Consider the following 49,923-nt stretch of genomic DNA (forward strand, 5'->3'; position numbering starts at 1 on the left):
GTACAAGGTGCTGGACCCGTTCCTGGTGGTGGCCAACGCCATGCCCAAGATCGCCTTCGTGCCCATCTTCTACCTCTGGCTGGGGTCCGACTACGCGGTATACGGCATGGCCGTCGCGATTGCCGTGTTCGTGACCATCATGGTGGTGTATGCGGGCTTTCGCGGCATCGACCTGAACAAGGTCAAGCTGGCGCGCACCTTCGGCGCCAGCCGCTGGCAGGTGCTGGTCAAGGTGGTGCTGCCCGGCAGCGTGCCCACGCTGATCGCCGCGGTGAAGATGAACATCGGCCTGGCGCTGGTGGGCGTCATCGTGGGCGAATTCCAGTCGGCCGATTCGGGCCTGGGCTTTCTCATCATGAACGGCAGCCAGGTCTTCAAGCTGAACATCGTCATGACCGCCATCACCATGCTGGCGCTGATTTCCAGCGTGATGTACCTGGTGGTGTACCGCATCGAAGCCGCGGTGGCGCGGCGCTACGGATAAGGAGCCGCCATGCAGATTCCGCAATGGGTCGAGGACCGCGTCATTGCCCGCCAGGGCTGCCTGCACCCCTATGACACGCTGCCCGGCGCACGCTGCGCCGTGGTGGTCATCGACATGCAGCAGTACTTCACCCTGCCCGGCTACCAGGGCGAATGCGCCGCCGCGCGCGGCATCGTCGAACCCGTCAACCGCCTGTGCGACGCGGTGCGTGCGGCCGGCGGCACGGTGGTGTGGGTGCAGACCGCGTCCGACAACGCCGACGCCTTCTGGTCGCACCACCACGGCGTGATGCTGACGCCGGAGCGCAGCGCGCGGCGCCTGGAAACCCTGCGGCGCGACTCCCCCGGCTACGCGCTGCATCCGGACCTGCGGCCCGCTGCCGGCGACCTGCGGGTGACCAAGCGCTTCTACAGCGCCATGGCGCCGGGTTCGTCCGAACTGGAGCCGCTGCTGCGCGGGCGTGGCGTGGACACGTTGCTGATCGCCGGCACGGTCACCAACGTGTGCTGCGAGTCCACCGCCCGCGACGCGATGATGCGCGACTTTCGCACCATCATGGTCGACGACGCGCTGGCCGCGGTGACGCCGGCCGAGCACGAGCACGCGCTGCATGGCTGGCTGCTGTTCTTTGGCGACGTGCTGTCGGTGGACGAAACGGCAGCGCGACTGACCCCGGCGCAGGCGGCCCGCAAGACCGCCTGAATGCCCTGCGCGAACCCGGCCGGCGCATGGCGGCATCCGCCGCCCCGCATCAGCCCAGGTTCAGCCAGACCCGCCGCATGGTCGGGTCTTCGGGGTCCGCGTCGTTGGTAAAGCCCAGGCTGGTCATCAGCGACAGCATGGGCCGGTTGGTCGACAGCACCAGTCCGTCGATGTATTCCAGCCCCTGCTCACGCGCCGCGTCGATCAGCGCGGTCATCAGCTGACGGCCCAGGCCGCGGCGCTGCCAGTCGTCGCCGATCACCAGCGCGTATTCCGCGCCGCGCCCGTCCGGATTGCGCAAATAATGCGCAAACCCGACCAGGACCTCGCGCGGATGGCCGCGGTTGGCCGGGTTGGGCACCTGCGTGGCGGCCACCAGGGCCAGTTCGCGGTGGTAGTCCACCTGGGTGTAGCGCGACACCATGCGCGGGGTCAGCTCGCGCATCATCGATACGAAGCGCATGTAGCGCGAGCGTTCGGACAGGCCGCGGATGAATTCCTGCAACGGCTGGGCGTCTTCCGGGCGGATCGGCCGCAGCACCCACGGAATGCCATCGGCAAAGCGGCGCACCTGCACCAGGCGGGCCGGGTACGGGTGGATCGCCATGTGCGGATAGCCGGTGGTCTGCGGCGATTCGCAGCCCGGCTTGTCGGTCAGCGTCATGCGCAGGCCGCCGGCGCGCAGATGGGTTTCGCCGGCGTAGAGGGGGTCGATGTCCAGCGTTTCGATGTCCGGCAGTTCGGACACCAGCTCGGACACCAGCACCAGCGCCTGTTGCAGCGCCTCGGCGGCCTGGTGGCCGACGCGCGGCGCCAGGACCTTGCGCCACAGGCGGCTGCGTTCGATCAGCTGGCGCGCCAGAAAGCCGTTGAGCGGCGGCAGGTCCATGCCGCGATCGGACTGGGACAGCACGGCATCCGGGCCGCCCGCGCCGAAGCGGATGACCGGGCCGAACTGCGGATCGCGCCGCACCCGGATGGCCATGGGGCGGGATTCGGGCTCGCCCAGCGCCACGTCCACCGGCATGTCGCGCAGCGGCACGTAGAACAGGGCCAGCAGCGCGCGGACCTCGGACGTATTGAGTTCGCGCCGGCAATCGGCCCGCACCCGCGCCAGGATGTCGCGCGCGGCGGCCAGGTCGGGCACGTGGGTGGCCGGTTCGGGCGGCTGGGTCTGCAGCAGCAGTTGCTGGTTGTAGTGGTGCGAGGCCAGCACGCCAAAGGCATCGGCCGCCGATTCGGGCGTGCGGAAGGCCGATGTGCCGGCGTCGTCCAGCATGCGCCGCAGCGGCCGCATGCCGGCGTCGCCCATGAAACACGTGACCACGGGCTTCTTGGCCTTGGGCGCGATCAGCGCAAGTTCACGCGCCACGGCGGGCATGTCCGCCAGCGCATCGGGCGCCAGCAGCACCAGCACGCCGTCCACGCCGGCATCGTCCAGCACGGTGTCCAGGATGGCGCGGATGCGTTCGGGCGTCAGCGGGGTGTAGGTGATGACCGGGTTGGCGCTGGCCGCGTCGGGCTCCAGCATCGCCGCCAGCGCACGCTGGGTGGCCGGCGCCAGGTCGGCGCGCAGCACGGCGGCGTCCGGGCCGATCAGGTCCATGGCCAATTGCGGGGGGCCGCTGCCGTTGGAGATCAGCGCCACCCGCCGGCCCTTGGGACGGCGGGTATAGCCCAGCACCTTCACGGCCGAGAATAACTGCACGAAGTAGCGCACCCGCACGGCGCCGGCGCGGCGCAGGGCGGCGTCGAAGATGGCGTCGGCGCTGTCGGTGTCCGCCCGGCCCGCCTTGAGCACGATGACCGGCTTGACGCTGGCCGCGGCCCGCAGGGTGCTCATGAACTCGCGTGCCGGCCCGACGTCTTCCAGGTAGAGCACGATGCTGTCGGTGCGCGGATCGCTGGCCAGGTAGTCCAGCACCTTGGACAGGCCCACCACCGCTTCGTCGCCCAGCGACACGGCGGTGGAAAAGCCGATGTGCACGTCTTCGGCCCAGTCCATCACGGCCGCCATGATGGAGCGCGACTGCGCCAGCAGCGCCACCCGGCCGGCACGCGCCAGCACGGGGTGCTGGCTGAGATTCAGGCCGGCATGGGGCCGCTGGGCGCCGAACGAGCGCGGGCCCAGCAGCTCGCAGCGGTTTTCTTCGGCCCAGGCGCGGCACAGCGCCAGGGTGCCGCGCGGATACGGATCGGGCAGCGGATGCGGCAGCAGGATGACCGAGCGCGGCGCCAGCGGCGACAGGCGGCGCAGCGTTTCAGGCAGCACGGCGGGCGACACGCAAACCAGGGCCAGATCGGGGCGCTCGCCCGCGGCCAGGCCTTGCAGCGTGCCGGGCAGGTCGGGCGCGGCGCCGGTTTCACAGGCCACGAAGGTGGTGCGCGCCTTGAGCGCCGGCGACAGCGAGCCCGCCGCCGGCAGGGGCCGGTCGGCAACGATCACCAGCGAACTGGGTTCGAACATCGGGGCAAGTGCGTGTCGCAGCATGTCGTGGGCGGGCGCTCATCTAAAATACCGTTCATCGTAACAAGACAACCCCGCCGTCCGCTTGATGTGGACCCTGCCCGACGCCGCTTTGTGGCGCCGCAGCCGCTATCATTGCCACCTATGACTTCCAACGCCTCTTCCCCCATCCGTACCCGCTTCGCGCCTTCGCCGACGGGCTTCCTGCACCTGGGCGGCGCCCGCACCGCGCTGTTCTCCTGGGCCTTCGCGCGCCACCACCAGGGCACCTTCGTCCTGCGCATCGAAGACACGGACGTCGAACGCTCCACGCCGGAAGCGGTGCAGGCCATCCTGGACAGCATGGACTGGCTGGGCATGCAGCCTGACGAAGGCCCCTTCTACCAGATGCAGCGCATGGACCGCTATCGCGAAGTGGTGGCGCAGATGCTGGCCGCCGGCACCGCCTACCACTGCTACAGCTCGCCCGAGGAAGTGGAAGCCATGCGCGAGGCCGCCCGCGCCCGCGGCGACAAGCCGCGCTACGACGGCACCTGGCGCCCCGAACCCGGCAAGACGCTGCCCGCCATCCCGGCCGGCCGCCAGCCCGTGGTGCGCTTCAAGAACCCGCAGGAAGGCGCCACGTCCTGGAACGACATGGTCAAGGGCACCATCAGCTTTGACAACACCGAACTCGACGACCTGATCATCGCCCGCCCGGACGGCACGCCCACCTACAACTTCTGCGTGGTGGTCGACGACTGGGACATGGGCATCACCCACGTGCTGCGTGGCGACGACCACGTCAACAACACCCCGCGCCAGATCAACATCCTGCGCGCGCTGGGCGCCACCCTGCCCGAATACGGCCACGTACCGATGATTCTCGGCCCGGACGGCGAAAAGCTGTCCAAGCGCCACGGCGCGGTCAACGTCATGGAATACGACAACGAGGGCTACCTGCCCGAGGCCATGATCAACTACCTGGCCCGCCTGGGCTGGAGCCACGGCGACGACGAACTCTTCAGCCGCGAACAGCTGGTGCAGTGGTTCGACACCCGCCACCTGTCCAAGTCCGCCTCGCAGTGGGACCCCAAGAAGCTGAACTGGGTCAACGCCCACTACATCAAGCAGATGGACAACGCCGAGCTGGCCGAACGCGTCGCCCCGCGCGTGGCCAATCGCGGCGGCCACCCGGAAAAGATCGACCTGCCGGGCGTCATGGGCCTCTTGAAAGACCGCGCCGAAACGCTCGAGCAACTGGCCGACGGCGCCATGCTGTTCTGCGGTGAATTCAAGCCGGCCGCCCCGGAACTGGTCGAGCAGCACCTGACCGCTGCCGCCCGCGAAGCCCTGGCCGATTTCGCCCAGCGCGCCGCCGGCACCGACTGGACCCGCGAAGCCATCTCGGCGCTGATCAAGGCCGTGCTGGCCGACCGCGGCCTGAAGATGCCGCAACTGGCGATTCCGCTGCGCGTGGCCGTGACGGGCCAGACCCAGACGCCGGCGGTGGATGCCGTGCTGGCGCTGCTGGGCAAGGAAACCGTGCAGAAGCGCCTGGCCGCGATCTGAATGCCGCGCCCGGCCCCGCGCCGGGCATAGGCCCCAACAAAAAGCCCCGAACGGCGTTGCCGGACGGGGCTTTTTCATGTCGCGAGGCCTTGGCGCCGCTACGCCGCCTGGGGCCGGGATTTCAGCGCACGCGAGAAAAACGCGCCCAACAGGGGCAGCAGCACGGCCGAGCCGCCGAACAGCACCGCCGCGCCGACCTCGTCCACCACCGCGCCGGCCAGCGCCACGCCGGCCGCCTGGCCCATGAACAGGCATGACGCGAACCACGCCACCGCCGTGCCGCGCGCGGACGGCACCATCTGGGTGGCGTTGGTCTGCAAGGTGGCGTGCAGCAGGTAGTAGCCAAAGCCGGCCAGCACGCTGGCCAGCAGGCTCCAGAGCCACACCGGCCCCAGCCAGTACGACAGGAAGGCCACGCCCAGCACCAGCCCGCCTGCCACCGCCAGGCCACGTTCGCCCAGGCGTTTGAGGATGCGACCCGCCACCACCGTGTAGAGCAGCCCGCCCACCGCATATACCGCCACCAGCGCGCCTGCGGCGGTCAGCGAGATATCGAAGCGTTCGTGCAGATACGACGGCGCGAAAGCCAGCGCGCCAAACACCAGCAGGCCTTCGATGAACACCGTGGCCAGCACCACCCGCGCCCACGGGGTGCCCAGCACCTGGCGCGCCTGCGCCACGAACCCTTGGCGGGGCGCGTTGGGATCCACCACGCCCAGCCCGGCGCGGCGCTGGCGCCGCACTTCCTGGTGCAGCAGCACTCCCACCACGAGATAACCGCACACCAGCGCGGCAAAGGCCCAGCGCCAGCCCAGGGTGTCGGCGAACAGGCCGCCGGCCAGTTGGCCCGTCGCCATGCCCAGAATGGTGCCCGTCAGGAAGCGCGCCAGGGTCGCCTGGCGCCGCTCGTAGGGCACGGTGTCGCCGATCCAGGCCATCGACAGCGGCACGATGCCCGCCCCCGCGGCCCCCGACAGGGCGCGGCACACCACCAGCATGTCCAGCGTCTCGGCCGCGACGGCCCCGGCACTGCCCACTGCGCAGGCAAAGGTCGCCACGCTGACAACGCGGTACTTGCCATAGCGGTCACCGACCGGACCGAAGAACATCTGCAGCACGCCGTAGGCCACGGCAAACGCGGTCACCGCGCGCGCGGCCTGCCCGGTGGTGGCACCGAATTCGGCTGCCAACTGGGGCAACATGGGATCACAGATGCGAAAGGCGCTGGCGCTGACGAAAGCGGCCAGGGCCAGGAGCGCGATGGCGCGCGCTTCAGAGGAAAGGGCAGGCATGGAAGACCGGCGGCGGGATGGAAGGCGAAGTTCGCACCATACTCCAGCCAGACGCGCTTGGCGACGCCGCGGGCCGGCGCCTGTCCGCCCGGCGGGAAAGGCGGCCGCACGGCGTGGCGCCGCCGGCGGCTCGCCGTGCCCTCCGGCCTGACGCCGCCCTCAATATGGCAGGCGATAACCCTGCGGCATGCGGCGCGCGGTCACGACCTGGCCGCCGCTTTTCAGTTCGCGCAGCGTCAGCTTGGCCTGCTCGACCTTTTCCACGCGGTAGCGGTTGACGTAGATCGGATCGGCGGCATCGACGATTTCGCCGTTCGATTGCGTGGTCTGCATGGTGTAGATGCCGTCCACCACGCTCCAGCAGCCGGTTTCACGCAGGGCCGGACGCGTCTTGCGACCGATCTTGAGCTGCGTTTCGTAGGCCATGCGGCCGTCGGCGTACAGCACGGTCAAGGCCTGGAAATCGCCGCTGACGCCGCGCGGCTTCGAATTCGAATACCAGGTGCCGACCATGGGATCGCCGCTCTTGGCCGGCACGCAGGCCATCGGCTTGGGCGGCCCTTCGGGCTGGGCCTCGGTAATGGAGGCGGGTTTGCGGGCGACACAGCCGCCCAGGATCAACACGGCGCAGACCACGCCCGCCGTACGCAAATACACACTGCTCATGACTTCCTCAACACGTCTGTCGACGCGTCGCGCCGCTCAGATCGGCGCGCCCCTCGCGCAGCAAACATCACGCACTCTAAAGAGGCGTCCATGAAGAATCAACGACGATCCGCGCCAAGTGCAATTGCGCAACAGTCCGTCGGGAAAAGCGCCCGCTTTACCGCGCTAACACGCAAAAATGCGTTGGTTTCACACGACAGTGCGACCGCCGCGCGCAGCCTTTTCGCGCAGCATTTCTTCCATGCGCGCAGCGGCCGGCGACAGGCTGCGGCCGGCCAGTCGGGTGATGCCCAGCTCGCGCTCGATGCGCGGCCGCGCCAGCGGCACGAAGGCCAGTCCGGGCGATTCGGGCGGCACGCCCAACTGCGCCAGCACCGTCACCCCCACGCCGCGTTCCAGCATCGCCAGCAGCGACATCATGTTGGACACGAACACCTGCCGCTCCATCATGAACGCCGCCTGCGGGTAATCGGCCAACTGCCGGTGCGCCACCGTGCCCACCAGCGGCAGGGTGGCGATCTCGCGCCAGGTCACCGACTTGCGGCCCGCCAGCGGATGGCCGCGATGGCAGACCAGCCCGAACGCGTCGCGCAAGAGCGGCTCGAACGACAGACGCCGGTCCCGCAGCACCGGGCTGCACACGCCGAGTTCGACCTCGCCCGCCAGCACCATGCGTTCGACGCCTTCGGAGTTGTCGTCGAACAGACGCAACGCCACCGCCGGATAGCGCGCGCGGTAAGTCGCCACCAATTCGGGCAACCAATGCGTCGCCACCGTGGCCACCGATGCCATCGTCAGCGTGCCGGCCTGGTTGCTGGCCAGCCCCGACAAGGTGCCGGCCACCCGGTCATGATGCTCGACCAGTTCACGCGCCAGCGGCAGGCAGTCCTGCCCGAACCGCGTCAACGCGTTGCCATTGCCGCGCTCGAACAGCGGCTGGCCCAGGCGCTGCTCCATCTCGCGGATCGACAGCGACAGCGCCGGCTGCGAGCGAAACGCCCGCGCCGCCGCCGCGCGGAAACTGCGCAATTCAGCCACCAGCAGGAAGTGGCGGTAGTGCGTGATCGACAGTTCTGGCAAGGCGGGCATGGAGCGGTCTGATTTTGTAGAACTTATCGATTTATAGGAAAAATAAAGTTTTCTCATCATAGGCCGCCACTTAAGATGGCCGCAATGACGACGACCACCCTCGCCCCCACCGCTTCCCACGATGTCGATCCACTGGACTTCAGCCTGGCCGACCGACTGACCAGCCATGACGTCGGACAAGGCCGGCTGCTGATCGGCCGGGCCGCCCCCGCCCGCAGGCCCGCCGACGCTTTCGCATCCCATGCCGGGCCCGGCCTGTTGTTCGTGCCGGGCGGCTACCATGGCGCCTGGTGCTACGCGCACTACCTGGATTACTTCGCTCGCGCCGGCCTGCCCTGCGCCGCCGTGGATGTGCGCGGCCACGGCCCGCTGCCCCGAGACGCCAATTTCATCCAGGCCGGCGTCAGTGACCTGGCCCACGATGTCGTCGCCGCGCTCGATGCGCTGGACGGCCCGACCGTCATCGTCGGCCACAGCGTCGGCGCCCTCCCCGCCCTGCTCGCCGCCACCCAGCGCCCCGTCGCCGGCATCATCCTCATGGCGCCATCCCCGCCCGGCAACCTGCCCGGCGCATTGGCCTTGCCACCCGTCCCCGAAGACGTCGTTCGCCAACCTCCCGCCGCCACCGAAGTCCGCGCCCGCTTTCTCGCCACCTCGCCCGACCGCGACGTCAGCGCCGTCATGCGCCGCCTCACGCCCGAAAGCCCCCGGGTGCTCAACGAGCGCTACCTGCTGTGCGTTCCCGTCGACCCCGCTGCCATCACCGCCCCCGGCCTGTGCCTGGAAGCCGGCCTGGACTCGCACGACCGCCACCCGCCCGGGCAAGACCGCGCCATCGCCCGCTTCTATGGCTTTGACCACGCCGTCCTTGCCGGACAGCCGCACTGCATGATGTACGGCGACCACTGGCAGGCCAGCGCCGCAGCCATCCTGGACTGGCACCGCCGGCAATTCGGCTAGTCCCGAACGAGGCGCCAGAGCCAGCCCTGCGTACCCTGCCGCGCACATAGCGACCGCGAACAAGGCGCCGAAACACGGACACCCACCCAGCCAACACCCAAAACCCAAGCCCCCGCAGCAAAGCCGCACCGCCTCAGCCCAAAACGATAACGGCGCCCATTGGCGCCGCCAGGAGACAAGCATGACCCGCACCCCAACCCATCCCGCCACGCCCCCATCGCGCCGCACCGCCCTGCGCGCCCTGTTCGCCAGCGCCACGCTGCTGCTGGCCGGCGCGGCCCACGCCGCCGGCTGGCCCGAAAAGCCCATCACCCTCATCGTCCCGTCCGCCGCTGGCGGCGCCGCCGACCTCACCGCCCGCACCTTCGCCCAGTTCCTCGGCAAACAGACCGGCCAGACCGTCATCGTCGAAGACCGCCCCGGCGCCGGCGGCATCGTCGGCACCAACGCCGCCAAGAACGCCACCGCCGACGGCTACACCTTCCTCCTGTCCACCAACTCCACCCACGCCGCCAACCAGTTCCTGTACAAGAGCCTGCCCTACGACGCCCAGAAAGACTTCGTCCAGATCGGCATGCTCGGCACCTTCGGCACCGTCGGCATCGTCGCCCCCGACAGCCCCTACCGCACCGTGCCCGAACTGGTCGACTACGCCAAGAAGCACCCCGGCGAAGTCTTCTTCGGCTACTACAGCTCGTCCTCCCAGGTCCCCGCCGAACTCTTCAAAAAGCGCGCCGGCATCGACATCGGCGCCGCCGGCTACAAGAACATCACCCAGATCATCACCGACCTGCGCGGCAAACAGATCGGCTTCGCCTTCGTCGACTACCTCACCGCCATGGGCCAGATCGACGGCAAAGGCCTCGCCCCCCTGGCCGTCACCGCCGACAAACGCCATCCCGCCTGGCCCGACGTCCCCACCATGTCCACCTACTACCCCGACTTCACCGTCGCCGGCTGGCTAGGCATCTCCGCCCCCGCCGGCACCCCGGCCGACATCGTCGCCAAAATGAACGCCGCCACCCAAGCCGCGGTAAAAGACACCGCCACCGCCGATAAACTCCGCGCCCTGGGCCTGACCCCCGAAGCCATGGACACCCCCCGCTTCGACACCTTCGTCAAGGAAGACACCGCCCGCTGGAAGGAATGGATCAAGATCTCAGGGATACAACCCCAATAAAGCCACACTAAAAGCGCTCTATATATAGAGACGATCCAAAAAGAAAGGCCAACCGCCCCAAAAGCAGTTGGCCCAGCACAACCAACCCCCCCCCCCCTCCCCCCCCCCAAAAAACGATCTTGGCAACCACGCCAAGCACACGATTCGCCCCAGGGCCCGAGGCTAAGCCTCATCAAGAGCGCGTGACGGGGCAGGCGGGGTGAGGGCGGGGCGTGTAGATGCGCCCGAGGGAATCCGTAGGAGTCGCCGAAGGCGAGGACGAGGATGAGTACGGGGCAGTCCGGAGCGAAGGCTCCGGACCGCAATCGTAGCCCCGCCCTCACCCCGCCTGCCCCGTCACGCGCGCCTTAAGAACTCAAAGCGGCAACTTCAACTCATGCTTGATCTCACGCAAAGCCACAATCGTCCGAGTCTGCCGAATCCCCGGCATATTGAACAAAAACCGATGCAAAAACCGATCATAGGCCTCAGGACTCTCAACAAGAATCTTCAACAGAAAATCCGAATCCCCCGTCACCGCATAGCACTCCAGAATCTCCGGCGCATCCCGCACTGACCGCTCGAAATTCTCCACCGTATTCGCCGAATGCCGCTCCAGGCTGATCTGCGCGAACATGCACCCCAGCCCCACCTTGCTGCGATCCACCTGCGCGCTATAGCCCTGGATCACCCCGCTCGCCTCCAGCGCCTTCACCCGCCGCCACACCGGCGCCGCCGACAGCCCCACCTTTTCAGACAACTGCTGCGCCGAAGCCCGGCCGTCCTCCTGCAGGGCCTTGAGGATGCCGATATCGGTCTTGTCCATCGTTTTGTCTCCTGTTTTGGTCGAAATTCCGCGAATACGAAATATTCATTGCGAATTATAGGGATAGCACGATCCAAAAACGCAATAAACCTGATGCTGCACGAACCTATCATGGTGCCGACTACAGGAGTATTCACGATGGACGGTACCCCCGCCGCCGAGCCCCAGCTGGACCTTGATTACCAGCTCGCCGACAACCTCACCCGCGAGACCGGCCGCATCTTTCTCACCGGCACCCAGGCCCTGGTGCGCATCATGCTCACCCAGCGCCGCATCGACCGCGAGCGCGGCCTGAACACCGCCGGCTTCGTCTCCGGCTACCGTGGCTCGCCCCTGGGCGGCGTCGACATGGCCATGTGGAAAGCGCAGAAAGCGCTGGACGCCAACCAGATCTCGTTCCTGCCCGGCATCAACGAAGACATGGCCGCCACCGCCGTCATGGGCACCCAGCAGGCCGGCGTGCGCGCCGACCGCAATGTCGATGGCGTCTTCGCCATGTGGTACGGCAAAGGCCCCGGCGTCGACCGCGCCGGCGACGCCCTGCACCACGGCAACGCCGCCGGCGCCTCGCGCCACGGCGGCGTGCTCGTCGTCGTGGGCGACGACCACACCGCCGTGTCCTCGTCCATTCCGCACGCCAGCGAAGCGTCCCTGATCGGCTGGCAGATGCCCATCGTGCATCCGTCCTCCATCGACGAATACGAAACCTTCGCCCTCTGGGGCTGGGCCCTGTCGCGCCATGCCGGCACCTGGGTCGCCTTCAAGGCCGTCTCCGAAACCATCGAAAGCGGCCATTCCTTCACGCCCGCGCCCATCGTCGCCTACGACATGCCGGCCGACCCCGACCTGCCGCCCGAAGCGCTGGAATATTCCGCCCGCGACTTCCTGTCGCTGGCCGTCGAAACCCGCATGAACCTGCGCATGAAGGCCGTCACCGCCTTCGCGCGCCGCCACAGCATCGACCGCCTGACCTGTCCGGCGCCGCGCGCCACCGTCGGTATCGTCACCGTCGGCAAGGCCCACCTGGACACCATGGAGGCGCTGACGCGGCTGGGCGTGGACACCGTCACCGCCAACGCGCCCGTGCGCATCTACAAGCCGGGCCTGACCTGGCCGCTCGATGCCGAGCGCATGCTGGAATTCGCGCGCGGCCTGTCGCACATCCTCGTGATCGAGGAAAAAGGCGCCGTCGTCGAAACCCAGCTCAAGGACCTGCTGTTCAACCTGCCCGAGCGCGCCAGCGTCATCGGCAAGAAGGGCTTTGACGGCGAACCCCTGGTGCCGTCGGCCGGCCAGTTGCGGCCGTCGCTGCTGGCCCGCCCGCTGGCTGCCTGGCTGTCGCGCACCGCCGGCCTGCAGACCGGTGCCGACCTGACCGGCTTCGAGTGCCAGGACACCCTGTCCAACGACGCAGACGGCATGCGCCGCCGGCCCTACTTCTGTTCGGGCTGTCCGCACAGTACCTCGACCAAGGTGCCCGAAGGCAGCCAGGCGCTGTCCGGCGTGGGCTGCCACTACATGGCCGCCTGGATGGACCGCGACACCGGCGGCCTGACCCAGATGGGCGGCGAAGGGGTCGACTGGATCGGCCTGTCGCGCTACACCAGGATGCCGCACATCTTCCAGAACATGGGAGAAGGCACCTACTACCACTCCGGCTACCTGGCCATTCGCCAGGCGGTGGCCGCCAAGGCCAACATCACCTACAAGATCCTGTTCAACGACGCGGTCGCCATGACGGGCGGCCAGCCGGTGGACGGCCCGATCTCGGTGCCGCAGATCTGCCAGCAGCTGCGCGGCGAAAACGTCGCCCGCATCGTCGTCACCAGCGACGAGCCCGAAAAATACCAGGGCGTGGACCTGGGCCCCGGCATCAAGGTGCACCATCGCCGCGAGCTCGACGCCCTGCAGCGCGAGCTGCGCGAGATCGCCGGCGTCACCGTGCTCATCCACGACCAGACCTGCGCCGCCGAAAAGCGTCGCCGCCGCAAGAAGAACCAGTTCCCCGACCCCGCGCGCCGCATGCTGATCAACAGCGCGGTCTGCGAAGGCTGCGGCGACTGCGGCGTGAAATCGAACTGCCTGTCGGTGGTGCCGCTGGAAACGCCCTACGGCCGCAAGCGCGCCATCGACCAGTCCAGCTGCAACAAGGATTATTCCTGCGCGGAAGGCTTCTGCCCCAGCTTTGTGTCCGTCATGGGCGGCAAGCCTCGCAAGAGCGCTGCCCCCAAGGCCGACCAGGAACACCTGCAACAGCTCATCCAGCAGCTGCCGCTGCCGCAGTTGCCCGCGCTGGATCGCCCCTACCGCATGCTGGTCGCGGGCATGGGCGGCACCGGCGTCATCACCATCGGCGCCATTGTCTCGATGGCCGCCCACCTGGAAGGCCTGTCGGCCGCCGTGCTGGACCTGACCGGCCTGGCGCAGAAGGGCGGCACCGTCGTCAGCCATATCCGCCTGGCCCCGGCGGGCGCCCCCGCCGGCCCCGTGCGGCTGGACTGGCAGCAGGCCGACGCCGCGATCCTGTGCGACCCGGTCGCCTCGGTCGCGCCGGACTCGCTGGGCGCGCTGCGCCGCGGCCACACCCGCGTCACCGTCAACACCTACGTCGCGCCGGTGTCCGAATTCACCCGCAACCCCGACGCCGCCATGCGGCCCGAGGCCCTGCTGGCCAAGATCCGCCACGCGGCGGGCGAGGCCAACACCGCCGCCATCGACGCCCACGAGGCGGCGCTGGCCCTGTTCGGCGACAGCATCCTGTCCAACATGTTCATGCTGGGCTATGCCTGGCAGCGCGGCGGCGTGCCGCTGTCGCAGGCCGCCATCAACCGCGCCATCGAACTGAACGGCGTGGCGGTTGCGGCCAACCGGGCCGCGTTCGACAGCGGCCGCCTCGCCGCGCACCAGCCCGACGCGCTGGACGGCGCGCTGCGCCCCCGTGCCCAGGTGGTGCAGTTGCACGTGCCCGAAACGTTCGAGCGCGCCGTGGCCCGCCGCGTCGAGGACCTGACCGCCTACCAGGACGCGGCCTACGCCAGCCAGTATCGCGAAGTGGTCGAACGCGTCGCGGCCCGCGAACGCGAACTGGCGCCCGACGCCAAGACGCCGCGCCTGGCCCTGGCGGTGGCGCGCAGCCTGTTCAAGCTGATGGCCTACAAAGACGAATACGAGGTTGCACGGCTCTACACCGGCGAGGCCTTCCAGGCGCAACTGCAAGGCCAGTTCGAAGGCGACTACAGCCTGCGCTTTCACATGGCCCCGCCGATCTTCGCCCGCAAGGACCCGCGCACCGGCGTGCCACGCAAGATCACGCTGGGCCCGCGCACCATGACCGCACTCAAGCTGCTCACGCGCTTCAAGCGCCTGCGCGGCACCTGGTTCGATCCGTTCGGCCACACGGCCGAACGCAAGATGGAGCGCGCCCTGGTCGGCGAGTATCGCCAGACCATAGACCAGCTGCTTGCAGGGTTGAATCGCGACACCCTCGCGCAAGCGGCTACAATCGCCGCCCTTGCAGAAACCATACGCGGCTTCGGCCACGTCAAGGCAGCCAACGTCGAGAAGTACCGGACAGAGTTGGCTCGCTTGATGCAAAGCTATACGGCGCCTGCCCCGCGCGATGTACCCCTGCGGAAAACCGCATAAACACTCGCGTTGAGCGGTCCTGTCCCGGGCGCGCCTTAGCAGGCGCGCCCGGTGCATTTGGTAACAATCTTTTGGGAACTTGGTCCTATCTTCTTCTTGTGGGTGTCGTACTCGATCACTAGAATTAGTGTCCAACGAGGGGTGCTACACTACATGTTGTGGTCGCCTAACCGCTGATTCTCGTCGGCCACGCCATACGGATACGTCCGTCCAAGCGTTGCGACCCCCCTCAATAAGATCCAATTTCGTACCTGACATGACGTCGTCATGTCGCTATCTACGCGCTTTTCGCACAGGAGCTTCCATGCAGACTACGATCGCCTCTGTGACCCGGCCCTCGGCCGTGCCGCCCTCTCAAACCGATTCCCCGGCCGACGCCAATGGCGGGCAATGGGCCAGCTACAACATCATTCGCCGCAATGGCTCGGTGGTCGGGTTCGAACCCAGCAAGATCGCCATCGCCATGACCAAGGCCTTCCTGGCCGTCAACGGCGGCCAGGGCGCAGCCTCGGCCCGCGTGCGCGAACTGGTGGAACAGCTGACGTCCCAGGCCGTCAACGCGCTGGTGCGCAACCGCCCCGGTGGCGGCACCTTCCATATTGAAGACATCCAGGACCAGGTCGAACTGGCCCTGATGCGCTCGGGCCAGCACGATGTCGCCCGCGCCTATGTGCTCTACCGCGAAAAGCGCACCCAGGAACGCGCCGCTGCTGCTGCTGCCGAAGGCCAGCAGAAGACCGACGCCGCGCCGCAGGAACACGTGCTGAACGTCACGGACGCGGGTGTCCGCCGTCCGCTGGACATCGCCGAACTGCGCGCCACCATCGTCGCCGCTGGCGAAGGCCTGGCCGAATTCATCGATTCGGAAGCCATCCTGAAGGAAACGGTCAAGAACCTGTACGACGGCATTCCCGTCGACGAGGTCTACAAGTCCGCCATCCTGTCGGCGCGCGCGCTGGTCGAAAAGGACCCCGCCTACAGCCAGGTCACCGCTCGCCTCCTGCTGCATACGATCCGCAAGGAAGTGCTGGGCGAGGAAGTCTCGCAAGACGGCATGGGCGCTCGCTACGCCGAATACTTCCCCACGTTCATCGCCCGCGGCATCGAAGGCGGCCTGCTGTCGCCCGACCTGGCCAGCTATGACCTGACCAAGCTGGGCAAGGCACTGAACGCCAAGCGCGACCTGCAATTCGGCTATCTCGGCCTGCAGACCCTGTACGACCGCTACTTCCTGCACATCCGCGGCACCCGCATCGAACTGCCGCAGGTGTTCTTCATGCGCGTGGCCATGGGCCTGGCGCTGCGCGAATCCGACCGCGAAACCCGCGCGATCGAGTTCTACGAGATCCTGTCGTCGTTCGACTTCATGAGCTCGACCCCGACGCTGTTCAACTCGGGCACCCTGCACTCGCAGCTGTCGTCGTGCTACCTGACCACCGTCTCCGACGACCTGGAAGGCATCTACGACGCCATCAAGGAAAACGCCCTGCTGGCCAAGTACGCCGGCGGCCTGGGCAACGACTGGACCCCGGTGCGCGCGCTGCGCAGCCACATCAAGGGCACCAACGGCGAAAGCCAGGGCGTGGTTCCGTTCCTGAAGGTCGTCAACGACACCGCCGTGGCGGTGAACCAGGGCGGCAAGCGCAAGGGCGCGGTCTGCACGTACCTGGAATCGTGGCACCTGGACATCGAAGAGTTCCTGGAACTGCGCAAGAACACCGGCGACGAACGCCGCCGCACGCACGACATGAACACGGCGAACTGGATTCCCGACCTGTTCATGAAGCGCGTCATGGAAGGCGGTGAATGGACGCTGTTCTCGCCGTCCGACTGCCCCGACCTGCACGACAAATACGGCAAGGCTTTCGAAGAAGCCTACGTCGGCTACGAAGCGCGCGTTGCCAGCGGCGAACTGAAGCTGTTCAAGAAGATGCCGGCGCTGAACCTGTGGCGCAAGATGCTGTCGATGCTGTTCGAAACCGGCCACCCCTGGATCACGTTCAAGGATCCTTGCAACATCCGCTCGCCGCAGCAGCACGTCGGCGTGGTCCACAGCTCGAACCTGTGCACCGAGATCACCCTGAACACCAACGAATCCGAAATCGCGGTGTGCAACCTGGGTTCCGTGAACCTGGTCGCCCACATGAAGCCGGCCGCGAATGGTGGTTTCGAACTGGACCACGACAAGATCAAGCGCACCGTCAGCATCGCCATGCGCATGCTCGACAACGTCATCGACATCAACTATTACGCCGTCGAGAAGGCCCGCAATTCCAATGCGCGCCACCGTCCGGTGGGCATGGGCATCATGGGCTTCCAGGATTGCCTGCAGATGATGCGCGTGCCGTACGCTTCGCAAGACGCCGTCGAATTCGCGGATCGCTCGATGGAAGCGGTGTGCTATCACGCCTACTGGGCCTCGAGCCTGCTGGCTGAAGAGCGTGGTCGCTATCAATCGTACGAAGGCTCGCTGTGGTCGCGTGGCATCTTGCCGCAAGACACGTTGAAGATGCTGCGTGATGAACGCGGTGGTCATGTCGAGGTCGATGAATCGAGCACGCTCGATTGGGATACGTTGCGCGCGCGCATCAAACAACACGGCATGCGCAACTCCAATTGCATCGCAATCGCCCCAACCGCGACTATTTCCAATATCATTGGTGTATCTGCGTGCATCGAACCCACTTTCCAGAACTTGTACGTTAAATCGAATCTCTCCGGCGAGTTCACGGTCGTTAACGATTATCTCGTGCGTGACCTGAAGAAACTCGGTCTCTGGGACGAAGTCATGGTCGCCGACCTCAAGTACTTCGACGGCAGCCTGTCCCGCATCGATCGCGTACCTTCCGAACTCCGCGAACTCTACGCCACCGCGTTCGAAGTCGAACCGAGCTGGCTGGTTGAATGCGCGTCGCGTCGTCAGAAGTGGATCGACCAGGCTCAGTCCCTGAACATCTACATGGCTGGCGCATCGGGCAAGAAACTCGACGACACCTACAAGCTGGCTTGGAAGCGTGGCCTGAAGACGACCTACTACCTGCGTACCCTTGGCGCCACCAGCGCCGAGAAGTCCACGGGACGCGGCGGCGAACTGAACGCCGTCACCGCTGGCGGTCAATCCACCGCCGCCCCCGTGTCCGCTGCACCTGTTTTGCCGGAACCCGAAGTTCTCGGGGCGGTTTGCACCATGCGGCCGGGTGACCCCGGCTTCGAAGAGTGCGAAGCCTGCCAATAAACCGCCTCCGGAGAATGAATCATGATTAATTGGGAAGACGACACCCTCGCCACGCAACCTGCACAAGCCCCCGCACCCGCGGCGGGTGGGCAGGCTGCGCCCGAAGTCCGGGCGGCGACCGGCGTGTTCGGCGACACCGCCCTGCCCACGCCCGCCGCGCCTGAACACGCGGCTGGCCTGGCGGCCAGCGGCGCCGCCACCTCGCAGCGCGTGAAGGTTGCAGACAAGCGCATCATCAACGGCGAAACCGACGTCAACCAGCTGGTGCCGTTCAAGTACAAGTGGGCTTGGGAAAAGTACCTGGCCACTTGCGCCAACCACTGGATGCCGCAAGAAATCAACATGTCGCGCGACATCGCCCTCTGGAAGAACCCCAACGGGCTCACCGAGGACGAGCGCCGCATCGTCAAGCGCAACCTGGGTTTCTTCGTCACGGCCGACTCGCTGGCCGCGAACAACATCGTGCTGGGCACCTACCGCCACATCACGGCGCCTGAATGCCGCCAGTTCCTGCTGCGCCAGGCCTTCGAAGAAGCCATCCACACCCACGCCTATCAATACATCGTCGAAAGCCTGGACCTGGACGAAGCGGAGATCTTCAACGCTTACAACGAAGTACCGTCCATCCGCGCCAAGGATCAGTTCCTGATCCCGTTCATCGACGCGATCGCGGATCCCAACTTCAAGACGGGCACGCCCGAAGCCGACCAGACGCTGCTCAAGTCCCTGATCGTCTTCGCTTGCCTGATGGAAGGCTTGTTCTTCTACGTGGGCTTTACGCAGATCCTGGCGCTGGGCCGCCAGAACAAGATGACCGGCGCGGCCGAGCAGTACATGTACATCCTGCGCGATGAATCCATGCACTGCAACTTCGGCATCGACCTGATCAACACCGTCAAACTCGAAAATCCGCACCTCTGGACGCCGGAATTCCGCGAAGAAATACGAGAACTCTTCCGCAAAGCGGTCGAACTCGAATACGCTTACGCCGAAGACACGATGCCGCGCGGCGTGTTGGGCTTGAATGCACCCATGTTCAAATCCTACCTGCGCTTCATCGCCAACCGTCGTTGCCAGCAAATCGGTATCGAACCGCTGTACCCGCAGGAAGAAAATCCCTTCCCGTGGATGGCGGAGATGATCGATCTTAAGAAGGAACGCAACTTTTTTGAAACTCGCGTGATCGAATACCAAACTGGTGGCACGCTGAGCTGGGAGTAACGTAGTTCGCCATCGGGTCCGGCGCGGGCACGCTCGAAAGCGCGTCGCGTTCGCGCCAGGCCTGAAGGCGATCTCCCAGGTCAGGGTGTTTTCGAACACGTAGAACAAGCGGTAGGCGGTCTGTGATCAGACTGCCCACCGGCGCCATTTGAAATGGCTCGCGCCAAAGGAGCGGGGGCCATATCAAATGGCTGTGCCGAATTCATTAGCGCAAACCGTAGTAGCTGTTGCTCGCACAGAACAGCGGCATGCGCCGATGAATAGCCCGGGCACGGTTCGCCTTGTTGGCGAGTCGGGGCACGGGTTTAAGTTCTGGGACCCCTGAACCTAAGGAGCATGACCATGGCAACAGCCAAGAAAGCCGTAAAGAAAGCGGTGAAGAAGCCCGCCGCCAAGAAGGCAGTAGCGAAGAAGGCCGCTCCGGCCAAGAAAGCCGCTGTCAAGAAGGTAGCAGTCAAGAAAGTCGCCGCCAAGAAACCGGCAGTGAAGAAGGTTGCCGCCAAGAAGCCGGCAGCCAAGAAGGTCGCAAAGAAAGCGGTAGCCAAGAAGGCCGTCGCCAAGAAAGTTGCGGCCAAGAAGCCGGTAGCCAAGAAGGCAGCGGCCAAGAAGGTCGTCGCCAAGAAGGCGGTTGCCAAGAAGGCCGTCGCCAAGAAAGCGGTAGCCAAGAAGGTCGTCGCCAAGAAAGCGGTAGCCAAGAAGGCCGTCGCCAAGAAGGCGGTTGCCAAGAAGGCCCCCGCTGCCAAGAAGGCGGTTGCCAAGAAAGCCGTAGCCAAGAAGGCTCCGGCTGCCAAGAAGCCCGCTGCTGCAAAGCCTGCCGCTGCAAAGCCGGCTGCTGCCAAGAAGCCCGCCGCCGCCAAGAAGCCCGCTGCGAAGAAAGCCGCTCCGAAGAAGCCCGCTACGCCGCCGTCCACGGCTGCTGCGCCGGGCGCGAAGACCGCGCTGAACCCCGCCGCGTCGTGGCCGTTCCCGACGGGTGGCCGTCCGTAATCGGACCGGTCCACATCGGTAGCAGTACCTCAAGCCGCCTGGCCCTGGCCAGGCGGTTTTTTATTGCCCCGACGGCCCACCCATTTCCGCTGCGCGACAAGGCGATCCCGCCATCCGGACACTACCGCAGCGCCCTTGGCGTGAGACAATAAAAGCCGTCTTTATTTGGTAGATAGCGTCCATGCTCGGTGAAATCCTTCGCTTCCTGCTCGAAATCGCATTCACGCTGTTCGGCGCGGCCCTGATCGCCCGCGCCTGGATGCACGCGATACGGCTGCACCCCTTCAATCCGCTGGCGCGCGTCATTTACCAAGCCACCAACTGGCTGGTGCTGCCGCTGCGCAAGATCATCCCCCCCGGCAACAAGATCGACTGGACCAGCATCGTGGCGGCCTGGCTGGCGGCGCTGGCCTATCTGGTGCTGATCTGGATGGTCGCGCTGGGCGCCCTGCTGCCGGCCGTGCTGCTGCCCAAGTTCCTGCTGGGCGCCCTGTTCATGGCGGCCAAATGGGCGCTGAACCTGGTCGTGTGGCTGACCCTGATCCAGGCCGTGCTGTCCTGGGTCAATCCGATGGCGCCCATGATGCCGCTGCTGCAAGCGCTGACCGCCCCGCTGCTGGACCCGGTCCGTCGCCTGCTGCCACGCACCTCGATCGACTTCTCGCCGCTGGTGCTGCTGATCGTGGCCCAGATCGTGCTGATGGTGCTGGCCCGCCTGAGCTACAACGTGGTGGGCGTCTGACGCGCACCGGATAGGCGGCCGCTGGCAAGACGCCAGCGGGCACTGACAAAAAAAGGCCCGGGCATTCCGCCTGGGCCTTTTTTTGAATTCGAGCGGGATGCAGGCTCGCGCCTTGCCCGCTCGGGATCATGCCGGGATCGCGGCATAGATGTCGATCAGCTTCTTGCGATCGATCTTGTGATTGTTCGACATCGGCAACGCCGGGCAGGCGACCAGTTCGGACGGCACCATATAGGGTGGCAAGCGCAGGGCCAGGCGGTCTTTCCAACCCGACAAGGCGTCTGGCTGCAGAAAGCGTGCATCCGCCTCGCCCGTTGCCCCGCCGGCCACGAAGCCGATCAGGCGCACCGCCGTGCCATCCGGCCGGCGCAGCACCGCGCAGGCGCCCCCCTGCACGCCCGGCAGGCCATGCAGCGCTTCGTCGATCTCGGCCAGTTCGATGCGGTAGCCGTTCAATTTGATCTGGTCGTCCATGCGGCCACGGCAGAACAGCAGCCCGTCGGCCTCCATCTGGCCCAGGTCGCCTGTGCGGAAGCCGCGGCGGCCATCTTCAGCCACGAACAGCTTGGCCTCATTCAGGTCCGGGCGGTTCAGGTAGCCGCGCATGACGTGGTCGCCCACGATGCAGATCTCGCCGTCCTGCACGCGCAGTTCGCAATCGGGCTTGGCGTAGCCCACGGGCAGCGGATCGTGGGCCGCCAGCACCGCGTCCGTGACGTCGATCCAGGTGGTGGCCACGGTGGCTTCGGTCGGGCCGTAGGTGTTCAGGATCACGGCGTCCGGGAACCGCAGGCGCAGCTTTTTGGCCAGCGCCGCCGGCAAGGGCTCGCCGCAGAACAGGAAGGTGCGCAGCGTGGGCAAGGTGGCGGGCGAGAAATCGCGATTGGCCAACTGCTGGTGCGCGAACGACGGCGTGGACACCCACACCGTGATGCCATTGGCGGCCAGTCGCGGCATCCAGGTAGCCGCCGCGCCGATCTGCTCGCGCGAATTCAGCACGCAGGTGCCGCCGGCGGCCAGCGTGGCGAACACTTCGTACATGGACAGGTCGAAGCTGAACGGCGCCTGGTTCATGAAGATCGGCGCATCGCCCAGGCCGAAGCTTCCCAGCATCCAGTCGCCCAGCAGGCCGACGCTTTCGCGGCCGATCTGCACGCCCTTCGGGTCGCCCGTGCTGCCGGACGTGAACATGACGTAGGCCAGTCCGCGCTCGGCCAGCTCGGCGCCGTCGCCGGGTTCGAAGCCCTGGGCCGCCGCGTCGTAGACAGCGGCAGCGCGCACGATGTCGACGATACGGCGCAGGCGCTCGGGCGGGTAGATGGTATCGACCGGCACGAACGGCGCACCGATCAGCAAGGCGCCCACCATGGCGACGAAGAACGAGGCCTCTTTGTGGCCGTAGATGGCCACGGGCACGTCGGCCGCCGCACCGTGCTCACGGGCCTGTTCGGCCCACGCCACGGCTTCGTCACGCAGTTGCGCCCAGGTCAGGCTGCGGTCGGCCGCGACTACGGCGAGTGCGTCAGGCGCGCGCTCGGCGTCAACAAACTGGAAAGTCTTCAGGTCGAAACGCATGCCGAAACTCCGGGCATCAGATGGGGCTGCGGCCGCTGAACACGTAAAGCGCCAGGGCAGCGAGAATCAGGGTCAGGATGCGCCCGAGAAAGCGCATGACGGGATGGGCCAGCGTGGCCTGCAGCGCCGGCCGCGTGCGGGCAGCGTTGATGAGCAGGTTGTGGCCCACCGAATACGCCCCGAACATCAGGCCGCTGACGATGTAGTGCAGCGACAAGCCGTTCCAGACGCCCATGGCCAGCAGCGTGGCGAAGATGCCGATGTTCTGCGCCGCCATGCGATGGCGTGCGAAGAACGGCGTCTTGCTCAGCGCCTTGTAGATCGGCATGAACACGACGTCGCGCAGCCACTCGGACAGGCTGATGTGCCAACGGCGCCAGAAGTCCTGCGGATTGAGCGTGGCCAGCGGGTTGCGGAAGTTGATCGGCAGCGTGAAGCCGAACAACATGCCGATACCGATGGCCATCGTGGAATAGCCGGCGAAATCGAAGAACAGGTAGGCGCTGTACAGCGAGGCATTGAGCGCCACGCCGCTGAACGAGTAGTCGTGCGCATCCAGGGTCGCCAGGCCGTAGCGCCAGATCAGTTCGGCCAGGCCGAATTTCTGGATCACGCCCAGCATGATCAATTCCAGGCCGGTCAGCCAGGTATTGAGGTTCACGCCTTCGTAGCCGCGCTTCAGGTCGGCCTGGAAATTGCGCCAGCGGTACATCGGCCCGGCCAGGAGCGTCAGCGGGAAGAACAGGTAGATGAAATAGTCGAGCGGCGAGATGCGTTCATTGCGCTGGGCAAACAGCAATACGTCGATGGCGCGAAAGGTGGCGAACGACAGCCCCAGCATGGCGCCCAGGTGCGATACCCCGGTCTTGACCAGCAGCAGCGGCGTCATGGTGATGACGACGGCCAGCCAGGTGGGGATGTAGTTGCGGCGCACAGCCCACAACGCCGTGCCCGAAATCGCCAGCAGCGCCAGCGGCTGGTAGGGCCGCGCCCAGAATACGGCCATCCAGACGCCCAGGCAGATCACGCCGATGATGTGGCGATAGCCGATGCGCAGCGGCATGCCGAAAGACCGATAGGCCAACAGGCCCAGCCCGCCGCACAGGGCGCCGCCGAAAAAGCTCAAGCTTGCGAACAATTCCATGCTGCGGTCAGAACTGTTGGTATTGGAATTCGACCTTGATAGGTCCGCCGCTACCCGTGGTGGGCTGCGCTTGCAGCACGAACACCAGGATCACCCCGATATACAGGCACAGGTGCCAGAAGAAACGCCGGCCCCACGCCAAGCCCGACTTGCGGGCGCCTTGATCCTGGGCGCCGTCGCCGGCAGCCGGATCGGCCTTACGAAAGAGTTTCATCGGGAAAAGTACTCCGCAATACCTTGGTCCGCCATCGCCCAACCGAGCTCGGCCAAATGCATGTCATCACGCACCATGCCGGGTTCGAAGGGAATGCTGTACAGGTCCAGGCACCCCATCTGGTAGCGCGTGCACATGCCCGTGATGGCGGCCACCACCGGGTCGAAGCGTTCGACGTCGAGGATGAGCTTGGGGTTGAACGGCTGGATCACGAAGTAGGCCTTGACCTTGCGCTTTTGCAGCAAGGCCATGACGCGCGACAGGTCGCCCAGCTCGGTGCGGGTGATCGGATCGACGTCGGCAAACTCGTTGCGGGCTGGCGAATACAGCGACGCCAGGTACTGCTTGTAGTAGTCGTCGCGCACGTCGTAGGGATTGTTGCTGCCCAGTTGATGCTCGACCTCGCGCGCCTCATGCGTCAGGCGCGACCACTGCCCGGCATTCAGCCGCGCCGACGACGGCCACGACACGAAACGGTGCGCCGGCACCGACAGCTTGCTGCGCGGCCGATCAGGCGCGGGTTCCTTGCGTGCGTTCCACCACAGCGCCAGCTTGTCTTTGAGCTCGGCGACCTGGCCATTGGCGATCAACCACAACAAGCCCCAATTGGCGTTGTCGGTGATCCAGTTCTGCATCTGCTCGCGCGTGCTGGGCTTGTCCCAGAGGCGATCCCAGACGGGGCCGGTCACGTGTTCGGCGAACGCGCTGCGCGGCAACTGGCCGCCCGAAGCGAACCACGCCGGCGATACCATGATCACCAACCGCGTATTCGGCGTCAGCGAATCCGCCACCGATTCCAGCACGCTGACGATGCCGTAGGACTGGAACATGGCGTGGCCATAGGCCAGCGTCGGCACCTTCAGTTCTTCAGGAAAGAAGCGATAAGGCACGAAGCGCAGGTCGTGGCTGGACAGTTCGGACGACCCCAGCACCACCAGCGTGCCGTCGCTGAGCGCATTGCCCAGCCGGGTCAGGTTGACGTGCTGCGTGCCCCAATCCGGCCCCAGATTGGGCAGATAGTTGCTTTTGTCCGACGCCACCGTGGACACCGGGCTGACGATGCGGGTCAGCAGGTCATCCGCGCCGCAGTAGGCCCCATACGCCAGGGCCACCGCCGTAGTGGCAGCCGCGACGTGGGACAGCAGGCGGGTATTACGAAAGATTGGCAGCGACATAGCCGGCGAGCGTGCGGACCGACTGCAGGTGCTCTGCGATCTCGGGAGCCGGGATGCTGCAGCCGTACTCCGCCTCGACCGCCAGCGTGATGTCCACGGCGGCGAGCGAATCGACCAGGCCGGTGGCAATCAGTTGTGTATCGGGAGTGACTTTCTTCAGGACGATCGACTCGACGATCTCGCCGATCTTGGTGTGGAGTTCTTGCTCGGTATGCATAAATAGTGCGGCGTTACGCGTTGCCTCGTCGGCAAAACATTCCCCGCCCCGAGATACAGGACGGCGAGTATACAAAAAAACGGTTGAAAATCGACTGACTTCCACCGCCACTTGGACCGACCCGCCGACGCACTTGGTTACATGAAAATCGCGCGTCGAGATCGCTCACGGGTGCAATCATGGCACTTCAAACGTTGAATCGCCATGAAACTTACAGACCAATTCGCTATAAAAGGCTCGTAAACGTAACGCCTGCGGGTAAATACCGGGTGCTGCGTTGCAGCGGAGCGACAGATTATTACCACCCTGACCAGGGGCTAAACCCGCGCCACGGTTGCTGAACCGGCCCTTGAAATGCAAAAAAGCCCGCTTGCGCGGGCTTTTTTGCTGCCAGAGGCTGGCCAACAGGCTTACATCGGCGTGACGCGGGTCGGGCCGGCGCCACTGATGACCTGGACGCGTTGGCCGACACTGATCGGCACGTCGGCTTCCTGGGCCACGACGCGGGTTTCGCCGTTATCGAGGCGCACCGTGATTTCGTAGCCGGAATTCTTGCCAACACGATTTTCCACCGCATTGCCTGCCAGGGCACCCAGGATGGCGCCACCGACGGTGGCGATGGTGCGGCCCGTGCCGCCGCCGACCGCATTGCCCGCCACGCCGCCGAGCGCACCGCCGGCAAGCATGCCGACGCCGCTGGACTTGTCGTTCTGGATGACGATCGGGCGCACGCCCGTGACCGTGCCCGTGCGGACGATCTGCTCGCGCTGGGCCTGGTCGTAGCTATAGACGCCGCTGGAGGCGCTGGGATTGGCGCAACCGCCCAAGACGGCCATCGAGGTCACGACAGCAGCCACGGCCAGCCACCGGCCAGTACGCGGCGTCAACAGGGAAAGGGTTTTGCTTTGGTTCATTTGGACTCCTCGTTCGGGCACTGCCGACGAACTGATCATACTCCGCCAAAACAGGGCGGCAGCCTAACGTGCAACACACTGAAACGCACCGCCACGGGCGGAAAAGCCGTTTGCAAAACCGGCCGCGGCGGAAAAAAGCCGCGGCGGCCGGGTCATATCACGACGTATTCGACCATGGCGGCGCGCCCAGGTTCCCGAAGGGTCCTTTGCGCGCCGAAACGGCGATCAGAGCGGCAGGTGGATGCCGTAGGTGGCGTGCAGCACCGCGTCGATCTCGGCGCGCGAGGGCGCGTGGTTCTGCGGACCGCGCGAGGCGATCTTGATGGCGCCCATGACGTTGCCCAGGCGGCAGCTGTCTTCCCAGTTCCAGCCGCTGGTCAGGCCGTAGAGCAGGCCGCCACGCTGCGCGTCGCCGCAACCGGTGGGGTCGACCACCTGGGTGGCGCGCACCGGCGGGATCTGGATCGTCTTGCCTTCGGTCAGCAGGGTGGCGCCTTCGGCGCCACGCGTCACCACCACGGCCTGCAGCCGGGTGGCCAGGTCGGCCATGCTGCGGCCCGTGCGCTGCTCCACCACGCCAGCTTCGTAATCGTTGACGGTCAGGGCCTGCGCCAGGCCCAGCATGCGTTCCAGGTCGGCGCCGTCGAACAGCGGCATGGCCTGGCCCAGGTCGAAAATGAACGGAATGCCGCGCTTATGCAGGCGCTCGGCATGAGCGAACATGCCCTCCTTGGCGTCCGGAGCCACGATGCCCCAGGCGGCGTCGGCATCGCTCAGGTCGTTGGTGGCCGAAAACGACATGGCGCCCGGGTGGAAGGCGGTGATCTGGTTGTCGTCCAGATCGGTGGTGATGAAGCACTGGGCGGTGAAGGTGTCCTTCACGACCTTGACGCGGCTGACGTCGATACCCAGGCCCGTCAGGCGTTCCAGGTATTCGCCGGCGTCTTCGCCCACGGTGGCCACCGGCACGGGCTTGCCGCCCAGCAGATTCATGTTGTAGGCGATGTTGCCCGAGCACCCGCCGTATTCCTTGCGCATGCTGGGCACCAGGAACGAGACGCTCAGGGATTGGATGCGGTCGGCCAGGATGTGCTCTTTGAAGCGGCCTTCGAACACCGCGATGGTGTCGAACGCCATCGAACCGCAGACCAGAACAGGGGTCGCCATGAATGTCATCCTTTACGGAAAGAATTTGTCGAGTTGATAGCCGTTGACTTGAACACCCGTCACCTCAATCGGCACGGAAATCTTGAGTTCGCCCGCCGGCCCGAAGGGGCCCTGCAACTGGTCGGGCGTCAGGTAGTTCTCGGGCATGAGCACGCGGCGCACCACCACCGTGTCCGACAGGTCGGTCAGGTCCAGTACCAGCGCGGGCCAATGCTGGGGCTTGTCGTAGCGGTTGCGCAGCACCAGGTTCAGCACCAGCCGCGTGCGGCCGTCGTCGATGGCGGCCGCGCCGGTGGGCGGTTGCAGCGACGACGAGGAAATCGCGATGCGTTCGAGGCGGCGGGCATAACCGACCGTGCAGCCCATGGGCTTGCAGGCGGCTTCGAGCGCCGGGCGCAGCACGGGCACGGAATTGGCGATGTCGACGCGATAGACGTAGAGCAGTTGCAGGCCCAGTGCGATCAGGCCGACCAGGCAGGCGTACCCCCAGACTTTGCGCATGAGGCCACGGCGTTCCTGCCGGTCCTGGTCGAGGAATTCGGGGGGTGCGCGGCCGACGTCGGTGGCGCTGGAATAGCGGGTACGTGCATCGCCCAGGATCGGCTCGCGCGGATCGGCGTCCGGATCGTCCTCGGGATCGGCGTCGGCGTCAGGGTCGTCGCGTGGCTCGTCGCGCGGGTCGTCGCGCACCACGAAAACCGGTTCGGCAGGCGCCGGGCTGCGCGGGGCATTCCCATGCGCGGCGGGCGGAGTGTCGCGAACCGCCACGATGGGCTCGTCGCGCCAGGCCGGCGCAGCCGGCTCCTGCCAGCGCGGTGCGGGCGCGTCGTCGTACCGATCCAGGTCTTCGTTTTCGTCTTCGTCGTCATCGCCCTCTTGCGCCAACACGGCGTCGGGTTCGATGCGGCGACGGATGTCATCGCGGCCACGAAGGACGGCGGGCGGGATGGCGGGCAACGGTGGGGCTTCGCTGGACGGCCGCTGCACCACCGGCGCCTCGTCGGCGCGCGCCAGGGGCGGCAGCGCGACGGGCGTTGCCAACACGGGTGCCGCGATGGGCGGGGCCGAGAACGGCGCCGGCGCCGACGGCACGGCCGCGGCGGGCACGGCCACCGTGGGCGCGGCGCCCGCTGGCTTCGGCCCAGCGGCGGACGGCAGGTCTGCCGGGGTGGTTGCCGATTCGGGCAGCAGGCAGGCGCGGCCGTCGAACACCGTGGCGCAGGCGCCGCAGCGAACCAGGCCGTTGCGGACCCGCAGTTGGTCGGGCACGACCTTGAACGAGGTGCCGCATTGCGGGCAGCGGGTGGTCAGGGCCATGATGCGATCCTGCGCGGCCCGGCTCAGGCCTTCTGGCCGTGCAGGCAGACCCAGCCGTCGCGGGCGCGCCAGACCGACATGGCGATCCAGGGCGCGTAGGCGGCGGCCACCTCTTCGGCCTGGCGCTCCAGCACGCCGGACAGCACCAGATGGCCCCCCGCGGCAACGCGGCCGGCCAGCATGGGCGCCAGCACCTTGAGCGGATTGGACAGGATGTTGGCCACGACCACCTGGAAGGTGCCGTCGGCCAGGCCGTCAGGCAACATGGCCTGCAGCTCGACGTGGTTGACCTCGGCGTTGAAGACGGTGCTCTGCACCGCCTGGGCGTCGATATCGACCGCCTGCGTCGGACCGGCCCCGAGCTTGCGCGCGGCGATGGCCAGGATGCCCGAGCCACAGCCGTAGTCCAGCACGGTCGCGCCGCGCGGCAGTTCGGCTTCCAGCCAGGCCAGGCACAGGTGGGTAGTGGGATGGCTGCCGGTGCCGAAGGCCAGGCCCGGATCGAGTTCGATATGGATGGCGCCGTCGTCGGCAGCAGGCGTTTGCAGCCCCGGCACATCCGGGCTGTCGCGGTGCCAGCTGGGCACGATCCAGAGGCGTTCGGCGATGTGGATCGGGCCGAATTGCGATTGCGTCAGGCGCACCCAGTCGGCGTCCGGCACGTCACGCAGGCTCCAGCCGGCAAACAGCGCCGGGTCCAGTTCGCCCGCCGCGGCGGCTTCTTCCATGATCTGCGCGGGGTCGGCTCCGTCGGGCAACAGCGCCACGACGCGGTTGCGCTCCCAGGCCTGCACGTCGGGCTCGGTGCCGGGCTCGCCGAACAGGGGCCGCTCGTCGTCGGTGCCCAGGTCGGCATCTTCGACAGAGACCGACAGCACGCCGGCTTCGAGCAGCGCGTCGGACAGGGCCTCGGCTTGCGCCTCCTGGCAGTGGAGCACGAGTTCACGCATGATGATTCTTCCATCTGGCCAACGGGCCGCGGCAAACGCCGCGGCCCGGTCAGCCGGTTAAGGCAACGCCTTGATCAAGGCGGTAAAAAAGGGGCACGAGGCCCCTTCGGCTGGTCAGGGACGCTGCGCCAGCTTGTTTTCCAGATAGTGGATGCTGGTGCCGCCTTCGACGAAGCGGGCATCCTGCAGCAGCTCGCGATGCAGCGGGATGTTGGTGGAAATGCCTTCCACCACCATTTCCGACAGCGCCGTGCGCATGCGGGCCAGCGCCTGGTCGCGCGTATCGCCGTAGGTAATGACCTTGGCAATCATCGAATCATAGTTCGGCGGCACGAAATAGCCGTTGAACGCGTGCGAATCGATGCGCACGCCCGGGCCGCCCGGCGTGTGCCAGTTGGTGATGCGGCCGGGGCTGGGCACGAAGCGGAACGGATCTTCGGCGTTGATACGGCATTCGATCGCATGGCCCTTGAAGACGATGTCGCGCTGACGCAGCGTGAACTTCTCGCCAGCGGCGATCAGGATCTGCTGCTGCACCAGGTCGACGCCGGTGATCAGTTCGGTGACCGGATGTTCGACCTGGATGCGGGTGTTCATTTCGATGAAATAGAACTCGCCGTTTTCATACAGGAATTCGAACGTGCCGGCGCCGCGGTAGCCCATCTTGCGGCAGGCGTCGGCGCAGCGGTCGCCGATGCGCTCGATCAGGCGACGGGCGATGCCCGGGGCCGGCGCTTCTTCGATGACCTTCTGGTGGCGGCGCTGCATGGAGCAGTCGCGTTCGCCCAGCCACACGGCGTTGCGTCCGCCATCGGCCAGCACCTGGATTTCCACATGGCGCGGGTTCTCGAGGAACTTCTCCATATAGACTTCAGGGTTGTTGAACGCGGCGCCCGCTTCCGAACGCGTCATGGTGACGGCGTTCAGCAGCGCGGCCTCGGTGTACACCACGCGCATGCCGCGGCCACCGCCGCCGCCGGCGGCCTTGATGATGACCGGGTAGCCCACTTCGCGCGCGGTGCGGATGATTTCCTGCGGATCGTCGGGCAACGCGCCCTCGGAACCCGGCACCACCGGCACGCCGGCTTCGATCATGGCGCGCTTGGCGCTGACCTTGTCACCCATCAGGCGAATGGTGTCGGGACGCGGGCCGATGAACACGAAGCCGCTCTTTTCGACGCGATCGGCGAAGTCGGCATTTTCGGACAAGAACCCGTAACCCGGGTGGATTGCCTCGGAATCCGTGACTTCGGCCGCCGAAATGATGGCGGGCATGTTCAGGTAGCTGTCGCGCGACGGCGCAGGCCCGATGCACACGGATTCATCGGCCAGGCGCACGTACTTGGCTTCGCGGTCGGCCTCGGAGTGCACCACCACGGTTTTGATGCCCAGCTCGCGGCAAGCGCGCTGAATGCGCAGGGCGATTTCGCCCCGATTGGCGATCAGGATTTTTTCGAACATTTTCAGCTATCAGCCAATGACGAACAGGGGTTGACCGTACTCGACGGGCTCACCGTTTTCGACCAGGATTTCTTTGATGACGCCGGACTTGTCGGCTTCGATTTCATTGAGCAGCTTCATGGCTTCAATGATGCACAGCGGGTCGCCTTCCTTGACGGTGGAACCGACGTCGATGAACGGCGCGGCGCCCGGGTTCGGCGAGCGGTAGAAGGTGCCGACCATGGGCGCCTTGACCACGTGACCCTGGATCGCCGGGGCGGCTTCCGCGGCCGGGGCGGCAGCGGCGGCGGGAGCTGCGGCAGCCACGGGCGCGGCGGGCACGCCGGCTTCGGGCTGGTGGTAGGCCACCGGCTGCAAGGTCTGCGAGAACTTGACGATGCGAACCTTGCCTTCGCCTTCGGTGATTTCCAGCTCGGCGATACCCGATTCAGCCACCAGGTCGATCAGGGTTTTGAGTTTTCGGAGGTCCATAGAAGCTGCTTCCCGAGATAGTGTCGGCAACGTCCCGGTGTTCGGGTTCGCGCCATATAAGATGTAAAAGCGATGAGTTGGTGCGAGATCAGTGCCGCACTGCGTAACGCAGAGCCGCTTCGTAGCCATCCGCGCCCAGGCCGCTGATGAGGCCTACTGCCAAGTCGGACAGATATGAGTGATGCCTGAAGGGCTCTCGCTTATACAGGTTGGACAAATGTACTTCAATAAATGGGATCGCGACCCCAGCCAGCGCATCGCGGATCGCGACGCTGGTGTGCGTATATGCCGCCGCGTTGATGATGATGAAGTCCGTGCCGTCTTGCCGGGCCGCCTGGATGCGGTCAACCAGCGCACCTTCGTGATTGCCTTGCCACGCCGTCAGCGTGGCGCCCAATTCGCCCGCCAGCAACTCAAGCCCCTCGTTGATCTGGGACAGCGTGAGGCTGCCGTAGATGTGAGGTTCCCGGGTGCCTAGCAGGTTCAGATTCGGGCCATGCAATACCAGTATGTTTTGCGCCATGCGCTTGCCAATGAGTGGATTGCCAATTGTTGGCAAAACAGCCGATAAACCAGCTTTTTACGCCAATTCCTATTATTTGTCCAACAGACTTACGCCTTGAGGCCGGACAGCGTCTGGCTCAAGTCGTCGGGCTGGATTTCGCCAAGTATTTTCCGGTTAATGCTGCCATCTGCATTGAAAACGATGGTAAATGGCAGGCCGCCACTGGGATTACCCAATTTGCGCAGGGTATCGATGGCCCCTGCCCCAATGACCCACAACGGGTAGGAAACCTGTACTTTCTCGACAAATTTTTGCATGTTGGCGGCGGAATCGACGCCGATGCCGACAAAGCGGATTTGTGGGTACTTTTTCTGCAAGGCGTCGAGTTCGGGCATTTCCTTGACGCAAGGCGCGCACCAGGTGGCCCAGAAATTGACGACGATGGGCTGCCCTTTCCAGGCGGCCAGCGAGTGGGAGGCGCCATTCAGGTCGGGCAGTTGCAGTTGCATCAGGCCGGCGACGGGATCGTCGGCAGCGGCTGCCGGTGCGGGCTGGGGCTTGTTGCGGCCCAGAAGCGTGTAGCCGCCCGCGACCGTGGCGGCTATGGCCACGCCGGCGGAAAGGAGTAGGCGTCGATTCATGGCGCGATCATAACCGTTGCAGCCGGTTTGCGCCGCAACCGCGCCAGGCCTGCCCGACGCGCCGGTGCGGCCGCTGCCTATATATACAATGCAGGTCAGGAGAGTTTTCAATGCACCTGCACATTCTTGGCATCTGCGGTACGTTCATGGGTGGCCTGGCGCTGATCGCGCGCGCCGCCGGCCACAAGGTCACCGGTTGCGACGCGGGCGTGTACCCGCCGATGAGCACCCAGTTGTCCGAACAGGGAATCGAGCTGATCGAGGGCTTCGGCCCCGAACAGATGGCGCTCAAGCCCGACCTGTACGTCATCGGCAACGTGGTCAGCCGCGGCAACCCGCTGATGGAAGCCATTCTGGAATCCGGCGCCCGCTATGTGTCCGGCCCGCAATGGCTGGGCGACAACATCCTGCCCGGCGCGCACGTGCTGGCCGTGGCCGGCACCCACGGCAAGACCACCACCAGCTCGATGCTGGCCTGGATCCTGGAAGCCGCGGGCATGGCGCCCAACTTCCTGATCGGCGGCGTGGCCCCCGACCTGCAGGTGTCGGCGCGCTACGACCCGGCCCGCCGCCCCTTCGTGATCGAGGCAGACGAGTACGACACCGCATTCTTCGACAAGCGGTCCAAGTTCGTGCACTACCGCCCCCGCACGGCCATTCTGAACAACCTGGAATACGATCACGCCGACATCTTCCCCGATCTGGCGGCGATCGAAACCCAATTCCACCACCTGGTGCGCACGATTCCGGCGACCGGTCGCATCTTGCGCCCCGCCCGATCCGACGCCCTGGATCGCGTGATTGCGCGCGGATGCTGGTCGGAAACCATCACGTTCGGTCCTGATGGCGCCTGGCAGGCCGCCCCCCCCGATGCGGACGGCGCTTTCGAGGTACTGCACGATGGCGCCTCGCCGGGCACCGTGCGCTGGACGCTCACCGGCGAACACAACCGCATGAACGCGTTGGCGGCGCTGGCGGCGGCCGAACACATCGGCGTGCCGGCGGCCCAGGGCATCGAGGCGCTGGGACGCTTTGGCGGGGTCAAGCGCCGCATGGAACTGCGCGGCACGGTCAACGGCGTCAAAGTCTATGACGACTTTGCGCACCACCCCACTGCCATCGCCACCACCCTGGAAGGCCTGCGCCGCCAGGTCGGGTCGGCCCGCATCCTGGCCGTGCTGGAACCCCGTTCCAACACCATGAAGCTGGGCGCCATGGCGGCCCGCCTGCCCGAATCACTGGCCGACGCCGACCTGGTGTTCTGCTTTGGCGCCCGCGCCGGCAAGCACGCCCTGGGCTGGAATCCGGCCGAGGTGCTGGCGCCCCTGGGCGAACGCGCTTCCAGTTACGATGACATCGACGCCCTGGTGGCGGCCGTGGCGCACGCCGCCCGGCCCGGCGACCAGGTGCTGGTCATGAGCAACGGCGGATTCGGCGGCATCCACGGCAAGCTGCTCGCCGCGCTGGAACCGCGCGGCTGAGGCGCCGCCCGCCTCCTGCCCGGCCACTCGAAAGGCACGACATGATTCTCTATCTGCACGGTTTCCGTTCGTCGCCGACCTCGTTCAAGGCCCGCATGATGGCCGACGCCATGGCCGAGCGCGGCCGGGCCGCCGACTGGGCCTGCCCACAGTTGCCGGCCAGCCCGCGCGAAGCTGCCGAGCTGGCGCTGGACATCGCCCGCCGCCAACTGGCCCAGGCGGCCGATTCCCTGGCGCTGACCGTGGTGGGCTCGTCGCTGGGCGGGTTCTACGCCACCTGGCTGGCCGAACAGCTGGGCTGCAAGGCCGTGCTGCTGAACCCCGCCGTCGAGGCCGCGCGCGACCTGGCGACCCAGGTGGGCGAGCACCGCATGTATCATTCCGACGCGCCATTCGTGTTCCTGCCCGCCTATGTCGACGAACTGGCCGCCCTGCACGTACCCCGCATCACCCGGCCGGACCGCTACTTCCTGGTGGCGGCCACGGGCGACGAGGTGCTGGATTGGCAGGAAATGCGCGATCGCTACGCGGGCTGTCGCCAGCGTATCGTGCAAGGCAGCGACCACGGTTTGTCCGACTTCGCCACCTGGCTGCCCGAGGTGCTTGATTTCGCCCTTGGCCCCCAGCCGGATGGCCCCAGATAATCCCCTGTACTCAACACTCTATATATAGCTGCGCAAGGCGGCGCGTGCGCGCCGCCCAGGACGACCCTCACCATGTATGTGTTTTACGAAGACGACGGCAGCTTCAAGGCCGGCCATATCCTGTCTGAAACCGACGCCAGCCTGCAGGTGGAATCGGAGTCGGGCAAGCGCAGCAAGATCAAGCGCGCCAACACCCTGTTCACCTTCGCCGCGCCCGACCCGGCGGCGCTGATGAGCCAGGCGGCCGCGACCGCCGAGACCCTGGACCTGCAATTCCTGTGGGAATGCGCGCCGCAGGAAGAATTCGACACGCCCACGCTGGCGGCGGACTATTTCGGCCATGCCCCCACCCCGGTGGAGCAGGCCGCACTGCTGATGCGGCTGCACGGCGCGCCGGCCTATTTCCATCGCCGGGGCAAGGGCCGCTACCGCCCCGCCCCGCCCGACATCCTGGCCGCCGCGCTGGCCGCGCTGGACAAGAAACAGCGCCAGGCCGAGCAGCAGCAGGAATGGGTCGACGAGATGGCCGCGGGCCGCCTGCCCGAGCCGATCGCCCAGGCCGCCGAGTCGCTGTTGATCCGCCCGGACAAGAATTCGCAGCAATGGAAGGCCCTGGACGCCGCCTGCGCCAAGCTGGGCAAGAGCCCGGACCGCCTGCTGCTGGAACTGGGCGCGTGGCCGCACGCGCTGGCGCTGCACAAGCGCCGCTTCCTGGCCGTGAATTTCCCGCGCGGGCTGGCCTTCCCCGACCTGGAGCTGCCGCCGATCGACCGCGAACTGCCGCTGTCCGACGCCGAGATCTATTCGGTGGACGACGTGACCACGACGGAAATCGACGACGCCTTGTCGGTATCGACGCTGCCGGACGGCAATCTGCGGGTGGGCGTGCACGTGGCTGCCCCCGGCCTGTCGGTCACGCGCGACAGCGAGTTCGACAAGCTGGCGCGCGCGCGCCTGTCGACGGTGTACATGCCGGGCGACAAGATTCCGATGCAGCCGGACAACGTGATCCGCGCGTTCTCGCTTGATGCGGGGCGCGAGGTGCCGGTGCTGTCGCTGTACGTGACGGCCAACCCGGAAACGGGCGAGGTGATTGAGTCCGAAACTCGCCTGGAGCGCGTAGTGGTGCGCGAGAACCTGCGCCACAACATGCTGGACACGCAAGTCACGGAAGAAAGCCTGTCGGACCCGGCAGCAGACCTGCCCTACGGCCACTGGCTGCGCCCGTTGTGGAAGCTGGCGCAGGCGCTGTCGGCGCAACGTGAAAACGTGCGCGGCAAGCCGGAAAACAATTCGCGGGTGGAATACAGCTTCTACCTGGACGGCGACCCCGACGATCCGGACACGCCGGTGCGCCTGGTGCCGCGCCAGCGCAATGCGCCGCTGGACCGGATGGTGGCCGAATACATGATCCTGGCGAACAACCTGTGGGGCGGCCTGCTGAACCAGCACGGCGTTCCGGGGATCTACCGTTCGCAGCAGGCCGGGCGGGTGCGCATGAGCACGCAGGCGCTGCCGCACGAAGCTATCGGGGTGCCGCAATACGCGTGGAGCACGTCGCCGCTGCGCCGCTATGTGGACCTGGTGAACCAATGGCAGCTGATTGCCGCCGTGGAACACGGGGTGTCGGCCCGCCTGGTGGCGCCATTCAAGCCGCGCGACGCGGACCTGTTCGCGATCATCGGGGCGTTCGACGCGCAATATGCGGCCTGGGCAGAGTTCCAGAGCGCGATGGAACGCTACTGGTGCCTGCGCTGGCTGAAGCAGAACCACATTACGCGGACGGTGGCGCATGTGCTGCGCGAGGATTTGATCCGGCTGGCGAATTGTCCGTTGGTGACTCGGATTGGCGGGATGCCTGAGTTGGAGCGGGGGACGGCTGTGGAGGTTGAGATTCTGGGGATGGATGAGTTGTCTCTGGAACTCGATTGCCGGTATGTGGGAGAGGTGAGCATTTCTGCTTCTTCTGCTGATTCTGCTGCTGAGGGTTCGGGTAGCTGATTGTTTCTTCGCGTCTTCTTCGTAGGTCGCCCCTGGCGGGGGTGGCATGCGGAGTGGGCGCCCACGATTGCGGTCCGGAGCCTTCGCTCCGGACTTCCCCCTCGTCATCTTCGTCCGGGCCTACGGCCCCTCCTTCCGATTCCCTCGGGCGCATCGAGGTTGCCCACTCCGCATGCCACCCCCGCCAGGGGCTACGTGCGTCTTGGGTCGTTGCGCTGCTAGACCTGTGGTCAGGGAATGGAATCTACGGGGTCGCCAAGCCGCGGCCGCGCGGGCGGCCACGTTTGGCGTTCGTGTTGCTGACAGCGTTGCTGTGGCGCTTCGCGCTGTTGTAGATTGGTTTTCTAATGGGTCGCACATCGTGGGGGTGGGCGGTGATGGGCGGCGCGATGGCGGGTGGTTTGCGTTTGAAGGGCTGTGGCGCGCCGCCCATCGTTGTGGGGGCTGGGGTTCTTGCCGAATAGGGTTCTTTCGGCGGAGCCGGATGTTTGTCACATCGGTTCATTTGGCAGCCACGATTCCTGCCACTAGCGCTTTTCCATGGGGCCGGCGTTCGTACCTACTAATGCTCGTTTGAGGGGCCGTCGGTCCATCGCGCACACCCTCCACCGACCGCGCTTGTTTTTCTCTTCCCCGTTGCCCCGCGCACGGGAGACCGCCAACGCCGCGGGCGGCCTTCGAAGAGCTGGCCGCCCACTAAAACGCACAGCCTCCCGTTAAACTCCCCCAAAAAACCACAACAACATTGGAGAACAAACATGCGCATTTTGCTCGTCGAGGACAACCTTGACCTGGGCGATGCCGTGGAGAGCAAACTGCGCTCGGCCGGCCATAGCGTGCAGTGGGTGCGCAATGGGGTGGAGGCGTTGCGGTGGGGGTTGGACAAGACGTGGGATGCCTTGGTGCTCGATATCAACCTGCCCGGCAAGGATGGGTTTACCGTCATTCGGGAACTGCGGGCCGCGGGGCTGGAAGCGCCGGTGCTCGTCGTCACGGCGCGGTCCGAGATCGAAGACAAGATCGATATGCTGGACCTGGGAGCCGACGATTATCTCGTCAAGCCGTTTGATCTGCGCGAACTTGAGGCGCGGCTGCGGGCGTTGCTGCGGCGGCCGGCGGGGCAGACCACCAGCGTCACCACCTATGGCAACCTGAGCCTGGACATGGCCAATCGGCATGTCGTGTTGGCTGGCATGCCGCTGGAACTGGGGCGGCGCGAATTTCGGTTGTTGGAGATTCTGCTGGGCAAACTGGGGCAGACCGTGGCCAAGGAGCGGTTGATGAACCAGCTGTTCGACCTGGATGATGGGTCGCTCAATGCGCTGGAATTGCTGATTTCGCGGCTGCGCAAGAAGCTCGCGGGTGCGTCCATCGATATCGTCACCGTGCGGGGCGTGGGGTATCAGGCCCGCAGCCATGAGCCTTCCTGACAGCTTTTCGATCCGCCGGCGCGTCTTCACGTTGGGCGCCGTGCTGCTGGCCTGCGCGTTGCTGGGGCTGGTCTTCTTTTTGCGCGGCTATGCCCAGCGGGCCGCCGAGCAGGCGTTTGACCGGCTGTTGGCGGCGTCGGCGCTGACGATTGCGGGGTCGGTGCAGATCGAGGACAACGGCGTCACCGTGGAACCGCCGGTGTCGTCGCTGGCCATGCTGTCGGGCAGCGAAAGGGTGTTCTACGAAGCGCGCACCTCCAACGGCCGGCTCATTACCGGCTATGCCGATCTGGCGCCGGGCCTGCCGTTGGCGCAGTCGGCCACGCCTGTGTTCACGTATCTCAGCTATCACGATGAACCCGTGCGCGTGGCGACAGTGGGGCGGCTGGTGTCGGCCAGCCAGCATGCGGGCTGGGTGACCGTGCGGGTGGCGGAAACGCTGGGGTCGCGCGAAGAATTGGCCGATGAAATATTGGGGCGCAGCGTGTTGCCGTTGATCGTGGTGTCGCTGGTGGCGTTGGGGCTGCTGTGGTTCGGGGTGCAGCGGGCCTTTGCGCCGCTGGCCGTGGTGGAACGCGAACTGCGGCGGCGGGCGCCGGATGATCTGGCGCCGCTGGTCACCCCCGTGCCCAGCGAAGTGCGGCGGCTGGTCGAGGCGCTCAATGCCTTCATGCAACGGCTGTCCGGGCTGATGGATACGCTGAACACGCTGGTCGCCGATGCCGCGCACCAGGTGCGCACGCCGCTGGCCTCGTTGCGGGCGCAGGCCGAGGTGGCGCTGGACGAAACCGACCCCAAGCGCCTGCACGAGCGCCTGGGGCGCATCCACCAGAACGCCACGCATGCCAGCCAGCTCATCAACCAGCTGTTGATGGACGCCACCATCACGCACCGGCTGGGCAAGGGGTCGCGCGCGCCGGTGGGCGTGGCCGAGACCATCAATGAAACGCGGCGCCGCATCGGGCCGCTGGAGGCGCAGCGGCTGCGCATCGAAATCGCGCCGCAGGTGCGGCGTGCGCGCATCGCAGGCGATCGCGTGGCCTTGCGCGAAATGCTGCGCAACCTGGTGGACAACGCGCTGCGCTACGCGCCGGACGGCACCGTGGACATCCAGGCCACGCCCGTGGCCGGGTTCCGGGTGGCGCTGACCGTGTCCGATCGCGGCCCCGGCATCGCGGATGACGAAAAGGATGCCGTGCAGCAGCGCTTCATACGCGGACGGACGGGAGAATCGCAGCCGGGTTCCGGCCTGGGCCTGGCCATCGTGCGGTCGGTGGCGGTGGCGCACGGCGGGTCCCTGTGGCTGCAGGACCGCCCCGGCGGCGGCCTGTCGGCGCGGGTGATCCTGCCGCTGGCGCGCCAGCGCAGCGGGGCCGGCGGGCGCACGCTGGCGGGTTGGCTGGGAGCCGTGTTTGCGGCCGCGCTGCTGCTGGCGGCCGCCCCGGCCGACGTGCGCGCCGCCGACATTCCGGAAATCGTGACCCGCTATCCGGCGCCGCAGCCGTCGTCGCGCGTGCTGACCATCGCGGGGCCGACCGACACGCCGGTGGTGGCGCCGCTGATCCTGGGCTTTCAGGCGCAGCGGCCCGACGTCACCGTCGTGTATCGCGAGATGGGCAGCCGCGAACTGTACGAGGCGGCCATCGAGAACCAGCTGAAGGACGTGGACGTGCTGATGAGCTCGGCCTCGGACTTGCAGATCCGGCTGGCCAACGACGGCTACGCACAGCGCTATGCCTCGCCCTATGCGGCCAAGCTGCCGTCGTGGGCGGTGTGGCGCAACGAGGTCTACGGTTTTACCTTCGAGCCGGCGGTGATCGTCTACAACCCCAAGCGCTACACCGAGGCCACCGTGCCGCGCTCGCGCCAGGACCTGCTGCGCACGCTCGAACACGACCGCGCGCGGCTGCATGGGCGCGTGGGCACCTATGACATTTCGCGCAGCAGCGTGGGCTACCTGATGGCCGAACAGGACGAACTGGTGTCATCCAATTTCTGGGGCCTGGCCAACGCCCTGGGCCAAGTCGGCGTGCGCTTGTCGGCCACCAGCGCGGACCTGCTGGACGCGATCGAGAACGACGAGATGGACCTGGGCTACAACATCCTGGGGTCCTATGCGCTGTCACGCCAGGCGGCGGGCAGCAAGATCGGCATCGTGTTTCCGCAGGACTACGTGCTGGTGCTGGCGCGTTCGGTGCTGATTGCCCGCAAGGCGCCCAATCCGGACCTGGGCCGCGCGCTGGTCGACTGGCTGCTGTCGCCGGCCGGCCAGCAGGTGGCGTCCAGCCACGCGGCGCTGGGGTCGATCATGGAAGACACACCGGGGCGCTGGACCTCGGAGGCCGTGCTGGCACGCTCGCAAGGCATCGTGCAGCCCGTGGTGCTGTCACCCGCGCTGCTGGTGGGGTTGGACCAGCGGCGGCACTCGCGCTTCGTGCAGAACTGGATCCGGCTGGTCACCGATACGCCGGAACGGCCCTAGGCCACACCGCCCCGGCACGACGCCGCGTCGTGCCGGCGGGCCTGCTCCCGACCACGGGATTACCCCTATCCCACCCTGCCCCCCATGACAGGACGACGACAGACGCCGGCCCCTAAGATGCGGTCGAACAGGCTTCGCGCCTGTCGATACTAATTCCAACGGAGACAAGACCCATGCTTGCCAAGTCCAGACTGGCGGCCGCCTGCGCCGCTGCATTCGCCATCGCCGCCGGCAGCGCCTACGCCCAATCCGTGCCCGCGGGCTACCCCGCCGACTACCAGAAGATTCTCGACGGCGCCAAGAAGGAAGGCAAGGTCGTGATCTATTCGACCACCGACACCAAGGCCGCCGGCCCCATCATCAAGGGCTTCGAAGCGCTGTACCCGGGCGTCAAGGTCGAATACAACGACATGAACAGCACCGAGCTGTACAACCGCTACATCAGCGAACAGGCGGCGGGCGGCAGCAGCGGCGACATCGTCTGGAGCTCGTCGATGGATTCGGCCCTGAAGCTGGCCACCGACTACGCGCTGCAGTACAAGTCGCCCGAGATCGGCAAGCTGCCGGCCTGGGCCGTCTGGAAGGACTCGGCTTACGGCACGACCTACGAGCCGGCCGTGTTCATCTACAACAAGCGCCTGATTCCGGCCAACGAAGTGCCGACCACGCACGGCGCCCTGGCCAAGCTGATCGCCAGCCAGCCGGACAAGTTCAAGAACAAGGTCACCACCTACGACATCGAGAAGTCGGCCGTGGGCTTCATGCTGGCCGTGCAGGACAAGGCCAATGACCCCAAGTACTTCGACACGCTCAAGGACATCGCCAAGGGCGGCCTGATCGTGCAGTCGTCCACCGGCACCATGATGGAACGCGTGTCGTCGGGCGAAAACCTGATCGGCTACAACATCCTGGGCTCGTACGCCGAAACCCGCGCCAAGACCGACCCGTCGCTGGGCGTGGCCTACCCGACCGACTACGCGCTGGTGCTGTCGCGCGTGGCGTTCATCAGCAAGAAGGCCAAGAACCGCAACGCGGCCAAGCTGTGGATGGACTACCTGCTGTCGCAGAAGGGCCAGGAAATCATGGCCAACCAGGCTGACCTGGCCTCGGTGCGCGACGACATCGAAGGCGACAACGATGTGGACGGCATGACCAAGAAGCTGGGCGCCTCGCTCAAGCCGATCCCGGTCAACGAAACGCTGCTGGACTACCTGGAGCAGAACAAGCGCCTGCAGTTCATCAAGGACTGGCGCGCCGCAGCAGGCAAGTAAGGCTGCCGGCGCCACGGGGGCAACGCATCCGCCCCCGGCCGCCAGCACGCGGGAGGGCGGCATGCCCCCCACCCGCCGGCCGGACATTCACCTGCGGGTGAATGCCGGCGGGTGATCGCCAGCGGGCGCCCCCCCGCGTCTATCGAATCAACAGGATTTCCCCATGCAGTCATTGCGCAGAAAATGGCAGTCCCTGCCGCGCGGCGTGGTGGTGCTGATCACAGCCCTGGCCATCTACGTGCCGCTGTCGTTCATCATCATCCAGAGCTTCCTGTCCGCGCCCTTCTTTTCCCCGTCCAAGGTATTCAGCCTGGACGCGTTCCGCTTCATCTTCGCGGACCCGGATTTCTACAAGGCGCTGAAAAGCGGCTTCATCCTGGCCTTCGGGCTGGCCATCATCGCCATCCCCCTGGGCGGCATGCTGGCCTTCCTGATGATCCGCACCGACCTGCCCGGCCGGCGCTGGATCGAGCCCCTGATCCTGGTGCCGGTGTTCGTGTCGCCGATGGTGCTGGGCTTTGGCTACGTGGTGGCGGCCGGCCCGGTCGGTTTTTTCTCGACCTGGGCGCAGAACATCCTGGGCTTCGTGCCCTGGAACGTGTATTCGCTGACCAGCATCGTCATCATCGCCGGCCTCACGCACGTGCCGCACGCCTACCTGTACATCTCGTCGGCCCTGCGCAGCATGGGGTCGGACGTGGAAGAAGCGGCCCGCGTCACCGGCGCCTCGCCGCTGCGCGTGATGGTGTCGGTCAGCCTGCCGATGGTGCGCCCGGCCATGCTGTACGCCACCGTGCTGCTGTTCTTCCTGGGCCTGGAAGTGTTCGGCCTGGTGCTGGTGCTGGGCGACCCGGAAGGCAACCTGGTGCTGGCCACCTACCTGTACAAGCTGACCAACAAGCTCGGCATTCCGTCGTACCACCTGATGGCCGCCGTGGCCGTGGTGCTGATCTGCATGACGATTCCGCTGGTGATGCTGCAGCGCCGCCTGATGCGCACGGCCAACCGTTTCGTCACCGTCAAGGGCAAGGCCTCGCGCGCCCGTCCGCTGCCGCTGGGCAAGTGGCGCTGGGTGGCCGGCGGCGTGGTGGCGTTCTGGCTGCTGGTCACCATCGTGGTGCCGCTGATGGGCGTGCTGCTGCGCGCGTTCGTGTCCAACTGGGGCATGGGCGTGTCGCTGTTCGACGTGCTGTCGCTGGATGCCTTCCGCACCGTGTTCGCGCAACCGAACCTGATGCGCGCCATCGTCAACTCGGTGGCCATCGGCGTGTTCGGCGGCGCGCTGGCCGTGATGTGCTACATGTTCGTGGGCCTGGCGATGCACCGCAAGCCGGACAACGTCACCCGCTTCATGGACTACAGCGTGCTGGTGCCGCGCGCGGTGCCCGGCCTGCTGGCGGGCCTGGCGTTCCTGTGGGTGTTCCTGTTCGTGCCGATGTGGCTGGACAACGCGCTGGATCCGGACCTGGGCGGCTGGCTGTCGGGCCTGCCGTTCGCCGAGTGGCTGCGCGAGAACTTCATCGAATGGCTGCGTGCCATGCGCAGCACCATCTTCAGCGTGTGGCTGGCCTACACGGTGGTCTGGATGGCCTACGGCCTGCGCCTGATCTCGTCGACGCTGCTGCAGGTGGGGCCTGAACTGGAAGAGGCCGCCCGCAGCGCCGGCGCGCGGCGCGGCCAGGTCACCCGCCACGTCACCGTGCCGCTGGCCAAGTACGGCCTGATCGGTTCGTGGCTGCTGATGTTCCTGATCTTCGAGCGCGAATACTCCACCGGCGTCTACCTGCTGTCGCCCGGCACCGAGACCATCGGGTCCATGCTGGTGTCGCTGTGGGCGTCCGGCGCCATCGACATCGTGGCCGCGCTTTCCTTCATCAATATCGTTCTGGTCGTGATCGGCCTGGGCATCGCCCTGCGATTCGGAGTCAAACTTCATGATTGAGCTTTCTGTAGAAGACCTGCACCTGGATTACGGCGACAACCCGGTGCTCAAGGGCGTGTCGATGCAACTGCGCCAGGGCGAAGTGGTGTCCTTGCTGGGCCCGTCGGGCAGCGGCAAGACCACGCTGCTGCGCGCCGTGGCGGGCCTGGAAGGCCCCAAGCGCGGCCGCATCACCATCGGCGACCGCGTGGTCTACGACGGCGGGGCCCGCAAGGAAATCCCGGCCGAAGAGCGCAACCTGGGCCTGGTGTTCCAGTCGTACGCGCTGTGGCCGCACAAGACCGTGTTCGAGAACGTGGCCTACCCGCTGAAGCTGCGCAAGGTGCCGTCCGCCGAAGTGCGCGAACGCGTGCAGGCCGTGCTGGACCAGCTGGGCCTGGGCAAGCTGGGCCAGCGCCATCCGCACGCGCTGTCCGGCGGCCAGCAGCAGCGCGTGGCCATCGGCCGGGCGCTGGTGTACAGCCCGCCCGTCATCCTGCTGGACGAGCCGCTGTCCAACCTGGATGCCAAGCTGCGCGAAGAGGCCCGGGCCTTCCTGCGCGAACTGATCATCCGCCTGGGGCTGTCGGCCCTGATGGTGACGCATGACCAGAGCGAAGCCATGGCCATTTCCGACCGCATCCTGCTGCTGAACAACGGCAAGATCGAGCAGCAAGGCACGCCGCAGGAAATGTACGGCTCGCCGTCGACCCTGTTTACCGCCGAGTTCATGGGCAGCAACAACCGGCTGGACGGCAAGGTCACCGAAGTGCGCGACGGCCGCGCCCGCATCGAGGGCCACGGCTGGGCGCTGTGGGGCAAGGCCGGCGAAGGCGTGACCCAGGGCCAGGACGCCACCGCGGTGATCCGGGTCGAACAGGTCCGCCTGGCGGACGATCCCGACGGCAACCACCTGGACATGCCGCTTCTGACCAGCATGTACCTGGGCGACCGCTGGGAATACCTGTTCCGCACCCCCGATGCAGACCCGGCCAACACCCTGGCGCTGCGCGCCTACGGCCCCGAAGGCCGCGAACCCGGCCCCTGCCGCCTGGCCCTGCCGGCCAGCAAGGTCTGGGTCTTCCCGCGGCCCTCGAAGTAAGCGCTACGGGCAGCCACAGGTGACGGCGGCGGGCGGACTGGCTCTACAATGCGTGCGTGCAACGCCTTGCTGATTCCCCCTCTCCGCTGAGCCGTCTGCTGTGGTGGCTGGGCGCGCCCGCCCAGCACTACCTGCGCATCGGCATTGCGATTTCGCTGTTGGTGCACGCCGGCGCCCTGGCGTGGCGCTTCGGCGCGCCCGCGCTGTCCCGCCCCCCGGCGGCCAGCCTCGAAGTGGTGCTGCTGAACGCCCGCAGCGAAACGCCCCCCGATACCCCCCGGGCCCAGGCGCAAAACCAGATGAGCGGCGGCGGCAATGCCGAACGCGGCCTGTCCACCACCCCCCTGCCCCAGACCGGCGCGTCGGCCGAGACCATCGTGCTGGAAGCCATGCGGCGGCGCCAGGTGCAGTTGGAAGCCGAACAGGCCCGCCTGATGACCCAGCTGCGCGCCGCCGACAAGGCTGGCGCCGAGCGCCAGGCGGTCAACCCCTGGCCCGACGGCAACGAGCGCGGCCAGGACGCCCAGGACCAGGCCAGCGTCATCCAGAACGCCCAGATCGCCGCCCTGGCCGCCAAGGTCCAGCAATACAGCGCCGAGCCGCGCAAGCAGTTCGTGGCGCCCTCGGCCGAGGCCTCGCGCTACGCCGCCTACCTGGATGCCTGGCGCACCCGCATCGAATCCGTCGGCACCCAGCATTACCCGGACGAAGCCCGCGGCCGCATCTATGGCTCGCTGCGCATCACCGTGTCGGTGCGCGCCGACGGCAGCATCGCGGCGGTCGACATCGACCAGCCCTCGCCCCATGCCGTGCTGAACCAGGCCGCCCGCCGCATCGTGCAGCTGGCCGCGCCGTTCCCGCCCTTCCCGCCCGACATCGCCCGCGACACCGACGTGCTGGTCATCACCCGCACCTGGCATTTCGTCAACGACACCCTGGAAACCGAAGCCCCATGACCGAGGCGCCCCCTCTTGCCCGCTACGCCGTCATCGGCAACCCCATCGCGCACAGCCGCTCGCCCCAGATCCACGCCCTGTTCTCGCAACAGACCAGCAAGCCGCTGACCTACGAGCGCCTGCTGGCGCCGGTGGACGGCTTTGGCGCCGCGGTCGCCGCCTTTGCCGCCGAAGGCGGGCTGGGCCTGAATGTCACGGTGCCGTTCAAGCGGGACGCCTACGCGCTGGCGTCGGGCCACCTGTCCAGCCGCGCCCGGCTGGCGGGGGCCGTCAACACCCTGTCCTGGCGCGACGGCGCCTGGCACGGCTGCAACACCGACGGCGTCGGCCTGGTGTCCGACCTGCTGCGCCTGGGCGTGCGCCTGACCGGCGCGTCCGTCCTGCTGGTGGGCGCGGGCGGCGCCGCCCGGGGGGTGCTGCAACCGCTGGCCCAGGCCGGCTGCGCCCGCATCCATATCGTCAACCGCACCGCCGCCCGGGCGCTGGAACTGGCCGAGGCCTGGCGCGCAACCGGCGCCGAGCCCCAGACTCGCGTCACTGCCGGCGGCCTGGCGGACGCCGCCCTGCCCGGCGGCTGGAACCTGGTGGTCAATGCCACCGCCAGCGGCCTGCAGGATGCCGCCCCCGACCTGCCCGCCGGCCTGTATGCCGAGGGCGCGGCCGGCTACGACATGATGTACGGCGCCCAGCCCACCGCCTTCATGCGGCAGGCCCGCGAGGACGGCGCAGCCCTGACCGCCGACGGCCTGGGCATGCTGGTGGGCCAGGCCGCCGAAAGTTTCTTCATCTGGCACGGCGTGCGGCCCGACCCGGCCCCTGTGCTGGCGGCGCTGCGCGAGGCGCTGATGGCCGGAAGCTGACCCGATGGCCGCCCGCGGCAAGAGCGGCAAGCGCCGTTCCTGGTTCCGGATCATCACCGGCGTACTGATGGCGCTGGTGTGTGCGGTGCTGCTCTACCAGTTCTGGCTGTTCGGGCTGGTGGTCTGGTACAAGTACCAGAACCCGGGCAGCAGCGCCGTGATGCGTGAAGAACTCGCCCGCCTGCAGGACGGCAACCCCGATTTCCGCCTGAAATACGAATGGGTGCCCTACGACAAGATCAACCGCAGCCTGAAGCTGGCGGTGGTGGCATCCGAAGATTCCAATTTCACCGAGCACGACGGCGTCGAATGGGACGCCATCCGCAAGGCGTGGGAATACAACCAGAAACAGGAAGAAGCCGGCCGCAGCAAGATGCGCGGCGGCTCGACCATCACCCAGCAGCTGGCCAAGAACCTGTTCCTGTCCAGTTCCCGCAGCTACGTCCGCAAGGGCCAGGAACTGGTGCTGACCTACATGATCGAACACGTCATGACCAAGGAACGCATCCTCGAGCTGTACCTGAATGTGGCGGAATGGGGCGTGGGCGTCTTCGGCGCCCAGGCGGCGGCCAAGCACTATTACAACGTGCCGGCGGCCAACCTGGGGGCCAGCCAGTCGGCCCGGCTGGCGGCCATGCTGCCCAATCCCCGCTTCTATGACAGCCATCGCAATTCCAACTACCTGAACTCCCGCGTCTACACCCTGACCCGGCGGATGCAGATGGTGGACATCCCCTGACACGAGAAACCGACTGATTCCCCAGGCCCCCGCCCACCTTGGACGGCGGGATTTGTTAAGCTTTCACGTTTACGCGCTCCTTCGTCCCTTTTCATGCGTACCGCACGTCGCTACCTGGCCCGCGAGATCTATCGCTCTTGTGCAGTGGTCCTTATGGCCCTGCTGGGCCTTTTCACGTTTTTCGCGCTGGTGGACGACCTGGACAACGTGGGCGACAAGTTCTCCATGCTGGCCTTGCTGTACATGCAGGCGCTGGCCATCCCCACCCGCCTGTACGACCTGCTGCCCATCGGCCTTCTGATCGGCGCGATCCTGGCGCTGGCCGGCCTGGCCCAGCGCAACGAACTGGTCATCTTGCGGGTTTCGGGCGTCAGCGGCATGCGCCTGTTGCGCATGCTCTGGATCGTGACCATCCCGCTGATGATCGGCGCAGCCCTGCTGTCCGAATACGTCACGCCCTGGGCCGAAATCAAGTCCGGCGAAGCCAACCTGCAGTTTCGCGGCAAGGCCGGCGGCGACCGCCTGAACAGCGGCTACTGGTTCAAGGAACCCACGGCCAACGGCGGCACCCGCATCATCAACATCGCCGAACTGAAGGGCGACGGCCAGGTCACGGGCGTCACGCTGTACGAGTTCAAGAAAGACCTGACGCTGTCGATACTGTCGACGGCGCCCACGGGCCTGTTCGCCCATGGCGACCTGGTGCTCAAAGACGTGGCCGAAACCCGCCTGGACGACGAGGCCTCGGAAGCCCTGGCCAACGCCCGCCCCCCGAAGAACCCGCCGGCCACGGTGGTGAAAGTGCCCGAACGCACGGTCGACACGACGCTCAGCGCCGAACGCCTGCTGGCCCGGGTGCTGACGCCCGAGCGCATGTCGATCGTGACCCTGCTCGATTATGTGGATTATTTGCGCAACAACCAGCTGCAATATGGTCGACAGGTTGTCGCGTTGTGGCGCAAACTGGCGTATCCGTTCACGCTGCTGGTGATGATCACGATCGCGGCCCCCATCGGGCTGATGCAGACTCGCCGCGGCGGCGTGGGCGCCAAGGTCTTCATCGGCATCCTGCTGGGCGTGGGCTTTTTCATGCTGAACCAGCTGGCGCTGAACGTAGGCATGCTGGGCAAGTGGCCGCCCTGGCTGACGGCCCTGGGCCCGAATATCGGGGCCATGGCCTTGGCGCTGGGCGCCATGAGCTACATGGAATACCGCCACACCATTACCCGTATCGTCCAACAACGTTGGCCCTGGAGTAAGAGTCCCGCATGAACAGCAGTATCTGGATGATCGGCGACGTGCAAGGTTGCTGCTCGCCGCTGGATCGCTTGCTGTCCCATCCCGAACTGGTCGGCGACCCGAAGTCGCGCTTCTGGTTCGCCGGGGATCTGGTCAATCGCGGCCCGCAGTCACTGGCAACGCTGCGTCGCATCATCGACCTGGGCGACCGCGCCACGGTGGTGCTGGGCAACCATGACCTGCACCTGCTGGCCGCGGCCGCGGGCGTGCGCAAGCCGTCAAAATCAGACACGCTCGACGAGATTCTTCGCGCGCCGGATTCGGCCGCGCTGATCGACTGGCTGCGCTCGCGCCCGCTGGCCCATTTCGAGCACGACCACCTGATGGTGCACGCGGGCACGCTGGCAAAATGGGACGTGGCCAAGACGCTGTCGCTGGCCGCCGAAGTGCAGGACGCGCTGCGCGGCCCGAACTGGCAGAAAGCACTGCAAAAGATGTACGGCAACGAGCCGGCCACCTGGAAGGAAGACCACAAGGGCGGCAAGCGGATGCGGGTGATCATCAACGCACTGACGCGCATCCGCCTGTGCACGCCCAACGGCCACATGGAATTCGCAACCAAGGTAACACCGGGTGCATGGCCGCCGGGGCTGGTGCCTTGGTTCGACGTGCCGAATCGAGCTACCCGAAATATCACGACGGTGTTTGGACACTGGTCTACGCTGGGGCTGATGCAGCGTCCGGATGTGATCTGCCTGGATACGGGTTGCGTGTGGGGTGGGGCGTTGACGGCGTTGCGGTTGCAGGATCGGAAGCTGGTGCAGATCAAGTGTTCGCAGTTTCAGGATCCGATGGCGGAGTGAATCTTCGGTTGATTTTTGAGGCCGGCTGACGGGGTGTTGCTTGTCGCTTGCTTGCTTGCTTGCTTGCGGCGTTTGGGCTTCGTAGGTCGCTCGGCGGGGGTGGGCTTGGGGGGTGGGGCCGTATCCTTTTTCTTTTACCCAAATCACCCTGCCGAGG

The 49,923-nt window shown here is 66.5% G+C and carries 41 protein-coding genes (1 of these 41 only partly in view); 23 read left to right on the top strand and 18 right to left on the bottom strand.

Annotated elements, in window-relative coordinates:
• Together AC6LJ2_RS07025 and AC6LJ2_RS07030 are read left to right on the top strand one after the other, a co-directional pair.
• Nucleotides 1-484, top strand: partial view of an ABC transporter permease gene (locus tag AC6LJ2_RS07025; protein WP_263914336.1) — the 3' portion only. It extends 353 nt beyond the left edge of the window; only the last 484 of its 837 coding nucleotides appear in the window; its start codon lies beyond the left edge, outside the window; it ends in the stop codon at nucleotides 482-484.
• 9 nt (nucleotides 485-493) lie between these two features.
• Nucleotides 494-1,186 carry an isochorismatase family protein gene (locus tag AC6LJ2_RS07030; RefSeq protein ID WP_498151075.1) on the top strand — a complete coding sequence of 231 codons (693 nt, stop codon included), beginning with the start codon at nucleotides 494-496 and terminating at the stop codon, nucleotides 1,184-1,186.
• Nucleotides 1,187-1,235: 49 nt separating this feature from the next.
• Here AC6LJ2_RS07030 and AC6LJ2_RS07035 read toward each other — a convergent pair whose 3' ends face one another.
• Nucleotides 1,236-3,677 carry a bifunctional acetate--CoA ligase family protein/GNAT family N-acetyltransferase gene (locus tag AC6LJ2_RS07035; RefSeq protein ID WP_263914339.1) on the bottom strand — a complete coding sequence of 814 codons (2,442 nt, stop codon included), beginning with the start codon at nucleotides 3,675-3,677 and terminating at the stop codon, nucleotides 1,236-1,238.
• Nucleotides 3,678-3,797: 120 nt separating this feature from the next.
• Here AC6LJ2_RS07035 and gltX point away from each other — a divergent pair, with 120 nt between their 5' ends.
• A complete protein-coding gene (gltX, locus tag AC6LJ2_RS07040; protein WP_263914340.1) occupies nucleotides 3,798-5,204 on the top strand; it encodes a glutamate--tRNA ligase in 1,407 nt (468 codons plus the stop codon).
• 98 nt (nucleotides 5,205-5,302) lie between these two features.
• Here gltX and AC6LJ2_RS07045 read toward each other — a convergent pair whose 3' ends face one another.
• The 3 genes from AC6LJ2_RS07045 to AC6LJ2_RS07055 all read right to left on the bottom strand — a co-directional run bounded on the left by AC6LJ2_RS07045 (nucleotide 5,303) and on the right by AC6LJ2_RS07055 (nucleotide 8,251).
• A complete protein-coding gene (locus AC6LJ2_RS07045; protein WP_445658130.1) occupies nucleotides 5,303-6,496 on the bottom strand; it encodes an MFS transporter in 1,194 nt (397 codons plus the stop codon).
• A 159-nt stretch (nucleotides 6,497-6,655) separates the two neighbouring features.
• A complete protein-coding gene (locus AC6LJ2_RS07050) occupies nucleotides 6,656-7,162 on the bottom strand; it encodes a hypothetical protein (RefSeq protein WP_025137607.1) in 507 nt (168 codons plus the stop codon).
• Between the two features lie 189 nt (nucleotides 7,163-7,351).
• Entirely contained in the window at nucleotides 7,352-8,251 is a 900-nt protein-coding gene (locus tag AC6LJ2_RS07055) for a LysR family transcriptional regulator (RefSeq protein ID WP_263914343.1), read from the bottom strand.
• An 84-nt stretch (nucleotides 8,252-8,335) separates the two neighbouring features.
• Here AC6LJ2_RS07055 and AC6LJ2_RS07060 point away from each other — a divergent pair, with 84 nt between their 5' ends.
• Nucleotides 8,336-9,211, top strand: coding sequence for an alpha/beta fold hydrolase (locus AC6LJ2_RS07060; protein WP_263914344.1), 876 nt, complete (start codon nucleotides 8,336-8,338; stop codon nucleotides 9,209-9,211).
• 181 nt (nucleotides 9,212-9,392) lie between these two features.
• On the top strand, nucleotides 9,393-10,391 hold the full coding sequence (locus AC6LJ2_RS07065; RefSeq protein WP_498151076.1) for a Bug family tripartite tricarboxylate transporter substrate binding protein: 999 nt from the start codon (nucleotides 9,393-9,395) through the stop codon (nucleotides 10,389-10,391).
• Nucleotides 10,392-10,746: 355 nt separating this feature from the next.
• Here the strand turns inward: AC6LJ2_RS07065 and AC6LJ2_RS07070 are convergent, their stop codons facing one another.
• Complete coding sequence (locus tag AC6LJ2_RS07070) at nucleotides 10,747-11,196, bottom strand: Lrp/AsnC family transcriptional regulator (RefSeq protein WP_049071146.1); 450 nt, start codon at nucleotides 11,194-11,196, stop codon at nucleotides 10,747-10,749.
• A 138-nt stretch (nucleotides 11,197-11,334) separates the two neighbouring features.
• On the opposite strand from AC6LJ2_RS07070, the gene AC6LJ2_RS07075 reads away from it, so the two are divergent.
• From AC6LJ2_RS07075 to AC6LJ2_RS07095, 5 genes are all read left to right on the top strand, one after another.
• The gene (locus AC6LJ2_RS07075; protein WP_263914348.1) at nucleotides 11,335-14,841 is read left to right on the top strand and encodes an indolepyruvate ferredoxin oxidoreductase family protein; all 3,507 of its coding nucleotides are present in this window, start codon (nucleotides 11,335-11,337) and stop codon (nucleotides 14,839-14,841) included.
• 304 nt (nucleotides 14,842-15,145) lie between these two features.
• Complete coding sequence (locus AC6LJ2_RS07080) at nucleotides 15,146-18,076, top strand: ribonucleoside-diphosphate reductase subunit alpha (protein WP_263914349.1); 2,931 nt, start codon at nucleotides 15,146-15,148, stop codon at nucleotides 18,074-18,076.
• A gap of 21 nt (nucleotides 18,077-18,097) precedes the next feature.
• The gene (locus tag AC6LJ2_RS07085; RefSeq protein ID WP_263914351.1) at nucleotides 18,098-19,297 is read left to right on the top strand and encodes a ribonucleotide-diphosphate reductase subunit beta; all 1,200 of its coding nucleotides are present in this window, start codon (nucleotides 18,098-18,100) and stop codon (nucleotides 19,295-19,297) included.
• 342 nt (nucleotides 19,298-19,639) lie between these two features.
• Nucleotides 19,640-20,284: a histone H1-like DNA-binding protein gene (locus AC6LJ2_RS07090; RefSeq protein ID WP_263914352.1), complete on the top strand. Its 645-nt coding sequence runs from the start codon at nucleotides 19,640-19,642 to the stop codon at nucleotides 20,282-20,284.
• 181 nt (nucleotides 20,285-20,465) lie between these two features.
• The gene (locus tag AC6LJ2_RS07095) at nucleotides 20,466-21,026 is read left to right on the top strand and encodes a YggT family protein (RefSeq protein ID WP_498151077.1); all 561 of its coding nucleotides are present in this window, start codon (nucleotides 20,466-20,468) and stop codon (nucleotides 21,024-21,026) included.
• A gap of 126 nt (nucleotides 21,027-21,152) precedes the next feature.
• Here the strand turns inward: AC6LJ2_RS07095 and AC6LJ2_RS07100 are convergent, their stop codons facing one another.
• From AC6LJ2_RS07100 to AC6LJ2_RS07160, 13 genes are all read right to left on the bottom strand, one after another.
• A complete protein-coding gene (locus AC6LJ2_RS07100; protein WP_498151078.1) occupies nucleotides 21,153-22,601 on the bottom strand; it encodes a D-alanine--poly(phosphoribitol) ligase in 1,449 nt (482 codons plus the stop codon).
• 16 nt (nucleotides 22,602-22,617) lie between these two features.
• Nucleotides 22,618-23,745 (bottom strand): MBOAT family O-acyltransferase, encoded by a 1,128-nt coding sequence (locus tag AC6LJ2_RS07105; RefSeq protein ID WP_263914355.1) that lies wholly within the window; start codon nucleotides 23,743-23,745, stop codon nucleotides 22,618-22,620.
• 7 nt (nucleotides 23,746-23,752) lie between these two features.
• Nucleotides 23,753-23,959, bottom strand: coding sequence for a hypothetical protein (locus tag AC6LJ2_RS07110; protein ID WP_263914410.1), 207 nt, complete (start codon nucleotides 23,957-23,959; stop codon nucleotides 23,753-23,755).
• Complete coding sequence (locus AC6LJ2_RS07115; RefSeq protein WP_263914357.1) at nucleotides 23,956-25,134, bottom strand: D-alanyl-lipoteichoic acid biosynthesis protein DltD; 1,179 nt, start codon at nucleotides 25,132-25,134, stop codon at nucleotides 23,956-23,958. Before AC6LJ2_RS07115 ends, AC6LJ2_RS07110 begins: the two co-directional genes overlap by 4 nt.
• Nucleotides 25,112-25,351, bottom strand: coding sequence for an acyl carrier protein (locus AC6LJ2_RS07120; RefSeq protein WP_025137620.1), 240 nt, complete (start codon nucleotides 25,349-25,351; stop codon nucleotides 25,112-25,114). Before AC6LJ2_RS07120 ends, AC6LJ2_RS07115 begins: the two co-directional genes overlap by 23 nt.
• A 410-nt stretch (nucleotides 25,352-25,761) precedes the next feature.
• A complete protein-coding gene (locus tag AC6LJ2_RS07125; protein WP_025137621.1) occupies nucleotides 25,762-26,265 on the bottom strand; it encodes an outer membrane lipoprotein in 504 nt (167 codons plus the stop codon).
• A 225-nt stretch (nucleotides 26,266-26,490) separates the two neighbouring features.
• Nucleotides 26,491-27,432 (bottom strand): carbohydrate kinase family protein, encoded by a 942-nt coding sequence (locus tag AC6LJ2_RS07130; RefSeq protein WP_263914358.1) that lies wholly within the window; start codon nucleotides 27,430-27,432, stop codon nucleotides 26,491-26,493.
• Between the two features lie 12 nt (nucleotides 27,433-27,444).
• Nucleotides 27,445-28,749 (bottom strand): DUF3426 domain-containing protein, encoded by a 1,305-nt coding sequence (locus AC6LJ2_RS07135; RefSeq protein ID WP_498151079.1) that lies wholly within the window; start codon nucleotides 28,747-28,749, stop codon nucleotides 27,445-27,447.
• 23 nt (nucleotides 28,750-28,772) lie between these two features.
• A complete protein-coding gene (gene prmA, locus AC6LJ2_RS07140; RefSeq protein ID WP_263914361.1) occupies nucleotides 28,773-29,699 on the bottom strand; it encodes a 50S ribosomal protein L11 methyltransferase in 927 nt (308 codons plus the stop codon).
• A 114-nt stretch (nucleotides 29,700-29,813) separates the two neighbouring features.
• Nucleotides 29,814-31,160, bottom strand: a complete 1,347-nt coding sequence (accC, locus tag AC6LJ2_RS07145) for an acetyl-CoA carboxylase biotin carboxylase subunit (RefSeq protein WP_263914362.1) — start codon at nucleotides 31,158-31,160, stop codon at nucleotides 29,814-29,816.
• Between the two features lie 9 nt (nucleotides 31,161-31,169).
• Nucleotides 31,170-31,631, bottom strand: a complete 462-nt coding sequence (accB, locus tag AC6LJ2_RS07150; protein ID WP_263914363.1) for an acetyl-CoA carboxylase biotin carboxyl carrier protein — start codon at nucleotides 31,629-31,631, stop codon at nucleotides 31,170-31,172.
• Between the two features lie 88 nt (nucleotides 31,632-31,719).
• Entirely contained in the window at nucleotides 31,720-32,154 is a 435-nt protein-coding gene (gene aroQ, locus AC6LJ2_RS07155) for a type II 3-dehydroquinate dehydratase (RefSeq protein WP_025137627.1), read from the bottom strand.
• Between the two features lie 89 nt (nucleotides 32,155-32,243).
• Nucleotides 32,244-32,777: a TlpA family protein disulfide reductase gene (locus tag AC6LJ2_RS07160; protein ID WP_498151080.1), complete on the bottom strand. Its 534-nt coding sequence runs from the start codon at nucleotides 32,775-32,777 to the stop codon at nucleotides 32,244-32,246.
• A gap of 110 nt (nucleotides 32,778-32,887) precedes the next feature.
• Here AC6LJ2_RS07160 and mpl point away from each other — a divergent pair, with 110 nt between their 5' ends.
• The 13 genes from mpl to AC6LJ2_RS07225 all read left to right on the top strand — a co-directional run bounded on the left by mpl (nucleotide 32,888) and on the right by AC6LJ2_RS07225 (nucleotide 49,766).
• Nucleotides 32,888-34,258 (top strand): UDP-N-acetylmuramate:L-alanyl-gamma-D-glutamyl-meso-diaminopimelate ligase, encoded by a 1,371-nt coding sequence (gene mpl / locus AC6LJ2_RS07165; RefSeq protein WP_445658123.1) that lies wholly within the window; start codon nucleotides 32,888-32,890, stop codon nucleotides 34,256-34,258.
• 41 nt (nucleotides 34,259-34,299) lie between these two features.
• Nucleotides 34,300-34,902 carry a YqiA/YcfP family alpha/beta fold hydrolase gene (locus AC6LJ2_RS07170; RefSeq protein ID WP_263914368.1) on the top strand — a complete coding sequence of 201 codons (603 nt, stop codon included), beginning with the start codon at nucleotides 34,300-34,302 and terminating at the stop codon, nucleotides 34,900-34,902.
• A gap of 72 nt (nucleotides 34,903-34,974) precedes the next feature.
• Entirely contained in the window at nucleotides 34,975-36,903 is a 1,929-nt protein-coding gene (locus AC6LJ2_RS07175) for an RNB domain-containing ribonuclease (RefSeq protein WP_263914369.1), read from the top strand.
• A gap of 758 nt (nucleotides 36,904-37,661) precedes the next feature.
• Nucleotides 37,662-38,333 (top strand): response regulator transcription factor, encoded by a 672-nt coding sequence (locus tag AC6LJ2_RS07180; RefSeq protein ID WP_498151081.1) that lies wholly within the window; start codon nucleotides 37,662-37,664, stop codon nucleotides 38,331-38,333.
• Entirely contained in the window at nucleotides 38,320-40,815 is a 2,496-nt protein-coding gene (locus AC6LJ2_RS07185; RefSeq protein WP_263914372.1) for an extracellular solute-binding protein, read from the top strand. Before AC6LJ2_RS07180 ends, AC6LJ2_RS07185 begins: the two co-directional genes overlap by 14 nt.
• A gap of 173 nt (nucleotides 40,816-40,988) precedes the next feature.
• Nucleotides 40,989-42,086, top strand: a complete 1,098-nt coding sequence (locus AC6LJ2_RS07190) for an ABC transporter substrate-binding protein (RefSeq protein WP_025137634.1) — start codon at nucleotides 40,989-40,991, stop codon at nucleotides 42,084-42,086.
• A gap of 163 nt (nucleotides 42,087-42,249) precedes the next feature.
• Entirely contained in the window at nucleotides 42,250-44,028 is a 1,779-nt protein-coding gene (locus tag AC6LJ2_RS07195) for an ABC transporter permease (protein WP_263914373.1), read from the top strand.
• The gene (locus AC6LJ2_RS07200; protein ID WP_025137636.1) at nucleotides 44,021-45,109 is read left to right on the top strand and encodes an ABC transporter ATP-binding protein; all 1,089 of its coding nucleotides are present in this window, start codon (nucleotides 44,021-44,023) and stop codon (nucleotides 45,107-45,109) included. The genes AC6LJ2_RS07195 and AC6LJ2_RS07200 overlap by 8 nt, the downstream gene beginning before the upstream one ends.
• Nucleotides 45,110-45,165: 56 nt before the next feature.
• Complete coding sequence (locus tag AC6LJ2_RS07205) at nucleotides 45,166-46,065, top strand: TonB family protein (RefSeq protein ID WP_263914375.1); 900 nt, start codon at nucleotides 45,166-45,168, stop codon at nucleotides 46,063-46,065.
• A complete protein-coding gene (gene aroE / locus AC6LJ2_RS07210; protein WP_498151082.1) occupies nucleotides 46,062-46,925 on the top strand; it encodes a shikimate dehydrogenase in 864 nt (287 codons plus the stop codon). The genes AC6LJ2_RS07205 and aroE overlap by 4 nt, the downstream gene beginning before the upstream one ends.
• A 4-nt stretch (nucleotides 46,926-46,929) precedes the next feature.
• Complete coding sequence (mtgA, locus tag AC6LJ2_RS07215) at nucleotides 46,930-47,664, top strand: monofunctional biosynthetic peptidoglycan transglycosylase (protein ID WP_263914377.1); 735 nt, start codon at nucleotides 46,930-46,932, stop codon at nucleotides 47,662-47,664.
• 93 nt (nucleotides 47,665-47,757) lie between these two features.
• A complete protein-coding gene (gene lptG, locus AC6LJ2_RS07220) occupies nucleotides 47,758-48,936 on the top strand; it encodes an LPS export ABC transporter permease LptG (protein WP_498151083.1) in 1,179 nt (392 codons plus the stop codon).
• A complete protein-coding gene (locus tag AC6LJ2_RS07225; RefSeq protein ID WP_263914379.1) occupies nucleotides 48,933-49,766 on the top strand; it encodes a symmetrical bis(5'-nucleosyl)-tetraphosphatase in 834 nt (277 codons plus the stop codon). Before lptG ends, AC6LJ2_RS07225 begins: the two co-directional genes overlap by 4 nt.
• Nucleotides 49,767-49,923 lie beyond the last annotated feature (157 nt).

The sequence above is a fragment of the Achromobacter sp. 1014246743 genome (genome assembly GCF_059760725.1).

What these genes read in the sequence shown, in the direction of transcription:
- AC6LJ2_RS07100 (WP_498151078.1), bottom strand. Translation starts at nt 22,601, where the DNA reads ATGCGTTTCGACCTGAAGACTTTCCAGTTTGTTGACGCCGAGCGCGCG.
- AC6LJ2_RS07110 (WP_263914410.1), bottom strand. Translation starts at nt 23,959, where the DNA reads ATGAAACTCTTTCGTAAGGCCGATCCGGCTGCCGGCGACGGCGCCCAG.
- AC6LJ2_RS07065 (WP_498151076.1), top strand. Translation starts at nt 9,393, where the DNA reads ATGACCCGCACCCCAACCCATCCCGCCACGCCCCCATCGCGCCGCACC.
- AC6LJ2_RS07060 (WP_263914344.1), top strand. Translation starts at nt 8,336, where the DNA reads ATGACGACGACCACCCTCGCCCCCACCGCTTCCCACGATGTCGATCCA.
- mpl (WP_445658123.1), top strand. Translation starts at nt 32,888, where the DNA reads ATGCACCTGCACATTCTTGGCATCTGCGGTACGTTCATGGGTGGCCTG.
- AC6LJ2_RS07200 (WP_025137636.1), top strand. Translation starts at nt 44,021, where the DNA reads ATGATTGAGCTTTCTGTAGAAGACCTGCACCTGGATTACGGCGACAAC.
- AC6LJ2_RS07105 (WP_263914355.1), bottom strand. Translation starts at nt 23,745, where the DNA reads ATGGAATTGTTCGCAAGCTTGAGCTTTTTCGGCGGCGCCCTGTGCGGC.
- AC6LJ2_RS07080 (WP_263914349.1), top strand. Translation starts at nt 15,146, where the DNA reads ATGCAGACTACGATCGCCTCTGTGACCCGGCCCTCGGCCGTGCCGCCC.
- AC6LJ2_RS07130 (WP_263914358.1), bottom strand. Translation starts at nt 27,432, where the DNA reads ATGGCGACCCCTGTTCTGGTCTGCGGTTCGATGGCGTTCGACACCATC.
- AC6LJ2_RS07085 (WP_263914351.1), top strand. Translation starts at nt 18,098, where the DNA reads ATGATTAATTGGGAAGACGACACCCTCGCCACGCAACCTGCACAAGCC.
- AC6LJ2_RS07185 (WP_263914372.1), top strand. Translation starts at nt 38,320, where the DNA reads ATGAGCCTTCCTGACAGCTTTTCGATCCGCCGGCGCGTCTTCACGTTG.
- AC6LJ2_RS07050 (WP_025137607.1), bottom strand. Translation starts at nt 7,162, where the DNA reads ATGAGCAGTGTGTATTTGCGTACGGCGGGCGTGGTCTGCGCCGTGTTG.
- AC6LJ2_RS07030 (WP_498151075.1), top strand. Translation starts at nt 494, where the DNA reads ATGCAGATTCCGCAATGGGTCGAGGACCGCGTCATTGCCCGCCAGGGC.
- AC6LJ2_RS07045 (WP_445658130.1), bottom strand. Translation starts at nt 6,496, where the DNA reads ATGCCTGCCCTTTCCTCTGAAGCGCGCGCCATCGCGCTCCTGGCCCTG.
- mtgA (WP_263914377.1), top strand. Translation starts at nt 46,930, where the DNA reads ATGGCCGCCCGCGGCAAGAGCGGCAAGCGCCGTTCCTGGTTCCGGATC.
- lptG (WP_498151083.1), top strand. Translation starts at nt 47,758, where the DNA reads ATGCGTACCGCACGTCGCTACCTGGCCCGCGAGATCTATCGCTCTTGT.
- AC6LJ2_RS07120 (WP_025137620.1), bottom strand. Translation starts at nt 25,351, where the DNA reads ATGCATACCGAGCAAGAACTCCACACCAAGATCGGCGAGATCGTCGAG.
- AC6LJ2_RS07070 (WP_049071146.1), bottom strand. Translation starts at nt 11,196, where the DNA reads ATGGACAAGACCGATATCGGCATCCTCAAGGCCCTGCAGGAGGACGGC.
- AC6LJ2_RS07160 (WP_498151080.1), bottom strand. Translation starts at nt 32,777, where the DNA reads ATGAATCGACGCCTACTCCTTTCCGCCGGCGTGGCCATAGCCGCCACG.
- AC6LJ2_RS07035 (WP_263914339.1), bottom strand. Translation starts at nt 3,677, where the DNA reads ATGCTGCGACACGCACTTGCCCCGATGTTCGAACCCAGTTCGCTGGTG.
- AC6LJ2_RS07095 (WP_498151077.1), top strand. Translation starts at nt 20,466, where the DNA reads ATGCTCGGTGAAATCCTTCGCTTCCTGCTCGAAATCGCATTCACGCTG.
- AC6LJ2_RS07175 (WP_263914369.1), top strand. Translation starts at nt 34,975, where the DNA reads ATGTATGTGTTTTACGAAGACGACGGCAGCTTCAAGGCCGGCCATATC.
- AC6LJ2_RS07055 (WP_263914343.1), bottom strand. Translation starts at nt 8,251, where the DNA reads ATGCCCGCCTTGCCAGAACTGTCGATCACGCACTACCGCCACTTCCTG.
- AC6LJ2_RS07190 (WP_025137634.1), top strand. Translation starts at nt 40,989, where the DNA reads ATGCTTGCCAAGTCCAGACTGGCGGCCGCCTGCGCCGCTGCATTCGCC.
- AC6LJ2_RS07170 (WP_263914368.1), top strand. Translation starts at nt 34,300, where the DNA reads ATGATTCTCTATCTGCACGGTTTCCGTTCGTCGCCGACCTCGTTCAAG.
- AC6LJ2_RS07075 (WP_263914348.1), top strand. Translation starts at nt 11,335, where the DNA reads ATGGACGGTACCCCCGCCGCCGAGCCCCAGCTGGACCTTGATTACCAG.
- AC6LJ2_RS07180 (WP_498151081.1), top strand. Translation starts at nt 37,662, where the DNA reads ATGCGCATTTTGCTCGTCGAGGACAACCTTGACCTGGGCGATGCCGTG.
- AC6LJ2_RS07195 (WP_263914373.1), top strand. Translation starts at nt 42,250, where the DNA reads ATGCAGTCATTGCGCAGAAAATGGCAGTCCCTGCCGCGCGGCGTGGTG.
- prmA (WP_263914361.1), bottom strand. Translation starts at nt 29,699, where the DNA reads ATGCGTGAACTCGTGCTCCACTGCCAGGAGGCGCAAGCCGAGGCCCTG.
- AC6LJ2_RS07090 (WP_263914352.1), top strand. Translation starts at nt 19,640, where the DNA reads ATGGCAACAGCCAAGAAAGCCGTAAAGAAAGCGGTGAAGAAGCCCGCC.
- AC6LJ2_RS07135 (WP_498151079.1), bottom strand. Translation starts at nt 28,749, where the DNA reads ATGGCCCTGACCACCCGCTGCCCGCAATGCGGCACCTCGTTCAAGGTC.
- AC6LJ2_RS07115 (WP_263914357.1), bottom strand. Translation starts at nt 25,134, where the DNA reads ATGTCGCTGCCAATCTTTCGTAATACCCGCCTGCTGTCCCACGTCGCG.
- AC6LJ2_RS07225 (WP_263914379.1), top strand. Translation starts at nt 48,933, where the DNA reads ATGAACAGCAGTATCTGGATGATCGGCGACGTGCAAGGTTGCTGCTCG.
- accB (WP_263914363.1), bottom strand. Translation starts at nt 31,631, where the DNA reads ATGGACCTCCGAAAACTCAAAACCCTGATCGACCTGGTGGCTGAATCG.
- AC6LJ2_RS07125 (WP_025137621.1), bottom strand. Translation starts at nt 26,265, where the DNA reads ATGAACCAAAGCAAAACCCTTTCCCTGTTGACGCCGCGTACTGGCCGG.
- aroE (WP_498151082.1), top strand. Translation starts at nt 46,062, where the DNA reads ATGACCGAGGCGCCCCCTCTTGCCCGCTACGCCGTCATCGGCAACCCC.
- gltX (WP_263914340.1), top strand. Translation starts at nt 3,798, where the DNA reads ATGACTTCCAACGCCTCTTCCCCCATCCGTACCCGCTTCGCGCCTTCG.
- aroQ (WP_025137627.1), bottom strand. Translation starts at nt 32,154, where the DNA reads ATGGCGCAAAACATACTGGTATTGCATGGCCCGAATCTGAACCTGCTA.
- accC (WP_263914362.1), bottom strand. Translation starts at nt 31,160, where the DNA reads ATGTTCGAAAAAATCCTGATCGCCAATCGGGGCGAAATCGCCCTGCGC.